Origin of the sequence: Paraferrimonas haliotis, from assembly GCF_002282895.1 — a bacterium.
Classification (GTDB): Bacteria; Pseudomonadota; Gammaproteobacteria; order Enterobacterales; family Shewanellaceae; genus Paraferrimonas; species Paraferrimonas haliotis.
On the sequence record NZ_NRRB01000005.1, the window covers coordinates 173,015 to 230,685 of the forward strand.

A 57,671-nucleotide genomic window follows, 5' to 3' on the forward strand; every position below is an offset into this window, starting at 1 on the left:
GGGGTTTCAATGGACATCTATCGGTCACTCACATGTTGTTATTGTGAGGGATATCCTAACAGAAGGAGGGGGGCTGTCATCTTTTATTCAAAAGCGTGATGGACAACCCACTTTGTTTGGTTAAATACTGTACAGATTTGTATCAACTTGTTGTTTAACCGTATCAATAGCGTGACTGTTTTCACCCACAATCACTAACAAGTTGCGCTGCTGCTCGATAGTGAGCCCTTTAAATTCTGCTTCATTAAATTGCGCTTGCTGCAGCAGTCGATCATTTTTAGGCACGATAAAGACAGTAACGGGTCCGGATTCCGTTTGCACAATCCAGTGCAAGCTCTTCACGCCTTGAAAGTCACATTCTTTGGCGTATACGACGCCATCGAGCGGAGCGTGTGTCGCCTCTCCATATCTCGCGAGCTGCACCTGCAGTTGATTTGGCTCTATGGGACTGGTTTTACTCAGTGCCGAACGTTCGTGCATTACATGTGCGATGGCTTGTTGGCTTAAGTCGATGGGTGCCGTGCGCATAACATTGAGCGTTAAGCCTGCAACAAAGGCAATGGAGGCGGCCATGGATACCCAAGTCGCTATCTTTCTTCGTTGAGCTTTGTGACTATGAAGCTTTTGGTTCAGCAATAATTTATCAGCTAAATTGTCATCAACCGGTATAGCAAAAGCCTCTGAAATTTGATGATCCAGCTGTTGCAAATCTTCCACAAAGGCTTTTCGGTCAGGATTGGCCGCAACAGTCTCTTGGAAGTCGGCTTGCTTGCTATTGGGATCTGAATAGGCCTCTCGGCGGAACTTGAGCTCATCCATTTCGACTACCTCTAATATTGCTGCTGGTTTCTAATGCTTCTTTTAATTGACTTCGTGCTCTAAACAATCGGGTCATTACCGTATTACGATTCAAACCAAGTAATTCTGCTATTTCGTCGCCGCTGTAACCTCCGACGACTTGTAACAACAACGGCTCACGGTATTCCTCGGGAAGCTTAGCAATTTGAGAGCGAATTTCGGTTCGCTCAATCTGCGCCTCCAGTCCTAACGTGACATTATCTTCAATGGTTTCTTGCTCAACGTCACTGTATTGAAATTGCTTACGCTCAAAGCGACGGGCATTTTCCCTTCTCAGGATGGTAATGAGCCAAGATTTAGCAGCCTTTTCATCCTTGAGCGAATCGAGTGATTTCCATGCTCGTAAAAAAGTTTCCTGAACCAGATCTTCAGCGACTTGTTTGTCTTTTACCAGCCAGTATCCGTACCGAAAAATTTCGACATGATAAGCTCGTACAAGACTGTCGTAACGCAATTGTTTAGTAGCCATGTCAGTTAAGACCGAGGACTTTGCGTTTTTATTTCGAAAAAATGTCACCATTTATAAAATCAAATCCTTTGATGAGGAAAAAACCTAATTCGAGAGCGATTTTTAAGGATAGTCGCTTGCATGCAAAGCAGGCAACTTAGCTCCCGGTACAGCCTTTGGTTTCTGAAGCGCTTGAGCTACGTTTGTATAAAGCGCTCCTAAAATCTCACTGAGTTGCTGGCTATCTTGTTCATGACCACTGTAAGCAAGGCGCTGTGCCAGCTGTAAACATTGTCCGACTTCTGGGTATAAGTCGTTAATTTGGCTAAGGGTTAATGGCGATTCGTCGTTGCTCAACAGCTGCGATGATAATTTTATGCTCATCGGTAAGTCGATCGATGTTGTAGCCCGCTTGAGTTGCCCTAAATTAACTTGAACTTGAGTAGTCACCAGTCTGGCTTGGCCCTTTGACGCTTGTTTACGGCTGCTCATCCAAACTAACACGGTAATAAACCAACCAAACGCTAACATAGCGCAAGCAACTTGCCATGGCCATACTTCGGTAGCAGGTGGATTAGGTGCAGGTGTATCAATTGCAGAGATAACCGGCCGGCTGGCTTCTGATTCCACAACCGTTAACTGTTGGGCAGCGAGCGTGGCGTACTCTGTTTGTTGGGTGCGGGGGTTATACCAAGGTAATCGTATTGCTGGAATGGTGAGTTCACCGGCTTGGGTCGGAATAATGGCTTGAGTAAGAGTTACTTGAGCGATGACCTGTTGATTACGAACGGCACTTTTACGCTGTGGCTTCTCTGGATAAACTTTAACCGATTCATTTAATTGCAATTTAGGAACGGGTATTTTGTTTACGTCCGAATTCACGGCGGTAATTTGCCATTGCAGGTTAATGGGTTGTCCGACTTCCACTTGTTGTGGCCATTGTTCATCGTTTTGGTGAATAGTCACTAAGTCGGCCACCAACCATTGACCATTAAAGTCTGCGGGTTGTTGTTGCACGGTTAATGTTAAGGGCTGAGCCTGCGCTCGCACGGGTTGACTTTCATTAAACGAAAACAGCGTGTTGGGATTGCGTTTGTTAACGACAATATCGCCATTGAATACAGCGCCGGAGAGTTCATAAGTACCGGGTTTATCTAAGGTGACAGCGTAATTGCGGTTAATAACTCGATAACGCTTTCCTTGTCGAATTTCTGTTTTATCTTGATCGTCACCAATTTGTTGAAACGATAGGCCATCGGCCTTTGGTGGTTGGATTGCTCCACGCTGCAATTCATCGCCAACCAAAAGCTCTATTTGGTAGGTGAGTACCTGGCCGACGTAACCACGGGAGTGTGTCAGAGCATTGTTAATTTTTACAGGCTGATTGGTTAGCTGCTCGGCATTCGGTTCGACAATTGTGAGGGTGAAAGGCTTACTGGTTTGGTTGCCTATTGTGACGGGTGCTATGTTAAACTCACCGGGTTTTGGGGCAACAATAATGGTTTGCCAAGTGGTGGTTCTTTTAGATTCAAAATTAATAATTTGAGTACTTCGGCGAACGCTGGTTCGGCCAACAATAAACTGACTTGATAAAAAATCACTGTTAAAGGCATCGGCTGGCATGTCTTGATCCACTTCAACCGTGAGCACAATGGGTTGATTCGCTTGTGCTGGGTTGCTGTCGACGGATACCAAGATTGCGGCATAAGCTTTGGGTAGCGATAACCATACAAGGATGGCCAGTAATACCCAGAATCCGCGTTTTCTAGCCATACCTGTTAATAATGCGTTGACTGACATTACCATTGTTGTCCTTGCTGTTGTCGTTGGCCTTGCGCTTGCCGTTTTTGATACTCGAGTTGCATTTTGTTCCTTAATAGCGTTGCCGGGTCATCGTCCACCTGATCTAATAATTGCTGCATCTCCGGCGGTAAATTATCCTGATTATTTCCTTCGTCAGTTGATGCAACCGCTTGAGAGGATGCTTGATTTGTTTGGTCCAGTTCCTTTTCGGTTAACTGGCCGGCTTGAGCCGATTCTTTATTCTCTGTTTCATTGTTAGAGCGTTTATCCGCTTCTTTAGTGTCTTTGTTATTGCGTGTTTCATTCGGCGCTTGAGGCGTTGCTTGTTGCTGCTCGCTATTTTGTGAAGCGTTAGAGTTGTGCGTAGACGATTGAGATTCATTTTGCTGCGGCTGTTGGGTTTCATCAGAGCTGAAATCCGTCGATGCTGACTCAGAGCCTTGACCGGCTTGGTTATTGTCTTTAGGCTGCTCCTGCTGCTCCTGCTGCTCCTGCTGCTCCTGCTGCTCCTGCTGCTCCTGCTGCTCCTGCTGCTCCTGCTGCTCCTGCTGCTCCTGCTGCTCCTGCTGCTCCTGCTGCTCCTGCTCCTGTTGCTGTTTTAAGCCTTGTGCCAGCTCTAAGTTGTGCTGGGCGTCTTCGAATTGAGGCGCTAACTCAAGCGCTTGTTGATATTGCTCGATGGCATCATCGATTTGTCCGGATTTAAGCAAGGCATTACCTTGGTTATAGCGAGCATTAGCTCCAGGTAACGACGAGTATAGCTGCGCAGAATGTTGAAATTGTTCGAGTCTGTATGCATTAGCAGCCAACCAAGCCTTATCTGTAAGCAAAGTGTTGGCTTTGGCATAAGCACCGTTTAGGTAGGCGGATTGACCTTGCTGTTGAGCGTTATCAAACCAACCACTGAATGGCATGGCTTGAACCTTTGGAGATGGCGCCAGTACACACATTAACACCAGGCTAAACGCCAAGCCATTTCGAAAAGCAAATAACATAGGAACCACTACTAGTAAGCACAAATAGATGCCGGCATCTTGCCATTGTTGATGCTGTTGTTGGGTTTGAGTCAATTCATGTGGCGATAGTAGCGTGGTGACAAGCTTATCGATATCGGTGTCATTGGCGAGCGCGATGTAAGAGTCAACCTGAGGCAGAGTCAACAATTGTTGTACCGGCTCTAAGTAGAGCTGTGGCAGGACTATATTGCCGCGATTGTCTTTTAACAACTGGCCATCAGAAAGCTTTACTGGCGCGCCGTTTTTAGTTCCGAAAAGGTACAGATGCAAGCGATAATCAGTTGGTTGCAATAGTTGCGCTATTTTGTACGCTTGGACTTCGGTTATCGCATCACTAATAAGTACAATATCACCATTTAAATGGCCGGCTTGGTGCAGCAACTCGATGCTTTGCTCAATGGCGAGTTGAGGAGCCGAGCCTCGAACCGGCATGATGTCTGGAGATAAAGATGGCAAAAGGTTGAGCAGTGTTTGCCTGTCATCTGTTAATGGGCTAATAACAAAAGCGTCACCCGCGAATGCCAATAATCCGGTTTCACCATCTACAAGGCGGTCTATTAGATCCCGAGTTTTAAACTGAGCCTGAGTTAATCGGTTTGGTTTGAGATCGGTGGCATACATGGATAGCGACATGTCCATTGCAATTACTCTAGCGTGAGCGTTGCTGAGCAAGGGACTGTCGACCTTATACCAGCTGGGCCCTGCAAGCGCTAATATGGATAACGTGCTCACGAGTAATATGGGAAGTGCCGTGAGGCGTTTAGTTTGGCCTTTAGTGCTCTTACTCAATAGAGTGTCTTGCAAATGACTCGCTAATAGCTTTTGCCAACCCGAGGCATTGTTATGCTGGCGCTTGAGGTAAAACCATAACAAAGCTAACACAATCAGTGCCCATAACCACTCTGGACGTAAAAAATGAAAATTAGCGACCATTGCGAACCCTGCCAATAACATTATTTAATCGCTGATACGATGCCGCTGATAAAGTGCTAATCACTTGCCAAAATATAGGCAGATAAACGCACAGCAGCGCCGCTAGTAAAGGCCAATAAAACAGCTCTGTACGTGGGCGATAGCTGGTTGCTTCCCCTTCGACCGGTTCCAATTTATCGATGGTTTGATAAATGGCTTGTAAATCTTCGCTGGAACGCGCTCGAAAATAACGCCCGTTAGTTTGCTGGGCCATTTGTTTTAAAAGTGACTCATCGAGATCTGAAGAGGTTGGGACGTTGAAACTTCCAAAAAAGCCTCGTTGTTGCAAGCTATCTGCACCCACTCCGATTGCGTAAATAACAACATCTAATTGTTGAGCTAGCTCTATAGCCTGCTTGGGTTGAATCGTACCGGCAGTGTTGCTTCCATCCGTGAGCAATACCAACACCTTATTACTGTCTGCTTTTTCACTAAAGCGCTTACTGGCTAGAGCAATTGCGTCGCCGATGGCGGTTTGATTACCCACCAACCCGATTTGCGCTTCGTTTAAAAATCTTACAATTGTGCGTTTATCCATGGTAAGAGGTGCTTGTAAGTAGGCTCTATCGCCAAATAAGATCATGCCAAGCCGGTCACCATCTCTGCGTTCAATGAAGTCCGCGAGAATGTGTTGGATCATGGTAAACCTATCGACATTATCGCCGTTTATCACCATGTCTGGGATTTCCATGGAGCGAGACAAATCTATGGCAAGCATCAAATCTCGGCCTTGTGAAGGCATAGGAATGGGTTCGCCAACCCATTGCGGGCGAGCACAGGCTAAGAGAAGTGCAATCCATGCGGCCCATAACCATTTACGTCGATGGTTGGTGGTTGAGGTTTTGCTGGCAGTAAAGGCTTGATCAAACTGCGGCAGTTGAAGTGCTCTTTGCTGAGAGTTGATTGTTTCTTTGCCTCGTATCAGAAAGGGTAAAGGCAAGAGTATTAATATCCACCACCAAATTAGTTCAAACATCAGTGACCCTCAAACTCGGTAGTTTGTTGACGATTGCAATGCTCCAAAGCTTAAGTTGCTCTATTTGACTTGCGTCGAGTGACTCGCCGCGATAGTGGCTGGTTAACCATTGCTCGATGGGCAACTCTGTGGGTTGTATCTTGTTCAGCTCTGTTAACCACAGTTGCTGATTGCTCAGTAATGCCTTAGCTTGAGGGTGGTAAACTTTAAAGCAACGTTTTAATAAATCGTTGATCCGTTGGGCGATATGAATGTCGCTAAACTCTATCGTTTGCAATTGTAATAGGGCGGACTGTTGCGCCGCTAAACGGCGATTTCTGTGGCGTAGGAAGCGATAAATGACCAACAGCAATAGTGCGACTAACAACATAATGGGCACTGCTAATAGTCCAAAAGAGTTACTTACGGATTCAGGTTCAATAATATCTCGCATTTGTGACAACGGGTCCATGCTAGCTTAATGCTCCTAGTTGGCTGGAAAGGGGCTTTGCTGCAGTTACCTGTCGATAACGAATATTGTGCTGTTGGCACCAGGTCGCTATGGCGGTTGTGTTTTGTTGTTGCAAGTGTAAATAGTCTTGATAATTTTTTTGATTCAGCTCGACGATCGAACCGTTGAGATTGACCGGCAGTTTGAAGTGCGAGGGCATAGTCAAATCACCGGTGCGAAGCGGATCGGTTACGTGAACAAGCCCTATTTCGCAATGGCGTTTAACATCATTTAATAGCCGAAGTAGTGACGGGTTTAATTGACTTCCGTCACTGACAATCCAAACCAAACTGCCTGGCTTGGCTAATCGTCGTAGACGAGCAACTGCGTGCTCTAGGTACCGTTTATTGTGGTCTTCTTCGGCACTTCGGTGAATTTGCAACATCGCTTTTATCAGCGCAAGTATACCGCTTCGCCGAGCCTTTGGCTTGAGCTCGCTGTGACCATTGTTGGCGGCTATAATCCCACCAAGCTTATCGCCTTGTTGAACAGCGAACCAGCCGAGAGTAGCGGCAACATGCGCTATTTGAACCGATTGCAGCAGCAAACTGGTACCGAAATCGCTGCAAAGGCCTAGGTCGACCAGCAAAATTACCGGCCGCTCTCTTTCTTCAACAAATAACTTGGTATGCGCTTTTCCAGTCCGAGCCGTCACTCGCCAATCAATGCTGCGTACGTCATCGCCCGCTTGATATAGACGCACCTCAGCAAACTCCATTCCTCGGCCTTTAATTGCGCTTGAGCGAGTGCCAGCGTGCAGGTGTTTGGATTTAATTCGATTGACAGGAAGCCCTTTGGCTAACGACTGGCAAGCCACTAATTCCTTGTCACAAAGATCGATGCCATTGCTGTGAATGGGTAACGCTTGATTGACCATATTAAGGTACAGCTACCATTGAAAGAATTCGATTTACAATGTTATCGACGCTAACGCCTTCGGCTTCAGCGTGATAGCTTCTAATTAATCGATGGCGTAGAGCATTCGGTACCACGGCTTGAATGTCTTCCGGAGAGACGAAGTCGCGTTGATGCAACCATGCTCGCGCTCTAGCACAGCGCTCTATTGCAATACTTGCGCGCGGGCTTACCCCAAACTCAATCCATTGGGACAACTCATCGTCATAGAGCTTAGGTTGTCGGGTAGCGATGACCAGCTCAACGATGTAACGTTCTAGGCTTGGAGCCAAATACAGGTCGAGAGCTTGCTCTCTGGCGAGCTTAATTTCTTGTTCCGATAAGGGGACGATGTTTGAAGTGCGCTGCCCTGAGGCTTCTTGACGGGATAGCCTTAGAATGTCCAGTTCAGTGTTCGCATCCGGATAATCTAATACCAAATGCAGTAAAAATCGGTCTAACTGTGCTTCAGGTAGGGGATAAGTCCCTTCATTCTCCAAAGGGTTTTGCGTTGCCATGACCATGAACAATTCAGGTAATGGATAGCTTTTCTGACCAACGGTAATCTGGCCTTCAGCCATTGCTTCCAACAGTGCCGATTGCACTTTAGCGGGTGAACGGTTGATTTCATCCGCCAACACCAGATTGTGAAAAATAGGGCCTGCTTCAAAGTGAAATTTCCCAGTTTGAGCGCGATAGATATCGGTGCCGGTGACGTCTGCTGGTAACAGATCTGGAGTAAATTGGATTCGATGAAAATCGCCTTCTATACCGTCACTTAATGCGTTGATGGCTCGCGTTTTTGCCAATCCAGGTGGACCTTCAACTAACAAATGGCCATTGGCGATAAGTGCTATCAATAAGTTTTCGGTTAACTCATGTTGTCCAATAATCTGATGATCTAGGTGGTTTTTTAGTAATTGGAAGCGACTTAAAGGCATTTACTGGTCTCGTCTATTGCGAAGAATATAGCGTTGAATTGGTATGGTAATAATTCGTTGTTCGCTTGGCTAGCCTTAAAATTCAATCAAGTGTTTGAAATTTACTTGATTGAGTTTATGATAAACATCACAAAATGGTCAGACCTGTTAAGTTGACCAAGTTTTTATTCATCAAGGACGCGAACATAAGGGGGGCCAATGAGCGCCAGCCAAGCTATCCAATCCCAACGCAGTGAACGAGTTGCGATCGTAAAAGGTTTAAGAACGCCTTTTGCTAAACAGGCTACTGATTTTCATGGTGTACCCGCGCTCGACATGGGCAAAATGGTTGTCAGTGAACTATTAAACCGAGTTGAAATAGACCCTAAGATAGTTCAACAAGTGGTGTATGGACAAGTTGTTCAAATGCCTGAAGCACCTAATATTGCACGAGAGATCGTGCTAGGTACGGGTATGGATGTAACCACGGATGCATACAGTGTAAGCAGAGCTTGTGCCACAAGCTTTCAATCTACCGTCAATGTTGCTGAATCCATAATGGCAGGCACAATCGATGTAGGTGTAGCTGGTGGAGCAGACAGTTCATCTGTGTTGCCTATTGGTGTTTCTAAGAAGCTCGCAAGAAGCTTAGTTGATCTAACCAAAGCCAAGACGTTAGGCCAACGGTGGCAAATTATTAAAAGACTGGGTTTGAAAGATCTGATGCCAGTTCCACCGGCGGTTGCTGAATACTCTACTGGCTTGTCCATGGGGCAAACCGCTGAGCAAATGGCAAAGAGTCACGGCATTTCTAGAGCGGACCAAGATGCTCTCGCTCACCGCTCACATACTTTGGCTAGTCAAACTTGGGCATCAGGCGTGTTAGCAGAAGAAGTGATGACGGCTCACGTTCCGCCTTATAAGCATTATATCGAGCAAGACAATAATATTCGTCATGACTCAAAGTTAGAAAGCTATGCCAAGCTTCGTCCAGTGTTTGACCGCAAGTATGGTTCGGTTACTGCTGCGAACGCCACACCGCTAACCGATGGCGCATCAGCGGTTCTTATGATGAGTGAATCAAGAGCGAAAGAGCTGGGCTATGAGCCTATTGGCTATATCAAAAGTTACGCCTTCACCGCAATTGATGTGTGGGAAGATATGCTCATGGGGCCTTCGTATGCGACACCGCTCGCTTTGCAAAGAGCGGGGATGACCTTAGCAGATTTGGATTTGATTGAGATGCACGAAGCCTTTGCTGCACAAGCCCTGGCTAATGTGAAGATGTTTGCCTCAGATAAATTTGCCCAAGAAAAACTAAATTTAGGGCAAGCGATAGGCGAAATAGATATGGACAAATTTAACGTTTTAGGTGGCTCGCTTGCATACGGACATCCATTTGCTGCAACCGGCACTCGCTTGATTACGCAAATGTGTAATGAATTAAAACGTCGCGGTGGGGGGGTAGGGTTAACCACTGCTTGTGCGGCCGGAGGCTTAGGTGCGGCAATGATATTGGAGGTTGAATAATGACACAAGAAACTAACGTATCGAGTTTTTCAATGACCATTAGTGACGACGGCATTGCCATGTTAAAAATGGATGTTGTCGGTGAAACAATGAACACTCTCCGAGCAGAATTTGCCGATGATTTTGATAGTATCTGGTCAGAAATAACTGGCAATAGTGCGATACGAGGAGTCGTCATTTACTCCGGAAAGAAAAATTCTTTCGTTGCTGGGGCAGATGTTCATATGCTGGAGTCTTGCTCGAGCGCGGCAGAAGCGCAAAGCATTGCTGAAAAAGGACAACAAATTTTCGATGCTATTGAACAGTCAAAAATACCCGTGGTTGCGGCTGTTCACGGAGTGGCGCTTGGGGGAGGCTTGGAACTGGCTCTAGCGTGTCATCGTCGCGTTTGCAGCGATAGCGCTAAGACTTTAATGGGGCTGCCAGAGGTTCAACTTGGTTTGTTGCCGGGCAGCGGTGGCACTCAGCGACTTCCGGCGCTTGTTGGGGTTTCTAAAGCACTCGATATGATGCTGACTGGCAAGCAAATTAGACCGAAACAAGCGCTCAAAATGGGGCTTGTGGACCAAGTTGTTCCAGAGTCAATACTAATGGACGCAGCCACGAAACTTGTGAAAGATCGAGCCTGGCAACGCAAAAAGAAAAAGGCAGGTGGTGTTGTAGGCGCGCTAGAAAGCGTTTCTATCGGTCGAAACATTATTTTCGAACAAGCCTCTAAACAGGTCTTTAAAAAGACTCAAGGTAATTACCCAGCACCAGCGAAGATTATTGAAGCCATTAAGATAGGATTGAATAAAGGCCGCAAAGCAGGTTTGGCAGTTGAGGCACAGAACTTTGGTGAGTTGGTCATGACTGATGAATCCAAAGCGCTACGCAGCATTTTCTTCGCTACCACTGAAATGAAAAGAGAATCGGGAGCTGGAGATGTGCAACCGCAACCTGTCAATAAAGCTGTTGTGCTTGGTGGCGGGTTGATGGGAGGTGGAATCGCCGCTGTCACAGCGACCAAAGCAAAGGTTCCTGTGCGGATTAAAGATATATCTGAGCAGGGGTTGAGTAACGCCCTTAAGTATGGCTATGACATTCTCAATAAACGAGTTAAACGTCGTCATATGACACCAAGTGCGCGCGATAAGCAAATGTCGTTAATGTCAACAACCCTCCAATATAACGGTGTGAAGGATGCCAATATTGTTGTTGAAGCGGTTTTTGAAGATATTGCTTTGAAACATCAAATGGTAAAGGACATAGAAGCTAATTGCAGTAGCAGCACTATTTTTGCGTCGAATACCTCTTCGCTTCCTATTGGTGAAATCGCGCAAGTCGCTGAACGGCCCGAGAACGTCATTGGACTTCATTATTTTTCGCCAGTGGATAAAATGCCGTTGGCAGAGGTTATTGCTCACGAAAAAACCTCTGCAAGCACGATTGCTACAACCGTTGCCTTTGCAAAAAAACAAGGCAAAACACCCATTGTAGTTAAAGATGGCGCAGGTTTTTATGTAAACCGAATTCTAGCCCTTTATATGAATGAAGCGGCTCAGGTACTGCTCGAGGGAGCTTCCATCAGCGAGATGGACAAACGCCTCGTTAAATTTGGCTTTCCGGTAGGACCACTAACCTTGCTAGATGAAGTTGGTATTGATGTGGGCGCTAAAATCGGACCTATTTTGCATACAAATTTAGGCGATAGGTTTGAAACGCCGGATGCATTTGACAAGTTGTTAGATGATGATCGCAAGGGTAAAAAGAACGGAAAAGGTTTTTATATCCAAAATGGTAAAACATCCTCGAAGAAAATTGTCGATGAATCGGTTTATGGTGTTTTAGGACTCTCGCCAAGTAATCAAACGATGAAAAAGCATCAATTAGACCGATGTATTATGCAAATGCTAAATGAAGCAGCCCGCTGCTATGAGGAAGGTATTATAGCAAGTCCTAGAGACGGTGATGTAGGTGCTATTTTTGGAATTGGTTTTCCACCATTTCTCGGCGGGCCGTTTAGGTATATGGATACACTAGGGCTTGAGAATGTAGTCACTAAGCTTCAATTATTTGAGCTTGAGTATGGAAGCCGTTTTAGCCCGGCAAAGCTGTTGGTCGATATGGCTGAAAAAGGCGACTCATTTTACAAGTAGCCAACGGTGTTTTTACTAAAAATTAACTATCAATAAGAAAAAAGGCATTAAATTGCCTTTTTTTTCGCCTTTAGTGCTTTAATTTTGTACAGTTTCGCTATCTAGAGTACGAGGTAATAAGCAATGCTGATGTTTGTAGTAGTCATTCAGGTATTTAGTGCACTCTTGTTTGGAAATTTTGCATTTAACCACGCTATGCCCGTATCACGCTGGGCCTTCATAGGCATGATTATGGGTCCATTTGCTTGGCCAATGTTTCAAGCCCACGTTCGGTTGAACCGAATGAAGCAATCAAGCAGTTCTTTGACGGTTTAGTAGAGCTTTATAAGTAAGCGCTAAATAAGCGTCACTTTATTGACTAATAAGTTAATTAAAAAGGGGAGCTAAAATGCTCCCCTTCTTTGTTGGTGTCATTGCTAAACTTTAATTCCACCAAGCTTTTGCTGGGATAACTTCTAAAGTTTGTAACCCTTGTGGTAATACAGCTTTTTTGCGTTGTTCTGATTCTAGGCCAAGCGCTTTTTTAATTACTTTTAACATATCCACTCTCCTATTCAGTTTTAAGCCAATTTGGTAATGTTGCGAACCCACGGTAAGCCAGCTGTTTGAGTGTTTGCGTTACGAACCCAAGGTAAGCCAGCTGTTTGAGTGTTTGCGTTACGAACCCAAGGTAAGCCAGCTGTTTGAGTGTTTGCGTTACGAACCCAAGGTAAGCCAGCTGTTTGAGTGTTTGCGTTACGAACCCAAGGTAAGCCTGCTGTTTGACTGTTTGCGTTACGAACCCAAGGTAAGCCTGCTGTTTGACTGTTTGCGTTACGAACCCAGGGTAAGCCAGCTGTTTGAGTGTTTGCGTTACGAACCCAGGGTAAGCCAGCTGTTTGAGTGTTTGCGTTACGAACCCAGGGTAAGCCAGCTGTTTGAGTGTTTGCGTTACGAACCCAAGGTAGGCCAGCTATTTGACTGTTTGCGTTACGACCCCATGGAAGGCCAGCTGTTTGAGTGTTTGCGTTACGAACCCAGGGTAAGCCAGCTGTTTGAGTGTTTGCGTTACGAACCCAAGGTAGGCCAGCTATTTGACTGTTTGCGTTACGACCCCATGGAAGGCCAGCTGTTTGAGTGTTTGCGTTACGAACCCATGGAAGGCCTGCTTGAGCATTACTAGTTACTTCTGAACTCATTTGATTTGCACTGGCTCTAGTTGTGGTTTGCACAGACGCATTAGCAGACATTGAAAAAAGAGCAGCAATCAGTAATGGAAGCATTCCCTTACGCATAATAATTCTCCGACGAATATAATTGTTTATTTTTTGACGTTAAAATTATTAAAGCAAAGGGTGTGCCAAGTTAATAGCTTGTTATGCGATTTCCATTTTTGGGGTAGGGCTATGGTTACCTTGTTCAATTAAAATTTGTTCAAATGCAGCTTCAGTCAGTGGTTTACTGAACAAGAAACCTTGCATTTCCTCACATTGTAAACCTCTGAGAATATCTCGTTGAACAGTCTGTTCGACGCCCTCTCCAACAACGATCAAGCCCATGTTATGTGCGATGGTTATAATCGAATCGACCATTTTCATATCGCGCTCTGATTCTCCAATATCAGTAATAAACGCACGATCAATTTTTAAGGTATTTATAGGAAAGTGTTTCAAGTAGGAAAGTGAAGAATAGCCTGTTCCGAAATCATCTAAGGCCAATTTGATGCCGATACCAACTAGGCTATTCATTATCTCAATAGCTCTCTCAGGATCTTCGATGACCGTACCTTCTGTAATTTCGATCTCGAGGTGCTTAGGTGGCAGCTTTGTTAATGCCAGCACAGACTCTATTCTTTGCTGAAGATCGGGAAGAGCAAATTGCTTGGACGACAAGTTTACAGCGACCCGTCCTCTGAATAACCCTTTATCCAGCCACTCTTTTGCCGCAAAACACGCTTTTCTAAGAACGAGTTCGCCAACTTCGATAATAAGCCCATTTTCTTCAGCCAAAGGAATAAAGTCGTTAGGGTTAATAAAACCGTATTGCGGATGGCGAATTCTTACCAACGCCTCCATACCTGTTAGCTTACTCGTCTTTAAACATACCTTTGGTTGATAATGAATTTCGAAATAGTCTTCTTTCAACGATTGACGAACAATATTTTCGATCTCAACTTTTTGTATGGCATCTTGATTCAGTGATTCAGAGTAGAATTGATAGCGAGAGCCGCCTGCACTTTTAGCAAAATACATAGCTATGTCTGCTTTCCTTAATAAGGATTGCTCAGAATTCGCATCTTCAGGATACAGCACAATGCCGAGTGAAGAGCTAATAACAAACTCTCCTTTATCGATAATAAAAGGCTCGTTGAATGCTTCCACCACTTGACTTGCAGTATGAGTACGCTGACTGGCATCCATGTCATTATCCATTAGAATGGCAAACTCATCTCCACCGATACGATAAACGCTTGTGGTCTTAGTCACGGTCCGGCTGATCCTATTAGCGGCCTCAACCAGTAATTGATCGCCGGCATCGTGCCCAAGAGAGTCGTTAATCTTTTTAAAGTTATCTAAATCTAGGATAATCAGTGAGTGGCTTGTGTTCTTTCTAACGAGGTTTTCGAGCGTCACTAACAAATTCGAACGGTTAGGTAAACCAGTAAGAATGTCATTGTTGGTGAGGCGCCTAAGCTCATCTTCTTGTTGTTTTCGCCGTGATATGTCATTGAAAACACCAACGTAGTGGGTTAACTCATTGAGCTCGTTGTACATAGCATCAATGGTTATTTCCATTAGATAGTTGCTATCATCACCACGAAGAGCATCAATCTCTCCAGTCCAAGAGCCTTGTTGGCGAATGAGTTGCAGTACCTGCTGAGTGTATGACTTTGGGTATCGATTAAAGTACAAAGGCTTGCCAATGAAGCTATCTCTGTCTTCAAGGGATATGCGACAACAAGCTTCATTTACTTCAACAAACTGAAACTCTTTATTCAGTATGAACATGCCTTCCGAAATATTCGCAATAGCTCGAGCAAATAAAGACAATTGCTCCTCAACGACTTTAAAGTTGTTAATGTCTTTAATTGTACCGGTCATACGGGCAGGTTTATCATTACTGTCGCGCTCAACGATTTTAGCTCTGTCTAAAATCCACATCCAATGGCCGTCTTTATTTCGTACACGATAAGTGCTTTCAAAGTGGTCAGTTCTTCCTTTGAAATGATCCTCTAACGCTTTATTGACTCTTTGTTGATCTAACGGGTGTATATTACTATCGGTTCCATCTCCGTTTCGTTGCCCATCCTGAGGGAACTCTAAAAAACCCCATATATTAGAGCGGTATATACTCCCTTTATTTATATCCCAATCCCACATCTCGTCACCGGACCCCCACAGTGAGAGTTTTAGACGTTCTTCACTTTGCGATATTAATGCTCTCGTTTTTTGCTTCTTCAAGATCGATCGGCTGAATAAATAAAGCAGTATCACAAGCAAAGATGCGTACAGCAGTTTAGCGCTGGCCGATTGCCAATATGGAGGAGTGATAGTGATGTCTACCGTCGATACATCACTGTCCTGGGAAGTCATTTTGTTTCGTGCAAAAAACTGAAGCTCGTATGAACCGGAAGGTAAGTTGGTATAGGTAGCAGAATTAAGTTGGGAAGCTTCGATCCAGGAGTTATCAATTCCTATCATTTTATAGTAGTAACTTAGGGCACTTGGTGAAGAGGACTTTGGTGATTCAAAATATATAGAAAATGGATAGTCCGAATGTTTAAGAGTAATCTGTTTATTTATATTAGGGTTCGATGTGGTGTAGCTTGTTGATAGTTCATCCAAGCGTCTATTAAAAATCCTTAAGTCTCCAACTCTGCCGAGAGCTGGCGAACTTTGACTAAAATAGCTATTAAAATCATTGATATTAATTAATGATACGCCGTTCGTTCCCCCAAAGATGATTTGGTCTTCGGATGTTGTTATCGATGAAGGTGCATGATAGTCACTTTGACTTCCATAATCTCTACCAGCGATAAAATAGTTATTAGTATCTCTGTTGTAATTAAATATTCCATTTTGTGTTGCGCCCCATATTTCATCAATGCGGAGTTCTAAGGAATACACAATTGAATCTGTTTTAACAAGTTCTTTTTCACCATTATCTGTTATTTCAAAAACCCCATTTGATGTTCCAATGAATATGCTATCAGAGTATATATCCTTTTTTATAGAGGTGACGATCATACCCTCAAGTTTAGTTTCTAGCTTTCCGCTTTTAGAAGATAGTATCTTTAACCCATTCATTGTTGAAATATACAAATAGCTATCTATTGACTTTATAGACATTGGAACTAAGTTGATGCTTTTTGCATTGATTATCGATTGTAAATTAAGAGTGAATAGTCCGTTTTCGTTAAGTTTGTATTCATTTATTATTCCATCAATTGTGCCCGTGTGAAGAGTACCATTTTCGTAACTTAACGCGGTTACTGCATTGTTAGAAAATTTGATTCTTTCCCATTTTTCGTTTTTCTTGGTTATATTGTAGAGTCCGTTGATGGAACCTAAAATTATTTTATTCTTACCGTAAAATATTGCAGATTTAGTTCCTTTAATCTGAGTGTCTATTTCATCCTTAACTTCTAAATTTAGATCTGTTATTAAGAGGTTTATGTCATCAGTGGTTAATAGCAATTCTTTGTCGTATTCATCGATAGCCCATGTGTTTTGTAGTTTCTTATCACTGTTAGTAAAGTTTTTAATTAAATTTAAACCGTAGGGGATCATATAAATCCCATCACCATTACTTGATTTCCAAATGTTTTTTTTGCTATCACGATAGGTTGCAGCTAACGAATAATCGTCATTAAAAGGTATTGAATCAATTTTCTTTAGTTTGCTGTTGAAGGTGTCTATAGACTTCGTTGAAAATGCTGTAAGCAATCCGGAGTTGTAAGTTATAGAGTAATAGCTTTTTTCAGATATTGTTTTACCGTTGGTTAAGTTTACAAGGCCTTGTTTTGTTGCAGCGATAACATCTTCATTTATAGACTCTATATGATTAACACCTTTTGCTAGAGATACTCTGTATCCAGTTGGAATGTCTAGCTTTAAGAGCTCTTTAGAAAAGCTTAATACATACAGGCTATCTTCTTTGTAAATTATTTCTTTAGATTCCTTTCCTGGTGAAAAGGTATCGATTTTTACTATTTTTCCATCTCTGTAGAGCAAGAGATTGCGACTTGTACCTATGGCAAGGCTGCCGTCCTTAGCTTCAGAAATTCGCCAAACTTCACCCCCAAATAATTGCCTACTTGAAAGAAAAGGTTCAAATTTACTTAGCGAGTTTTTTAACCTAAATATTCCGTCTGCCGAACCAACTAATAACCCTAAGCTTTTCGAAAAATGCAATGCTCGAACTTTTCTAGTTGATAAATGATTATCAGTACTCGAGTAAGACTTGAAGGTCGATCCGTTGTATCTGCTTAAACCATCTACAGTTCCAAGCCATATGTATCCATCGTTATCTTCTTCTATTGAGATAATATTTGACTGAGCCAAACCGCTTGAAGCATTGTACTTCACGATTCGAACGTCTTGCTTTGCAGCCTCGGCAAGAGGTGAGGCTAGCAGAAGAAAAACACAGAAGGCTGTATAGATTTGTCTTATTATTTTCATTGAGGTGTTGATGTGCTTTTAGCAGCAGTATCCATACTATAGTTCCACCTTTCCAGAATCAGACCCTAAAGTCAAAAAAACACCTCACCTCTGTGAGCGTTACCATAACGCTAAATTATGAGCTTATTAGCTTCTACCTTAAAGCTCTTCAAGTTGGTAATGCGAATGCCACCACTGATTTCTGTCTCGTGTTTATGCAGCTCTCCGGTACTGTACAGAATTAATCTATCGGCTTCGTTGGGCCTCATATATTGGTTCATATACTCGATCAGATCTGCACGAGTGAGTTTCTCAATGGTTTTGGCAACCAAGCTGCGATGATGAAACTCTACATCTTTGTTTCCGATACAAATCCAGTAGCGTTGACTTCTATTTCGTAAATTCGTATCAGGCTCTGTTAGTTGATTGATAATCCCACTTTTGGTGGCGAGCCATTGTTCGGAGTTCAATTGCATGATCGCATAACTAAAGTTGGTGATGAATTCATCGATTGTTGCGAGCAGCTTAGCTGGACCAAACTTTGGTGATTGAATATAGAAAATCATTCCAGGTTGGCGATTCAATGGTAAATAACCCGTGCCAAGCATATAACCAAGTTGACGTTCAGTGCGCAACTCATTGAAAAAAGATGACGACATTGCGTGGTTAAGTAAGCTTAATGTAGCTACTTGTAACGGGTCACTGGTTTGAGCTTGGTAGTATATTAAAATCGCGCTGTCTTGGTGTCGCGATAGGATTTCTCGACGCAAGGTTCCATAGCCTTGCAGCATGATCATTTCCCGTTGTGTTTCCTGGGCGGGTTTAGATACTTCGCCCAGTATGGTTTGTAATTGAAGTGCTAGGTTTTGCGCTTCTTCTTTTAACCAGTCGCCGTGTACTAATCCTTCGAAATATATATTTTCGTAGAACTTTGATACGTGTTCGTGGAGCTCATCAAGTACAATTTCTTCTAGCTCTTCGGCTAATCGATAAGGCTCGTAACTGCGTTTTTGCAGGGTAGCGGTGAGGCTGGTAAACAAGCGAGAGATAGGCGTCGCTTCCTGAGCATTGCGCCAAGTTCTTATCAGTTGTCGTTGGATAACTCTAAATCGGTTAGGCGCAAAGTTTCGCTCTCGAGCTTTCTCTATCAGCAGTTTAAGCAAGATTTCCTGTTTTCCGGTAATTCCGGTTAGGTGCAGAGTCAAGCCGCCTTGGTGGGGGTAGATATTAAAACCTAGCCCTGCAACCTCGGCGGGGTAGGTGTACTCCTGCACGTAATCTAACAACATCTCTACGTACAAGCGGGTTAGGGCTGCGTGTTTAGGCGTTTTGGTTGCGTGCTCTGAATCGAGGGCAAGGAATAAATGCCCTTTAGGCACGTTAAACGTATTATCTTTCTTATGCCAAAGCCTAAAGCCTGGACCTTCACCAACCAATACTGGATTGATTTCGTTACTTTGTTGATGTCTAACTTGACAAGATTCTACGATGAAAGGGTTTTTCGGCGGTAAGCTCATGTCGTTAGAGCAGCCAGCGTTGCGCCATTTTTGTAGACGCTCGTTGTCTATGAGCATCGTTTTATAGGGCGTATCGTACCATTGCGCATTGCGATCTGTGTCGATTTCGGGAGCTATTAACGTTAACCGCATATTGTCGGGATTTAGCTTTCTTAGCAAATCGGTACATGTTTCTGGTTGCAGGCCATCCATACGATAGTCACCAAAGAGCACGTCTTCCTTAGGGTAATATTGCATGTTGATAGTGAGATGACTGGCGTAATCTGCAGGTTTTATTTTTTCTTGGAACTCAAACGCCGTTTGCAGAAGCGCTGAACGTTCCTGATACCGCCACTCTTCGATTCCTTGTTGCGCGACTAAGTTGATGTATTGAAAGGTTGCGGTAACAATTTCGTCGATATTTTCTAAGCCGTGATCAGTCAACTGCAGGGATATATTGTACTCTTTGTAGTTATAACCGTTGATGCCTCCACCGGCTGATATTTGATTTGCTAAGCCGCGTTTTCTAAGAAAAGACAGTAAGCTGCCTTTTGCCTCGTTTCCCAATAGATGACTAATAAACGTGAGCGGTTTATTGGTATACATATCGTTAATCGAGGGTAAGCTGAAACTTATAGAAAGTCGCTTTTGCTCTTTAATCGGCTCGATGTGCGTTTCTATGCGTTTGTTTTCCTCTGCAATTAATGGCACCGAGGGGTAGTCTTTTCTATGTTTTCTATTGGGTATTTTAGAAAAATAGCGGGTAACAATTGTTTGTTGTTCATCTAACGATAATGGCGATACTAGGGCGAGCGTCATAATGTTAGAGGAGTAAAATCTTTGATAGAAAGAAACTAAAATAGCTCTCAGCTGGCCTTTCTCATCGCTTAACGTTTGTTGATTTCCGACGGAAAACTTGGAAAAGGGATGGCGAGGATCGACTAACTCTTTTAGAACCTGATATACACGCCGAGTATCGTCTTTGTATTTTAGGTGAAACTCTGAATCTACCGCCTGAACCTCTCGTTGTATGTATTCTTGAGCGAACAATGGCGCGATAAAAAATTGACTGAATCTGTCTAATGCTTCTTCCAATGCGGGACTATCGACGTTGAAAAAATAATTAGTATATTCGGAGCCGGTCCAAGCATTGTTAGAACCACCATTTTGACTTATAAATTCTTGATATTCCCCAGCGGTAGGAAAGCGCTCGGTTCCCAAAAACAGCATATGTTCTAAGAAGTGGGCTAAGCCAAAGTATGGTTCGGGATCGTCAAAGTGCCCAGTTGCTACAGCAAGAGAGGCCGCCGATTGTGCTGATAATGTATCTTGAACGAGCAAAACACGCAGCTCGTTATCAAGAGAAAGGTACCGATAACGGCGGTGATCATTCGGGCTAACTATTATTGCTGTGGAATTAGGCAAAACTTAAAACTCCGTTAAGTCGTTGGCTACATTATTGATTCTAAATACTGCTTTTGGCAAATGAGTTATAGTGATTCGGTTGTAAACGAGCCAAATAAAGGGTTTTTATTCCGTTGCAGACACTTTAGAATCCAAATCATGTCAATGAATTCGATGTTAGGCTTATGTCCTTATTTTTAATGCGTCATGGCGATGCCAGCTTTAATGCATCAACAGACGAGGAACGAACGTTAAGTGAAACAGGCATACGGCAGGTAAACGCAATGGGGTGCTGGCTTAGCACCCAAGCTGAACGTTTTGACTTAGTGTGTGTAAGTCCATACTTAAGAGCGCAACAAACTTGGCAGAAGCTGAATCAGTCCATAAATCATCAAGGGACAGTGCATATCCTTGATGAACTGCGACCCAATGCCTCTGCTGACGATACCGCGGACCTTATTTCAGCGATGATTGAGTTGCATCAAAGTCGCCATACCTTGGTGGTTTCACACATGCCGTTATTAGGTTATCTATGCAGCGAACTCTTGCCTGGTACAGAGCCTAAGCTATTTGCTACAGCCGCAATTGCTAAAATTGACAAGAAACACGACGGCATGATGCTAAAGATGCAGCTTCCGAAACCTAGCCCAGATTAGGTTTAACTGTCTTGGTGAATATCCAACAACACTAACAGTGAGCCGTGTCCACCCCATTCTAAAGGGGCTTGGTGAAAGGCGATAACATCCGGGTGTTGTACCAACCAACTGGGTACCTTTTGTTTGAGTACGCCGCCACTGACACCGTGGGTAATGCAACAACATTCAATTTGATGTTTTTTAGCTTCTGCAATCAGCGCAACGATTTCAATTTTGGCGTCTAATTGACGCAACCCATGCAAGTCGAGCAACAAATCCGGATAGTAATCACCGCGACGAAGTTTTTTGAGTTCAAATTTATCGCTTTGTGGTCGGCAATACCTCACCGGGCCCTCATCATCAAAGTGGGCCTCAAAGGTATCGGAAAATAAGTCGGTTTGAATTTCTTGCTTACTTTGCTCCAAACTCTTTCGGATTTTGGGTTGCGGCTTAAAAACACGCTTATCTTGTGTGAACGGTTTCACTCCCTTCATCATTTGAGCAAAACTGTCTGTTTGTTGCTTTTTTTTCATAGTTCCAATGAATTTTGTTTCGGCTTAATGGGCAACCACAATTGGTTAGGTTACAATAGCACGATTAAGCCGTAGAGGACTTAGCATTGGATAAGATTTTTGTAGAAGAAGCTGTATCAGAACTGCATACAGTTGAAGATATGCTGCGTTGGGCCGTTAGCCGTTTCAACGACGCAGAAATTTACTTTGGGCATGGTACCGACAATTCGTGGGATGAAGCGGTCGCTCTGGTGTTACATGCACTGCATTTGCCTTTAGAAATTGGTAAGCACGTCAAAACCTGTCGCTTGACCTACAGTGAGCGCCAAAAGGTGGCTCAGCTTATTATTCGTCGAGTACAAGAGCGCGTACCGGTTGCTTATTTGATTAATAACGCGTGGTTTGCGGGACTTGAGTTTTACGTAGATGAGCGAGTACTTGTGCCTCGTTCCCCCATAGCTGAGTTGATTGAAAATAACTTTAGTCCTTGGCTGTATAACAAACCCGTCAATAGAATTTTGGATCTATGTACTGGCAGTGGATGCATTGCCATCGGGTGTGCTTATGCGTTTCCTGATGCCGAAGTAGATGCGGTCGATATTAGTCAAGATGCTTTGGATGTCGCCCAGATTAATGTCGAACGGTTAAACGTATTGGATCAAGTATTTCCCATGCAGTCGGATCTATTTGATTCCATTGTAGAGGGCACTCAATACGACTTAATCGTTTCCAACCCCCCATACGTTGATCAGCAAGACATCAGTGATATGCCGGAAGAGTATCATCATGAACCTGAAATTGGTCTCGCCTCCGGTGTTGATGGTTTGGACATCACTAGGAAAATTTTAGCGCAAGCACCAAACTATTTATCTGAAGAAGGGGTACTGATAGTTGAGGTTGGAAATTCGATGGTGCATCTGATGGAGCAGTTCCCTCAGGTACCATTTACTTGGATCGAATTTGAGAATGGCGGCGATGGCGTATTTGTCATTACCCGTGAACAACTGGTAGAACACCAAGCCCTGTTTGTGTAAAGAAGGAACAAAGTTTATCTATGTCAGGTAATAGCATCGGAAAGTTATTTAACGTGTCAACATTTGGGGAGAGTCATGGACTGGCGCTTGGATGCGTAGTTGATGGATGCCCCCCTGGGCTTGAATTAACTGAAGCAGATTTGCAGCATGATTTAGATAGACGACGTCCAGGTTCATCAAGATATACAACAGCTCGCCGCGAGCCGGATCAGGTGAAAATTTTGTCTGGGGTGTTCGAAGGTAAAACCACAGGCACCAGTATTGGCCTGCTGATCGAAAACACCGACCAACGCAGTAAAGACTACTCCAAGATTAAAGATGTATTTCGTCCTGGGCATGCCGATTATACCTACTGGCAGAAATACGGAGTGCGCGATTATCGAGGCGGTGGGCGCTCTTCGGCGCGCGAAACTGCGATGCGAGTGGCCGCCGGAGCGATTGCAAAAAAATACTTAAAACAGGCTTATGGGGTGCAGATTAGAGCCTACCTGTCTCAACTTGGCCCTATAAAAGCCGAGTCAGTCGATTGGAATGTGGTTGAGCAAAACCCTTTCTTTTTTCCCGATGACAGTAAGCTCGAGCAGCTTGATGAGTTTATGCGCAACCTAAAGAAAGAGGGCGACTCTATCGGTGCAGAAGTCACCGTGGTTGCCGATAATGTGCCGGTTGGGCTTGGTGAACCCGTGTTCGACAGATTAGATGCGGACATCGCGCATGCACTTATGGGTATTAATGCGGTAAAAGGGGTATCCGTCGGTGATGGCTTTGATGTGATTAATCAACGAGGCTCTGAGCACAGGGATGAGATGACGCCGCAAGGGTTTAAGAGCAATCACGCCGGTGGCGTGCTTGGCGGTATTTCAAGTGGGCAGCCTATAGTCGCTGCGGTGGCATTAAAGCCAACGTCAAGTATTACGGTTCCAGGGGAGAGCATCGATAGCCAAGGTGAATCACAACAAGTTGTCACCAAAGGTCGTCACGATCCGTGTGTCGGTATTCGTGCTGTACCCATCGTTGAAGCTATGCTGGCCATCGTGTTAATGGACCATTTAATGCGACACCGAGCGCAAAATCCACAAGTGACAACAAAAACGCCGATTCTCGGTCAACTTTGATGTCAGCGTCACAGACTTCGGGCAGCGATAGAATTTGGCTGTCCGCATGTTACTTTTTCTTTTTCGCCATACTTGGGGTCTTAGTTCCCTATATCGGCTTATTTCTTGACAGTCGCGGATTCGATTCAGCAGAGATTGGCACGTTAATGGCTATCTTGATGGGAACGCGAATTTTAGCGCCTAACCTTTGGGCGTGGTTGGCTGACAGAACCGGCTGGAGAGTAGAGCTCATAAAGCTTGGTGCAGTAGCCGCGTGTATTTCATTTGTCAGTTTTTATTTCCCCGGTGGCTTTGTCTACACAGCGCTCAGTCTAGCGACCTATACGTTTTTCTGGAACGCCATTTTGGCGCAACTTGAAGTCGTTACTCTTGAGTCTCTTGGGAAAAACACGCATCAGTACGGAAAAATAAGAAGTTGGGGCAGTGTCGGTTATATTTGTTTGAGCCTTGGCGCTGGAGCAGCTATCCAGCAATTTGGTGCCGGCGCCATGCTGCACCTAGTTATGTTTTTATTTGCCGGCTTAATGTGCGTCGCTTTACCGTTATCGAAAAGTAACGCGGTAACGACCAATCATTCGAAAACAACCCCTTTGAAGCTATCAAAGGGCACCTTTTGGTTTTTATTGTCAGCCATATTGTTGCAGATGAGCATGGGGCCATTTTATGTCTTCTTCGTGCTTTATTTGGAACAGTTGGGGTACTCGCCCTTTGCTGCCGGGGCTTATGTGGCATTGGGTGTAGTCGCAGAAATCGGTATTTTCCTAATAGCCCCCTCTTTGCTTGGCCGCTTCGGGGTTAAGCATTTACTGTTTGTCAGTTTGCTACTCACCTCAGTCAGGTGGCTTGTGATTGCGTTTGCGGCATCGTCGCCAGTGTTGCTGGGTTTTGCGCAACTTCTGCATGCATTTAGTTTCGGTTTGGCCCACGCTGCCTCCATTCACTATATCCACCATGCTTTTCCTAAGGAACATCGCTCTAAAGGCCAAGCGCTTTATGCGAGCCTCAGTTTTGGCGTAGGTGGAGCGATTGGGGCCTATTGGATAGGGCAGATCTGGTATGATGGAGTCGGGGCCATCGATGCTTGGTGTTTAGCAGCACTTTGGGCTGGGTTGGCGGCGTTCGCTTGTTTGTTTATATACATTGATAAGAATTCTCAGTAGTTACCTATGCAGTCACACCAAATAGAGCATATCATCACCTTGTTTAACCAATGCTTTAAAGAACCATATAAAACTGAGCTAGTTCGAGGGGAGGGCGAGCCGATTTACTTGCCGAGCACCGCAGACGGCACGCTTGCGAAAATCGAGTTTGCTCATGGCTACTTTCAAAGCGCTCTTCATGAAATTGCTCATTGGTGTATTGCAGGAGAGCAGCGCAGAGAGCTCGTCGATTATGGCTATTGGTATCACGGTGACGGCAGAGATAAAACCCAACAAACGCAATTTGAGGCGGTAGAAGTAAAACCTCAAGCGCTTGAATGGGCACTTTCAGTATGTTGTGGGAAAGGGTTTTCAGTGAGCACTGATAATCTTAGCGGTTACGCGTCGAATCGTTTGGCTTTTCAACACCGTGTGTTTGATCAAGTACAAACGTATTTAAACGAGGGCTTCCCCAGCAGATCATTAACGTTGATGGAAGCGTTAAGCGTGTTCTACTTCAATTCGCCATCTAGTGAGCGACTGCAGTTAACCAATTTTTCGTATCGAGGGATGTATGAGCGTTAAGTTCAAACTGGCCATTTTAATAAACCCACTTGCGGGACTCGGCGGAAGCGTAGCACTAAAAGGTTCTGATAACGTCGCAGCCAAGGCTTTAAGTCTTGGTGCCGTTGCAAAATCCGCTGAACGAATGGAACAGGCATTAAGCCAAGTGTTGTGCTATCGCGACCGGATTGAATGGGGTTGCGCCGGTGGCGCGATGGGAGCTGATTTACTGTCTGAACTTGGTGTTGAATTCCAACAGTTTTACGCGCCCAATCTCGACGACAATCACTTCACCAATGCTGAAGATACCAAGCATGCTTTGTTGGCGTTTAAGCAATGGCAACCGGACCTAATTTTATTCGCTGGCGGCGATGGAACCGCTCGGGATGTATATGACACCGTAGATGAACAACAGGTGGTACTTGGCGTTCCTGCTGGAGTTAAGATTCACTCCGGTGTATACGGGGTGTCGCCACGTGCCGCAGGGAAGGTGGTAGAGCAACTTATCAGTGGGGAGCTGGTTAGCTTGATGGAGGCTGATGTGATGGACATCGATGAGGTTGCGTTTCGCCAGGGCACAGTTAAAGCAAAGCGTTTTGGCGAGCTCTTAGTACCTGCTGAGCTTAGATACATTCAAGCCGTAAAATCAGGGGGCAAAGAATCGGATCATTTAGTGCTCGCGGACATAGCTGCCAGTGTTATCGAAGATATGCAGGATGACACCCTATATGTCATGGGATCAGGCTCCACCGTTGCCGCCGTTATGGATGAATTGCAGTTGCCAAATACTCTGCTTGGGGTGGACGTAATTAAAAATGGCGCCTTGGTGGCTCAAGACGTAAGTGCTCAAGAGCTCATAAGGTTATGCCGCGGACAAGCGTGCAAACTCATTGTTACGGCAATCGGTGGTCAGGGACATATCTTAGGCAGAGGGAACCAACAATTATCCGCAGATTTCATTAAAATGTTGGGTAAAGAAAACATTGAAATTATAGCGACTAAAACTAAGCTCACAGCACTTAAGGACAACCGCTTGTTGGTGGACAGTGGTGATCCTGAACTTGACCACTACCTGAGCGGTTTTTACCGTGTAACCAGTGGATATAGAGATTATGTAATGGCTCAAGTAGCCAATCCAGAATAGGTTGTATGATGATAGAAAAATATGAATCAAAAATTCAACACTGGCTAGAGAGCCAAGTAGAAAGTGCAAGCGATGATCAACTGTTTGCTGCGGGTTATTTACAAGGTCACGTGGCGGTGGTTTTATCAGAATTGGAGAGCCAAACGGATCAGAGTCTGACTCAGTTGGATAGCTTAATGAATCAGGCATTAAGAAATGCCGCTCAGGAACTGCAACAGCATGACCAAACCTTGGTCAATCGAGCTTGGCAGTCTCTGTTGCAAACGCTACACGATTAACGAACTGGTTTGCGGGAGAGGTCGCCCTTTGTTATAGCGTCTACTCCAATAACGATTTGGGTGCAACAAAGCTAACTCCTCTATGCTCGCGGGTAATGGCTCGCCGGCCAATTCACTTGCTAAAAGTTCAGCGGCTAAAGGGGCACTGCACAAACCTCTTGAGCCAAATGCTGCCAACAAGTATAGATTCGTATAGCTTGGGGCGAAGAACGCTTCCCGACTGACGTCTTGGGCTCGTTGGGCAAACGTTTTGAAATCTGGGCAAGCACCCACAAAAGGTAAGTGATCACGATTACTAAGTCTAACCCCAATGCGAGCCTGCTTGTCTTTTATATCAATATCATCTAACCAAGGTTTGTTGGGATAACTGTTGTGCATTCTGGCCAGGTTACCGAGTTGCTCTTGGTGGCTGTAGTCTAAAGAATCAAACTGTCGTTGATGACTCGCCCCCATGCAATGATGGTGTCGATGGGCCGGGGTTAGGTAACCATCGGCACACAGTACACAGCGCAAGTCAGATAACAACCCTTTGCTTGGTATGTGACTGACCTGCCCGCGTACCGGAGTGGTTGCTAAGCCGGCGGTTTGTTTAAATTGCAATAGCTCAGCGCCATTAGCCAAAACAACCGTCGAAAATTCCTGACGACGTTCGCCTAGCACTATCTGCCACCCGTCCGATGTTTCGATTAACTCTTGGGCAAACTGATGGTATTGAATGGTAAAATTGGCGTTAGCGCTCAGTTGCTCAAAACAACTTTGAGTGGCGAGTCGAGGCGACAACCAAGCGCCGCGCGGGTAGAACCAGCCTTGTTCTCCAATATCAACCCCTGCTAATTCACTGGCAGTCTCGCTGTCCACTGGATAGGCAATGCCCCTATCGATAGTTAACTCACTTAAGCGTTCTAGTTTCAGGCGACTTTTGTCATTAAACCCTGTAACCAGTACGCCGCATTCAGACATGGGAAATTTGGTGCGAACAGATACAGTGCGGTATCGCTGCAATGCAAACTGAAAAGCTTGCACGTACCATTGACTAACAGGCGCATCTGCGCTGTTTAACAGCGGATATAAAGCGCCTTGATTATTGCCGGAAGCACCGCAAGCGGCCTCTTGATCTTTACAAAAAACCGTTACTTTATGGCCTTTTTCCAGCAAGCTTATTGCAAGCATTGCAGATGCGATGCCACCACCGATAATGGCAATGTGGTTGTCACCAGTTTGTGCAGCTATTCGTGGGTATAGTGGGTCTGGCGTTAGCGGCGATTTATTAGCTTTTTGAGCAAAGAGTTTTTCTCTTTTAAGTCCATACCCTGAACTTTTGCTCAACTCAAACCCAATGCCTTGTAGGCCTCTACGTACCACTCCTGCACACGTGAAGGTTGCCAAATTTGCGTTGGAACGACTCAGCCGAGCGATGTTTTTAAACAGTACGTCGCTCCACATCTCTGGGTTTTTGCTCGGTGTAAAACCATCGAGATACCAACTGTCGACGAGTCCTTCTGACGAACAATATAATGTCGATAAGGTGTCGTTAAGATCGCCAATCCATAAGTCTAAAACTACGCGGCCACCGTTGAAAATGAGCCTGTGCACACCGGGCGTTAGAACAGGGTATTGTTGCAAAAATTGTTGACTATAGGGGGCTAATTCAGCAAAGGCGCTGTGGGCTTTGGCGATAAGCTGCTTTGGCAAGGGGTACTTTTCAAAGCTAACAAAATACAACCGCTGACATGCATTATCGCCACTTTCCTCAAAGGCTTGCCAAGTGGCTAAGAAGTTCAGACCGGTTCCAAATCCGGTTTCGGCAATCACATAAAACGGACGACTGTGCTCTGCAAGGCGGCTTTCCAGATTTATTGGGTCGAGAAACACATAGCGAGATTCCGCAAGCCCATTGTCGCTAGAATAATAGACATCATCAAACTGAGTGGAAACGGGGGTATGGCCGTCCCTAAAAAGAATGCTAGTTGCCTTAATCGTCATGTTCAAAGTCACGCTCTAGTCTATTGTGTTGATGTGTGTTTGTATTCAAAATGAGTTGCTGTACAGAAGCGATGGTTCTTGTATATTGAAAGCTGACCACTTTGTCTCTGGAAAACAGATACTATTGGCGCAGCATTTTTTTAGTATAAATCGGAATGAATTCGAAATGAAACGAGTTGTGATAACCGGTCTGGGTATCGTATCCAGTATTGGTAACAATAAACAAGAAGTAACGGAATCTCTAAAAGCTGGTAAAAGCGGTATCTCATTCTCGCAGCAATTTGCCGATATGAACTTGCGTAGCCATGTATGGGGTAACGTAGAAATCGATCAAAAAGCGCTTATTGATCGCAAAGCGCTTAGGTTTATGGGCGATGCTGGCGCATTTGCGTACGTTGCTATGGCGCAAGCTATAGAAGATGCAGGCTTAACTGAAGAACAGTATTCTCACCATCGTGTTGGTTTGGTCGCGGGCTCTGGTGGCGCATCATCGCTTAACCAAGTTCAGGCAGCAGATACGTTGCGCGAAAAAGGGGTTAAGCGAGTTGGGCCATACGTGGTGCCTAAGATCATGTCATCGACCTCAAGTGCGTGTTTAGCGACACCATTCAAAATTAAAGGCGTTAACTATTCTATTAGCTCAGCTTGTGCTACCAGTGCTCATTGCATCGGCCATGCTGCTGAGCTCATTCAATTGGGTAAACAGGACATTGTGTTTGCCGGTGGCTCAGAAGAAATCCATTGGACCTTGACCATGGGCTTCGATGCAATGGGCGCACTGTCAACGAAATACAACGATAACCCAACCCAAGCTTCCCGTACCTACGATGCGGATCGCGATGGTTTTGTCATCTCCGGCGGTGGCGGAATCTTGGTTCTTGAAGACTATGATCATGCTGTTGCTCGAGGCGCTAAAATCTACGCCGAAGTAGTCGGATACGGTGCAACCTCCGATGGCTACGATATGGTAGCACCATCAGGAGAAGGTGCAGTACGCTGCATGCGTATGGCCATGGATAGCGTCGATGGTAAGATTGATTATATCAATACGCATGGCACATCAACTCCGGTTGGAGATATGCGTGAGCTGCAAGCTCTTAAAGAAGTGTTTGCTGATAACATGCCCGACATTAGCGCCACTAAGGCCATGACCGGGCATGCCTTAGGCGCGGCCGGCGTACATGAAGCAATATACAGCCTAATTATGCTGGAAAATAACTTTGTGGCACCGAGTATTAACGTGGATAACCTAGATGCTGATGCTGATGCTGAAGGAATGCCGATTATCACTGAGCGAAAAGACGTTGAGCTGAAAACCGTCATGAGCAATAGCTTCGGCTTCGGTGGCACTAATGCAACTTTAGTGATGCAAAAACTCGACTAGTCGCTAATTTGTGAAACAATAGAAGGAAGAGCAGAGGCTCTTCCTTTTTTTTACGGCAGAGAATAGTTAATGATGCAAATTGTAGCTGATGAGAATATGCCCTACGTCGATGAACTGTTTGGGCAACATGCCAACATTCGCCGACTACCTGGGCGAACTATCCAAAGTAACGATCTGGTCGATGTTGATATTTTACTCGTACGCAGTGTAACCAAAGTAAATGCTGAATTATTGCACCACGCCAATCGCTTGAAGTTCGTCGGTAGTGCGACCATAGGTCTTGACCATATCGATGAAGCCCTACTACGTACTCGCGGCATAAACTACAGCAATGCGCCAGGATGCAATGCAACAGGGGTAGGGCAATATGTTGCTACGGCGTTATTAAAAATTGCTTCGCAGGAAAACGTTTACCTAAAAAACAAGCGAGTAGGAATAATTGGGGCCGGTAATACCGGTAGTGCCACATTCCAATGCTTGTCTGCGTTAGGGATGCACTGCTATTTTTACGATCCGCTGCTGGAGGCGAAAGGGGATAAACGAATTAATGCCAGTTTCGAATGGATGCTTGAAAATTGCGATGTGCTTTCCTTCCATGTGCCTTTAACCCATGCCGGACCTTTTCCAACTCATCACATGGTCAATGAACGTGTGTTGTCCGCAATGAAACCCGATGTGTGGTTGGTTAACGCTTGCCGCGGTGGCGTTATAGATAATAAGGCTTTGCTGGAATGGCGCAAAAGTCACCCTAACAGCCGTTTGGTTTTGGATGTTTGGGAGGGCGAACCTCAGGTACATAAAAACCTAGTTGAATGGGTGGATGTTGCTACGCCGCACATTGCTGGTTATAGCATGGAAGGCAAAGCTCGTGGGACTTGGATGCTCTATCAATGGCTCGCGCCGCTGATGAATTGGCCAGAAGCGATTGATTACAAGGCTTTGATACAACTGCCAAATCCGCCATCTCAAACCATCGAGTCTCGGCTCACTGAAGAGCAACTAAATGCGCTCGCATCCCTAGTCTATGACCTAAATTTGGATGATGAGTTGTTTAGGAAAGAGGGCCTAACCGCTGAAGGATTTGATGGATTGAGAAAAAATCATCAACTTCGTCGTGAATTCTCGGCACTAACTCTAGTGTTAGACCGTCAGTTTGATGTAAATTGGCTGAAACAATTTGGCTTTACTATAGGATAATCCTTCGATATGTCTCAATCCTTTAATGTTGCAGTGCTTGGCGCCTCCGGAGCCGTTGGGCAAACAATGATAGAAATTCTCGCAGAAAGAGATTTTCCCGTTGCAAAATTGTTCCCATTGGCAAGCTCAAGAAGTGCTGGTGATACGTTAGAATTTGGCGATGACACAGTAGAAATATTAGATGTAGAGCACTTTGATTGGAGTCAGGTGCAAATTGCTTTTTTCAGTGCGGGGGGAGATGTTTCTGCGAAATGGGCACCGATTGCGGCGGATCATGGATGCGTCGTTATCGACAACACCTCTCATTTTCGCTACGACCCAGACATACCTCTAGTGGTGCCAGAAGTTAACCCTCATGCGATTGCCGACTTTAGAAATCGAAACATCATCGCCAATCCAAATTGTTCGACCATTCAGATGTTGGTGGCACTAAAGCCCATTTACGACAACTTTGGCATCAGCCGAATTAACGTGTGCACATATCAATCGGTTTCGGGCTCAGGCAAAAGTGCTATTGAAGAGCTCGCGCATCAAACTGCACAGATGTTGCAAGGAAAACCCGCAGAAGCCAAGGTCTACCCCAAACAAATAGCGTTTAACGTATTGCCACACATTGATACCTTTCAAGACAATGGCTATACCAAAGAAGAAATGAAAATGGTTTGGGAAACGCAGAAAATTTTTGCGGACCAATCCCTTGAAGTAAATCCAACAGCCGTTCGAGTGCCCGTTTTCTATGGTCATGCTGAAGCAGTTCATTTAGAAACCATACAACCGTGTGAAGCGCACGACGTTAAGGAAGCGCTTCGCCAAGGAGAGGGTATCGTGTTATTCGAGCAGGATGATCACTACCCAACTCAGGTGGGTGATGCTTCGGGTACAGACCCGGTCTATGTTGGCCGTGTTCGCAAAGACATTTCTCATGAACACGGTATAAACCTCTGGGTGGTATCGGATAATATTCGCAAAGGCGCAGCACTTAACAGCGTACAAATCGCAGAGTTGTTGATTCGAGATTATTATTAAACCGAAATAACAAAAAGGCCTGCTTAAAAGCGGGCTTTTTTAACTGGAATTTCGCTCGGGGGCTAGGACAAGCCATAGTTCTGGTTTATAGTGGAATGAGTCAAATAATAAAAGAAAATGGATATGAAACTTAAAGGATTTCGCCAAATTGGCTTGCTGGTCTTGCTTGCTTGTTCAAGCGTCGCATCGACCTCATTCGCTCAAGCACCAGTAGAAACATCTACTTCTTCACTTCAAACCGCAGAACAATACGGGCCAACCACGCCCAGAGACACCTTATGGGGCATAGCCAATAAGGTTCAGCCTGAGTCTGGTGTTAGCATATACCAAGTGATGGTTGCCTTGTTCGATGCCAATCCTCATGCATTTACTAGCCGTAATTTAAATAGCCTTGAGAAGGGTGTAATTATGCTGGTACCTAGGGTTGCTGACATTGCAGCGTATCCTGCAGAAGAAGCTAAGGCCCGAGCTGAGCGTGATGATAAAAATTGGAATAAACCACAACCTATCCAGGACATAGAGCCAACGGCGGCCGATATGGATGCGGTTGTTCCTGAAGCGCCAGTGGCAGATGACAACGAAGCGGTAAACGCTCAGCAACAACAATTAGATGAACAGTTATCTGAAATATCAACGAGTACGCTAAATCCAATCGATGAGTCCATCGACACTGACATTTCTGAGACGTTGGCGGAGCAAGAAGTGATGCCGTCAGCAGAGGTTGAAGAGGCCCTCGATCAAATCGTCCAAGAAAGCGAAGATATGGTTCGTAACTCCGAGGAACTGGAGAACACTCAACAAATAAACCGCAGTTTGACCCAAGAAGTTTCGTCCTTAAGAGGTCAACTGGGCGCAATGGAAGCGGAACTTGAAGTAAGCCGAGAAACAGCCGCAGGCTTGCGCTCAGAGTTACAGCAAAGTCAAACTGTGAACGCCCAACTTAAGGCGGATTTAAACCGTATTGGCTCGTCTTCTGACGTTGGTTTTTTGGATGCGCTGCTGACACTTTGGTGGCTTATTTTGCTTGTGGCCATTTTGCCAGTAGCAATTGTTGCCTTACTCGGGTATCGCTGGTACCAATCGAATCAACAGGAAGCACTCGCTCCACAAATGCTGCACGAAGCGGAACATCAGCAATCAGAGCAAGCGCAAACAGAGCAACCGCAGCAACCCCATTTTGAGCCAGAGTCCTCGGTAGTTGCTAGTGCCGCGGTAAGCAACGACGCCAGTGAGGCAGAGCTGGCGCAAGCGTCTTCTGCAGAGGCCCCTATTGCCGTGTTGGCGGATGAGCTTAATGACGAAACCACATCAGAAGCGGTTGCTGACATCGACAGTGCAGAGAAAGAGGCCATGGATTCATTGTGGGCAGAAGCGATTGATAATCATGATGAGCAAAACGCTGACAACGATCTTAAAACTGAGGCGAGCGTCATTGAGACTGAGGACGCTTCGGAGTTATCCGACGACATAGATAAAGCCCTTGCCGACTTTGAAAGTATCGATTTAGACAGCGAATTGGATAATGAACTAGATTCCGATGAAGACCTTGATAAGGTTGATGAGTCCGCTAACGACACCGGGTTAGAATGGTCACTGGACGAATCCCTGTTGGCTGGCGTTGACTCGACAGATGCAGAGCGGCCTCAGTCTACACAGGCCCCACAAACCGATAGCAATGCTTTGGAGTTCGATCTGTCAGATTTGTCTCTAGAAGACACGGACGTTAAAAGCGAACAGGAAACTGAAACGGCGCAACCTTTCATAGAAATCGATGAATTGATGTTGGAAGCCGCCGACTCAACCGTAGACGCGGATCCGTATCAAGATCCAAATGTGGACTTAACGGAAGTTGAAGAAGTTGTTAATGCCTCTAAAGATGTGGATGTGGATGACGCTGAGAACTCGGTCAACGCTAAGTTGGATTTGGCCAGAGCGTATATTGAGATTCAAGATACCGATAGTGCTAAGGCGCTTCTTAAAGACGTAACGCTTGACGGCAACGACGAGCAAAAAATGGAAGCGACTCGACTTTTACGTAGCCTAGCGTAGAAATACAGAGCTTTTTAAAAACGATGGCATCGAGCCATCGTTTTTTTTATGTAAAACAAGCTATAATGCCGGCCTAAATGAGTGAGAGGTTAGACAATGCGCATCGCATTAGGCATAGAATATAATGGCGCCAATTACTTTGGTTGGCAGCGTCAGCGAGAAGTCGATTCAGTACAGCAACGACTCGAATTGGCGCTTTCTACCATCGCTAATCACGACATTGAAGTGATTTGTGCTGGACGCACCGATTCAGGCGTGCACGCGACCGGTCAGGTGGTGCATTTTGATACTCACGCCAATAGACCGTTGAAAGCTTGGAGTATGGGCGTAAATGCGCATCTACCAGACGATATTGCGGTGCGCTGGTGTATTGAGGTAGACCAAGACTTTCATGCAAGGTTTAGCGCCACGGCCCGGCGTTATCGTTACGTTATTTTAAATCATAAACTGCGCCCAGCCATCTTAAAAAATGGGGTTACTCATCATCACCAACCATTGGATGAGAAAGCCATGCATCAGGCTGCGCAAGCGTTACTCGGAGAGCAAGATTTCAGTAGTTTTCGCGCTGTGCAATGCCAATCAAAAACGCCGTTTAGAAATGTTCATCGAGTGCAGGTTAAACGGTTCGGAGATTACCTCGTCGTGGAAATTGAAGCCAATGCGTTTTTGCATCATATGGTTCGCAATATTGTTGGCTCCTTGCTACTCATAGGTCAGGGTGATAAACCACAAAATTGGATAGCGCAATTACTGGAACTTAAAGACAGAACCCAAGCAGCGGCCACAGCCAAAGCTAATGGGCTGTATTTGGTTGATGTTACCTATCCGCAATCGTATCAACTGGGTAGCAATCCAGCAGGGCCATTATTTTTGAGTGATCCGCTCTAATTTCAGTTGTTTTTGCGTTTATTCAAAACATAAGACCAGTTTTTTGTGTCTATGTGATTGGCTAATGTGGTTTAATGTGGCAACTTTTCAGATAATTAGATAATCGCCGACTAACGAAAATTAATAGTGGCGATGAACAGATAGTTTTAGGAATATAGAGCATGAGTTGGTTAGAGAAAATCCTTCCCAAAAGCAAAAGCGTGTCAGAGCGACGCCACAGTGTTCCAGAAGGCGTATGGAGCAAATGTAGCTCTTGTGATCAAGTCATCTATAGAGCTGAGTTAGAAAAGAATTTAGAAGTTTGCCCTAAATGTGATCACCACATGCGCATTGGCGCAAGAGCGCGATTGTTGGCGTTTTTAGACACTGACAGTACTCGCGAACTCGGTGGCGATTTAGAACCGCAAGATAAGTTAAAATTTAAAGACTCTAAGCGCTATAAAGACCGCATCTCCGGTGCCCAGAAAAACAGTGGTGAAAAGGATGCTTTGGTGGCCTTTGAAGGTAAGCTTAAAGGCATGCCTGTGGTCGCTGTCTCTTTTGAGTTTGCGTTTATGGGTGGCTCTATGGCATCTGTTGTTGGTGCTCGTTTCATCAAAGCCTGCGAGACATCCCTCGAGAAAAACATTCCGTTAGTGTGTTTTTCTGCAAGTGGTGGCGCGCGCATGCAAGAAGCGTTGTTTTCACTCATGCAAATGGCAAAAACCTCAGCAGCTTTGGCTAAAATGAGTGAGCGAGGAATTCCCTATATTTCGGTTCTGACCGATCCAACTATGGGTGGTGTTTCAGCATCATTGGCTATGTTAGGTGACATTAATGTCGCTGAGCCAAAGGCACTGATTGGTTTCGCAGGACCTCGAGTCATCGAACAAACGGTTCGTGAAAAGTTACCGGAAGGGTTTCAACGGAGTGAGTTTTTGTTGGAGAAGGGAGCCATTGATATGATCGTTGATCGCCGTCATATGCGCGATAAGTTAGCTAGAATTTTAGCTAAGTATCAAAATCTTCCCACTACTGAAAGCCCAAAAGCTGACCTTTCGTAGCCTGAGAGTTTAATGAATTCAGTGACCCGATATACAAGCCAGTCGATAAACGACTGGCTTGATTATTTAATGGCAGTGCACCCGAAGGATATCGACTTAGGATTAACGCGGGTCAAAGACGTTGCTCAACGGATGCAGCTGGACAAATTTCCAAGCTCAAAAGTGATTACGGTAGCAGGCACCAATGGCAAGGGCAGTTGTTGTGCGATTTTAGAAAGTGTATTGCTCCAAAGCGGTTATACCGTTGGCGTATTTAGCTCACCTCATTTCGAGCACTATCGAGAGCGAGTCCGATTCAATAAAAGCCAACTTGAAGATGGACGCCATTGCGAGGCGTTTAATGCTATCGAGCAGGCACGAGGTAAAACATCACTCACGTTCTTCGAGTTTTCAGCGCTTGGTGCACTTTATCTTTTCGCTCAAGAACAACCCAACTACATCATTTTAGAAGTAGGCCTTGGTGGACGTCTAGACGCCACTAATATTGTTGATGCCGATGTTGCCATCGTCACTTCTATTGCACTGGATCACGTCGAATACTTAGGAAATACTCGCAGCAGCATTGGTCGTGAAAAGGCGGGTATCACGCGTAAAGGGCGCCCCGCTTTCGTAGGAGAGCCTGACGTACCGACCGGCCTGACTGATGCAATAAAAGAAACTGGCGCTGACGCATATTTTGTGGGCAAGGACTTTGAATATGACGAACAAGACGCTAGTTGGCAGTTTTCATTAAAGTCGATAAAGCTTGAGGGGCTAGTAAAGCCTAATCTCGTACTCGCTAATGCAGCCACTGCATTAGCCGCATTGAAGTGGTTGATGCCAAACCTTGATATACAAACCTTAAATAAAGGGTTGGCGTTAGCATCGCTTCCAGGGCGAATGGAACAATTGATGAGCGCTCCCACGGTCATAGCGGATGTGGCGCATAACCCCCATGCAGCAGAATATTTAGCAAAACAACTCAAGCGTTATAGCGGCCGCGGTAAACGATATGCGATTGTTGGTATGCTCAAGGACAAAGATGTGGCCGCAACCCTTGCCCAATTGGATGGCTGTTTCGACCATTGGTTGTTGTGCGACTTATCTGGGCCCAGAGCCGCAAGCGCTGTTGAGTTGGCTGAGCAGTTAGATGATAAGGCCATTTCATCGTGTTACGCTAATACCAAAGAAGCTTGGCGAGCGCTTTATCCTCAATTAAGCAAACAAGATATGGTAATTGTGTTTGGCTCATTTTACACTGTAGCTGATTTTAAAAAGAACGTTATATAGGAGACGTCTGTTGGCCAGTGCTTTTCATAACCGCTTAGTTGGAACCATTGTAGTGGTTTCGCTTGGGATCATATTCCTACCCGATATGCTGGATGGTAAGAAGCAGGTTCAAGAGGACAATTTTGCCTCGATTCCATTGCGGCCTGATTACCAACACGTCGACGTTCCAAATGAAGCGTTTGAACCCATTGAGTTACCAAGTGAGCCTGCAACTCTAGAGTCAAATGAACAACCACAAGATTCGTCACAGCAAGCGGCTGATTTGAAAACGTCAAAACAAGAAATTAAACAAGAGAATGCTCAACAAACGACGACACAAGCGGGTACCTCGTATGTTGTTCAGGTGGGTAGTTTTTCCAAAGCTGATAACGTAAATGCACTGGTTGCTAACCTTCGTGCAGCAGGTGTAAAAGCTTTTACTGTTCCGGAGAAGGTCGTTGATGGACGTCTAACAAGAGTCGTTGTTGGGCCCGATATATCGCGTAAATCTTTAGAAAAACAACAAAAAATAATCAAACAAGTGGCTAAAACAGACGGTCTTATTGTTCGTTATGACCCGCTAGCAAATCAGTAACCGCAAGCTTTTTTGTGATCGACTTAAAAAGCTTAATGAGTTTCGTGAGAAATCTTGCTAGAATCGCCGCCGTAAACTTAAGTTTCGAGGTCTTCCTCCATGTTATGGATTGATTATGCCATCATCACGATTGTGGCATTATCCACTGTTATAAGTTTAGTGCGCGGTTTTGCCAAAGAAGCCATGTCACTTATCGTCTGGTTCTGTGCATTTATCGTTGCAAGCCGCTTTTATCAAGACCTGTCTGTTCATATCGATCAAGTATCTGATCCTATGCTTCGAAATGGCGTCGCCATCGCAATCCTATTTATTGCCACGTTAATCGTTGGCGCCATAGTGAATTACATCATAGGACAGCTGGTAAAAAGCACCGGTTTGTCTGGCACCGATCGAGTATTAGGGGTCTGTTTTGGCGCGTTACGCGGGGCATTAGTCGTTGCCGCAATCCTATTCTTTCTAGATACATTCACTGGCGCTAATCAAACCGATTGGTGGCAGGATTCATTGCTCATCAAAGAGTTCAAAGTCATCATCACTTGGTTCTTTGATTTTATGGAAGCAAACTCCAGTTTTATTGAAAATGCTAATCCGCTGTAAACGGATTAGCTCGTTTTACTCAGAGGAAATTTACCCATGTGTGGTATTGTTGGAATCGTTGGAAATCACTCGGTCAATCAAACTATTTATGATGCGTTGACCGTATTGCAGCATCGCGGTCAGGATGCAGCAGGTATCGTGACCATAGATAATGGTGCATTTCGTCTGCGCAAAGCTAACGGTTTAGTTAAAGACGTATTCGAACCTAAGCATATGCAGCGCTTACAAGGCAGCTCGGGTATTGGACATGTTCGTTATCCTACGGCCGGTAGTTCAAGCGCCTCCGAGGCGCAACCATTTTACGTGAACTCTCCGTTTGGAATGACCATTGCTCACAATGGTAACCTCACTAATACTGAAGAGTTACGAGAACTGGCATTGCAACAGCGTCGTCATATCAACACCACCAGCGATTCAGAAGTCTTGTTAAACATTCTGGCTCATGAACTTCAACAAAAAGACAGTTTCAAATTAGCGCCCGAAGATGTATTTGAGTCGGTTTCAGCGGTACATAAGCTCGCTCGAGGCGCCTACGCGGTAGCGGTGATGATTATTAACCAAGGGTTAGTTGCATTTCGCGACCCTTATGGAATAAGACCGCTAGTACTTGGACAGAGAGAATCTGAAGATGGCTCGTTAGAGTACATGGTCGCTTCAGAGAGCGTTGCACTTAATGCGGTTGGATTTAAATTTGTGCGAGATGTCGCTCCGGGTGAAGCGGTGTTTATATCCAACGATAGACAACTGTTTACTCAACAATGCGCTGAAAATCCAAGCTATTCACCTTGTATTTTTGAATACGTTTACTTTGCTCGTCCTGATTCGTTTATGAATAAAGTATCTGTCTATGCAAGCCGCGTTAATATGGGTGTTAAACTCGGTGAAAAAATTAATCGAGAATGGGAAGACCACGACATTGATGTGGTAATCCCAATACCTGAGACTTCTTGTGACATCGCGTTGGAAATTGCCAACCGATTAGGATTGCCGTACCGCCAAGGTTTTGTAAAGAATCGCTACATTGGTCGTACCTTTATTATGCCAGGGCAGCAGCAGCGCAAGAAATCGGTAAGACGCAAACTCAATGCCATTGATGCGGAATTTAAAGGCAAGAACGTGTTGCTGGTTGATGATTCAATTGTTCGTGGTACCACCTCTGAGCAAATTATTGAAATGGCGAGAGAAGCGGGTGCGAAAAAAGTTTATTTTGCATCGGCCGCTCCAGAAATTCGTTTTCCAAATGTGTACGGCATAGACATGCCCACCTCTAATGAGCTGATTGCTCACGGGCGTGATGTTAGTGAAATTAGTGAAATTATTGGTGCCGATGGCATGATTTTCCAAGATTTGCCTGATTTAGTCGCGGCAGTTTCTGAATTGAATACTGAAATAAAAACCTTTGAAACCTCGGTATTTGATGGAAACTATGTGACCAACGATGTAAATCAAAGCTATCTCGACCATTTAACTTCACTTCGAAACGATGACGCCAAAGCGAAAAGAGACCTAGAGGCAGGAACTAACCTTGAGTTGCATAATGTCGGGCATCCATAAACAAAACTGCTCGTAAGCGCAATAAAAAAGGACCACAGTCGTGGTCCTTTTTTAATTCAAAGACTTATTAATGAGTGAATACTGGACCGAGACCCAGGCTCCAAAGAATGACACTACCAGCCATTAACGACACCAATAACACCAAACCGCAGGTGACTACGGAACTTGCGTATATAAAACCACGCTCTTCTGGGATCTTCATAATGATGGGGACACCGGAGTAGAGTAGGTAAACCGAATAGGCCACTCCCGCCAGCCCTACCAGCATCATAAACCACAACTGAGGGAACAACGCGGATAACCCAACCATAAACAATGGGGTTGAGGTGTACGCGGCAAGCTCGATGGCTTGGGTTTTAGTGGGTTGAGCGCCAAAGGTTTTAGCCATCCAATGTACAAGATAGGCAAGGGCGAACACGCCTGCCACCATTCCAATATACATGGCCACTGAGATCATGCTGGCACTTTGAGAAGTCAGTTTTATTGGATCGCCAGCACCAATGTTCCATCCGATTTGAGTGCTTGCGATAAAGCCACAAACGGAAGGGATTAGCGCGATTAATAGAATATGAGACAAGCTACTACGCAATGCTTCATGGTTTTGACCGATAGTCTCCCACTCTTCTCGAGGATGAGTGTACAAACCCAACAGATGATTCAATACCATTTTTTATTATCCTTTGTTTCGTTGATTTTACACAGTCTCGCCGAAACAACTGACGAGGCTTTTTACAGCACTAATACTAGTTATTGAACAAATTTTAATCCGAGTCAAGCATAACCATTCACAAGTGGTTAATTAGTTGTTTACATTTTGTGCTGGTGCTATCGAGATCCATGCCATAATTTGCAAGAATAGTGAGGAAATTCATAAACAAGAAAAGCATGAAGATAATTCGCCCAATCGAGCTGTCGGATCTGAACTCACTAACTGAAATCGCAAGAACTTCTGGCGCGGGCTTTAGCTCGCTTCCCAACGACAAAGAATTTTTACAGCAACGAATTCTATTGTCTCACCAGTCCTTAACTCAGGCCGCTAATGCCCCTAGCTGGCAACGATACTTGTTTGTGTTAGAGGACACGCTCACCAATACCATTATTGGGACCAGTGCCATCGAAGCGTCGGTTGGCTTTAGTCATCGCTTATACAGCCACAAAATTGCTGAGCATCAGCGCAATGGAGAGTCTTGGCAAACCATTCAGGTGTGTAATGATTTGGAGGGCAGCAGTGAAATTTGTTCGTTATTTCTGGATCCTAAATACAGAGGGAGCGGATTATCTCGACTATTGTCGCGGTTTCGATTTCTATTTATGTTGGCCCACCCTGAGCGGTTTTCAAAGCAAGTCATCGCTGAAATGCGGGGCGATAGTGATGATAACGACCACTCCGATTTTTGGGCGTGGTATCAACAGAACTATTGTCCAATGACGTTTAAGGAAGTGGATCATAACATTGGTCTGGGGGACATGAGTTTTGCTGCACAATTGCCAAGCGAACCGATTGAACTTAGTCGTTTGCCCGATAGCGCTAGGCGACTCATCAATCGTGTTCACCCTAATACGGAGGCCGCGATACCGTTATTGCGAAACGAAGGCTTTCGAGAAAGTGGCTGCATCGGAATTAATGACGCAGGCCCAGCAATGGTGTGCGAGCTTGCCAATTTAGCGACGGTCAAACAAGCACAGCGATTGCGAGTCAGTATTGAGCCCTTTTCGGCGAGCGAATACAAAGAAGCCCATCTCTGCTGTAACGAACGCCTAGCGCAATTTAGGGCTGCCATTGTTCCCTCAATCATTAATGGCGATTACATTCTGCTGAGTGACGAGCATGCACAGATGCTGAATGTAGAGTGCGGTGATTGGCTGTATATCAGCCCACGTTAATCAGATTAAGGAAAGCTCATGTACGACCCGCTACTTGATAGTCACCCGGGAGAAGGGGAGCGTTACCCCAACAGCTATTGGGCGAGCACCATTGCTGATAGCAATCAAGCACAACAAGTACCGACTCTAGATAGGGATCTTGATACTGACGTGGTCATTATTGGAGGCGGTTACACCGGCTTATCGTGCGCCATACACCTCGCTCGAAACTATGGCATCAAAGCGACTCTTTTAGAAGCAAACCAAATCGGTTGGGGCTGCAGTGGTCGCAATGCTGGCTTTGTGTTGCACTCATCAGGGCGGCGCTCTATTGCTTCTATGGCAAATCAATGGGGCGAGGAGGTCGCAGCTACCATCTACCAGGAAATGCGTCAGGGCGTAGCGTTGGTAGAAGAGTTCATTGCCCAAGGAATTGATTGCGATGTGCAAAGCAAAGGTTACATCAAGATAGCGCACTCGACTCGCCAATTTAAGCAGCTACAGCAACTGGCCAATGTGCAGCAAAGCCACTCAGGTACACCTATAGACGTTCTTACACGCGAGCAGTTACATCGAGATTATATGGCGGATCACAATGCCTATGGCGCAATTCGCTATCAGGATGGGTTTGGCTTAAACCCCTTGAAGTTAGCGTTAGGTTATAAAGAGTTAGCCATGAATCTAGGAGTGAAATTATATCAATCGACTCCCGTCTTAAGTTGGTTGGATAAGCATGGGGGTAAGCAACGATTGTTAACCCCAAAAGGCATTGTTACGGCTAAAAAAGTGGTGATTGCAACTAACGGGTACACCCCTAAAAACTTTAGTCCGGTAATAACATCCAGAACCTTACCTGTGTTGTCGCAGATCATAGTCACTAATCCACTTAACCCCGAACAACTGCAACAAGCGAATTGGTTAACAGATAATGTGGTTATGGATACCCGAGCACTAAAGTATTATTACCGTAAGCTACCTGACAACCGCGTTCTGTTTGGCGGCAGAGGAGCCATTAGTGGCAAACAAGCGAGCAATCCGTACTATGCGTTGCGGTTGCTGAAAGTGCTTAAGAGTAGCTTTCCAAATATCGGTGAACTTACCATTGATTATGCTTGGTCGGGTTGGATTTGTATGACCTTAGATGATATTCCACACATAGGCCATGACAGCAACCAATCAATACATTACGGCATGGGCTACTGTGGCAGTGGCTTGGCGTTTTCCGCTCAAGTGGGCAAACGACTTGCCGACCAGGTATCTGGAGGGACAATTCCAAACATACCCCTATACCAAAGTGAACTGCCTCGATTCCCATTGGCACCGCTGCGTCGGGTCGGGCAGTGGTGTTATTTTCAGTATGGCAAATACGTTGATAGGTTTAATTAGCCAGCGTTCAACTTCCATTCTAACAACGCCCTCTAAAAAGGTGTCTTTTTATAATGAGTTTGTGTGATTATAAAATTTGGTAGTGTGTAAATTATTATGCAATGGAATTCAGCTGATATTTAATGATTTTAACTTGTTGATATTAATGGGTTTTATGCTCTCCTCTAGATTTGTGTGATTTCATCTCTTGTTATGGGGCTTGTGTTCATTGAAGGCGTTACATAGCATGTCGGCATTAACGAGTTAGACCTTTTATTAAAATCCAAAATAATAACTCTTCCAGTTCTTAGCCAAGGCTAATTAGAGCTCGGACGATTTATTATTTTGGATTTTTTTATGGCTGCTCGTTAATAAAAATCGAGATTTACTTTTAACTCTTTACCGACGCGCAAATTTGGTAAAGCCCATTAAATGGAAAGAAACGAGATGCTTAAAAAGACGGCCATAGCGATCGCCTTAAGTACTTTGTTCGGTGCTACCGTGGTGAATGCAGCAACCTTAGAACAAAGCGATAACGGTGATTTTGCAAGCTTGTATGGTGAAGTTGGTGTTGGTGGTTATATCGCGACTAACCCAGATTACAACTACAACGAGCTATACGATACCAAAGGTTATGTAGACGACAGTTTTGCCACGATGGGTGTCACCGGAGAGCGCGATAAGTTTATCTATCGGTTGGAATTAGATTATCAGCGACGCAATTGGCGTGGCGGCGATGGCGAGTTTGAGTTGGCCATTGATAAGGTCTACATCGGATATCGATTTGATGACCATCAGTGGGTTCAAGCAGGCTTAACCGATACCGCATTCGACCGTTATGATCATTTTGGTGACTACACCTTCAATGAGTCGGTTAAAACTCGAGAAGCGGGTGACCAAGAAAATACCCTTAAATACGAAGCAGCTTTCGATAATCTCGTTTATGGGGTGTCCTACTCCTACGAAGGTAAGCATAAAAACGGCGACGCTCAGGGCGACATTGTTAATGGTTATGTCGGCTGGATGAGCGAATATGTTTCTGCGGTAGTCGGCCTTGAAGGCCGGGGCGGTTCCGACGGCGAATCTAAATACGGTAAGCAACGCCTAGCAGGGTTTGGGATGAGAGTTAAAACCTTGCCTCATCTATTTTTTGGCGTAAACGGTTTTGTCGAAGATGAAGATCTATCAACTCGAAAAAGTGGCGATGTTTATCTCAACTACGAGACCTTCCGCAACATGGGTGTAACCCTCACCAGTAAATACGAACTTAATAAATCCACCGACATCATAGCGTCGATAAACCACGAGCAATATGAAAGCTGGGACGTCGAAAGTCCAAATTATGACTACACCAAGCTTGAGCCTGAATACGGTAAAGCCCGACGCTGGGGTAGTTTAGGCGTTAATTATCGTCCGACTAAAGGCATTGAATTGTCGCTCGAAGGGCGGATTGGCGAAGCGCCTGAGGCCGCTTATGCATACACACGCATTTATTTTTAATCGCGTTTTAAGTTAACTGAATATCGAGCTAACCATGAAAAAAAGTTTACTTTGTCTGGCCATGGCCAGTTTTATGAGCGCGAGTGCATACGCTGGCGTTAATGATTTATTGATAACCGAAATGGTGCAAAAAGACCGTACCCCCGAAGTTGGTTCGGTCGAAATTACCAACACTAGCGCCACTGAGGCGTTTACTTTTAGCGATACTACGGCCGCTTATATTCGTGGTAATGGTAAATATGACAACCTAATGCTAAATGCTGCCGGTCAGCCAATTCTTAGTGGTGTTACCTTAGCCGCTGGTCAATCGCTTGTTGTGCTGCATCGTGGTGCAAGTGAAGCGTATAAAAAGCTTGTTACTGATAACGGCGGGCTTGTTGTTATTGGTGAGGGCGATCCGAATACCTCACATTCTGATTTTTACTTAAGTGGCAATGACGGGTTCTTCATCAAAGATGGTGATACGGTAATTGACCGAGTAGGGGCGGTTAATGACGGCAGTGTATGGGCAACAGACACCACATTGCGTCGTCGGTTTGATGCCGATGGCAACGTGCCAGCACCGTCTCCAAGCTACGATGCTACTCAATGGCAAAGCATTAGCCCAGTAGATAAATCAACCGTGGGTAAACCTAATTATGGAGAAGCGTTTGTACCGTTTGTATGTGCCGATCTAACCACGATAGGTAACATTCAGGGCGTAGGTAAAGAATCGCCACTAAAAGGGCAAAACGTAGCGGTTAAAGGTGTGGTGTCGGCGTTCGTTAATCTACCTAAGAAAGGCTTTTACTTACGTGACGTAGTCTCTGATGGGGATGTGCAGACCTCAGATGGTATTTTTGTTGAAAGTAACAAAGCCAGCAGTCAGCTTGTCGGTCAAACGTTATGTCTAGGTGGCAAAGTTCAAGAATCCTTTGGTCAAACTCAGCTGATGACTAATGATTGGGACGTTGTAGATAGCAACTTCACGCCAACAACGCCTACCGATATTGAAGTTATTGATGCAGATGGTACTTCTTTTGAAAATACTCTAGAGCGCTACGAGGGCATGTTAGTCAACTTGCCGCAAGACATGAATCCGTTAGAAGACGGTGAGCAAAACATGCACGTAGCACGCAGCTTCAGCTTTAATTACGACAGCTTTAGAAACAACTTAACTTTGGCTTATAAGCGTCCAAACATCCAACCAAACCAGCTTAACGTTGCCGGTTCGCCCGAAGCTAAAGCGGCTGCGGCACAGAACTCTGACTATCGTTTGATTATTGAAAGTTCAAACAAAGCCGGTAATGGTGACATCCCATACTACCCCGATTTCATTACGGATACTGCCAACAACTACATTCGTATCGATGACAGTGTTGTGGGTATGGAAGGGGTTATTAATTACGGTCACGGCGACTTTAGCTTAACGGTAACCAATACACTTAATAGCCAAAACTTCATCAAAAATGAGCCTCGCACCGACAGTCCCGCTATCGATGAGACGGTTGAGAAAGATCATTTTCCGGTGCGGGTAGCCAGCCTTAACCTATATAATTTCTTCACCTCTCCGTTTGGCGGCGCTCAAAACCAATTTGGACAAAGCCGTGGTGCTGATACTCAGCTTGAGTTCAACCAACAGAAAACCAAGCTCGTACAAGCCATCCGTAGCCTAGATGCTGATGCGGTTGCCTTAATGGAAATGGAAAACAACGGTTTTGGTATTACCAGTGCCATCGCTGATCTGGTTAACGAAGTTAACGTTTATTACAACGATGAATGGGCCAATAACCGCGACAAGCCGTTCTCCACTGAAAACCGCTATGTATTTGTTGGTTTTGACCACAATGGCAACCAAATTCTCGATGATCTCGATGCTTTGGGGTCTGACGCCATCGCGACCGGTATCATATACCGTCCGAGCAAGCTCAGTATTGAGCGAGCTCGAGTGATTGCTATGCCTCAACAGAAAGCCCCAGCCATTGTTAACGACAACAATGAAGTGATTAAAGATGATCGTGATGAGTTACTTGAAAGTGGTCAAAACTATCACCGTGACGCGCTAGTGACTACCTTCTTAGTTAACCAAACCGGTAAGCGTTTAACCCTTGCGGTTAACCACTTTAAGTCAAAAGGGTCTACCTGCTGGGAAGATTGGCAGGGGGTTGAGTTCGGTGATGCTACCACTTGGACAAAAGACGCTCCGAATGAAGACTTGCAAGGCGCTTGTGCGGCGTTCCGTATCGCCGGTGCCGTGCGTCTGGGTGAAGAGCTAAACAAGATTGACGGCGATAAGGTAATCTTAGGTGACTTGAACTCCTACGCTCAAGAAGATCCTCTCTTGGTGTTAACTGAGAATCCGCGTAACAAAACCTTGATGACGGCTAGCCATACTTTTATTGGCCAAAAACCTCAGTTTAATCGCGATGGTTCACCGGTGCCAATTACTCACAGCTACGGATACATCAACATTATTTCTAAGCTGTACGCTGCTAGAGGTAAGACTCCTTGGAGCTTCTCATACAGTGATGAAGTAGGCTCGTTGGATCATATTCTAGTGTCACCATCACTAGAAGGGCGAGTTATTGATGCGGCGGACTGGCACATTAATGCTGCCGAGTCGAACTTGTACGACTATAACCAAGAGTACAAGCCCGTAGTTCAGGATGGGCCTCATAAGTTCTACCATCCCGATCAGTTCCGTTCGTCGGACCATGATCCAGCGTTAATGACACTGAGCTACCTTCCAGGTGAAGCCGATAAAGACCGTCCAATGTATCTAACCAAGTTAGAGAAATTGGCAGAGGTTCCCTATCAAATTCCTGCCGGTGTTGAAGTTCAACCGGGTGATGTGGCAACGGTTAAGCTCTCTCAAATGGACAAAGACCTGCAGTTGGATCTTGACCAGTTAGTAGAGCCTAGCGTTGTGATTAAATCGGCTGATACACAGTTAGTGAACTTTGAAGTGTTCGGTGCACCATCGGCTTACTACACGGTGTCTATGCAATTAACTCGAGATGGCAAAGTGGTTCCAGGATCACAAAAAACCGTCGACGTTCAAATCGCTAATCGCGATTCACTCGTGGCGGAAATTACCCGGGAAGAGAAAGATAACACCGGAGGCAGCTTTGGACTGTTCGGCTTGTTAGCTCTGTTTGGTTTCTCAAGTATTCGTCGCCGTAAATACGGTTAATGCAATACCGAGTCAGCACGCGGCGGGTGTCGCGTGTTTTCATCAATTTATCAGTAAGATTTGATTATGAATAAGACATTTAGTGCACTAACATCGGCCGCTACTTTATTGTTAGTGACGGTTTCATCGGCGGCAAGAGCCGACTTAGTAATTACGGAATACGTAGAAGGTGGTGGCCAAAACAAAGCTGTTGAGGTATCTAATCTAGGTACAGACGCCGTTAATTTGGATTCTTCCAAATATGTGTTGACGCTATACTCCAATGGCAAGACAGAGCCAGGCAATTCTGCAACATTAACGGGCTCATTAGCGGCGGGCAAAAGTGTCGTTTTTCACAATGGAGATGCTGAAGACGAGTTTAAGGTAGGGACTGCCTCGACTGTAACGTATTTTAGTGGTGATGATGCTATTGTTCTATCGAAAGATGGTACGCCAATCGATCGTTTTGGAAAAGTGGGAGAGCGCCCTGATAAAGCATGGTTAGATCCTAACAATCCTAACTTTTCGACGGTTAATAAAACCTTACGCCGTAAAGCAAGTGTAACAACTGGTGATGCGAATATCAGTGCAGCGTTTCCCGGAGCCGACAATCAATGGCTTGTATTCGATCAAGATACCAGCGATGGTTTGGGTTGCCCAGGTGAGGGCGCATGTACCAAAGAGCCTGGTTCGCTGATCATATCTGAATACGTTGTAGGCTCGTCCTACAACAAAGCGGTGGAGCTATCCAATGTCGGTGGTAGCGCTTTGGATTTGGACGCAGCAGCGTATAAATTAGTGCTCTTTACCAATGGTAAAACCACTCCTGAGCAAACGGAAACACTTTCTGGTACGCTGAATGCCGGTGAGTCCATTGTGTTTTACAACAACCAGGCCTCTGACGACTTTAAAGCGGTTGGTAGCGCATCTCAACTTACCACGTTCAACGGTAATGATGCTTTAGTCTTATATAAAGACGATGTTGTGATCGATCGCTTAGGTAAGCTAGGTGAAGACCCAGGCACGGCGTGGACAGATCCTAACAATGCAGACTTTACCACCAAAGGTAAAACCCTTCGTCGTCAAAATGCGGTTAGAGTCGGCGAAACGGATGCAACAGCAGAGTTTCCTGGAGCCAATAACACCTGGATCGTGTTCGACAAAGATACTGCTGATGGCTTAGGTTGTTCAGGCGAAAGCGCTTGCTCTAGCACTGGTGGCGATACCGGTTCTACCGGAGGTACGCCTGTGGTACCGAATCCAAACCAAGGACCTTGTAATAACTGTGAAAATTTGACCGCGGTTGCCGATCCTGCAAGTTTCGATATCAACGTCTATTACTCAGCTGTTGATAGTGGTAGCTTTGACAACCCTGAAGCCATGAAAGATGCTATCTCGGCGGTAATAGCTAAGGGGCATCACAAGCTTAGCTACAAGCAAGTGTGGAGTGCCATCACATATGCTGATGAAGATCCAAGCAATCCAAACAATGTAATCGAGCTATATACCGGTGCGTCTACCTCTAAATACAGCAATGGTGGTAACCCAACGGATTGGAACCGCGAGCATACTTGGGCTAAGAGCCATGGTTTCCCTCGCGAATCCATGAACGGATACACAGATGCTCATCATTTGCGTCCAGCCAACGTTAAAGTAAACGGCATTCGCAGTAACTACGACTTTGATGAGTGCAGCGATACCGGTACCGAAGTTCAAGGGGCACCTGGCAACTACTTAGATGCCTCAAAACGTTGCTTCGAGCCTCGTGATGAAGTGAAAGGCGACATTGCTCGTATGATCATGTACATGGATACTCGTTACCAAGGTAATGACCAAAACATGCCTGACTTAGTTGCGGTTGATCGGATCACTACCAAAGACGAAGTATCAGCAAACCAACCTTATATTGGTAAGTTGTGTACCTTGTATAAGTGGCATCAACAAGATCCTGTCGATGCAACAGACCAACGTCGTAACGATGCGGTATACAAGTATCAAGGTAACCGTAACCCATACATCGATCATCCTGAGTGGGTTCAACAGGTTTATGGGGCTCAATGCGGTGACGCGCCAACACCGCAGCTGGACGTGAATTTTGTGGTGAACGCTCCTGAAAAAGTTGTTGAAGGTGACACGCTAACCATTGATGCATCAGCAACTGTGGCGGTTGATGGTTCCGATATTACCTTTAACTGGGAGCAAGTCGCAGGCCCAGATGTTACCTTTAGCGCTGATAAACCTGTTCTAGAAGTGACCGCTCCAGAGGTGGCTCAAGACAGCCAGTTGCAGTTTAAACTTACGGTAACCGATGGCACGTTAACCGCGTCTAAATTGGTCAACGTTACCCTTGAAAACGTACCCTTTAGTTTGGATGTAAGCTTCGATGGAATTACCAAACTAATCGAAGGTGATAGCACGACCATTACGGCCAGCATTGCTCAAGCCCCAGAAGACCTCACTTACCTTTGGAAGCAGGTCTCTGGCAATCCAGCGGATTATGATTCTAACGGCCTTGTGCTAAATGTCACTGCACCTGAGGTAGCCCTAAACCAGTCACTGGTGTTTGAGCTAACCATTTCTGATGGTTCAGAGCAGGTTGTTAAACAAGTGAATCTTGAAGTGACGAATGTTAATGCCAAGGAGTCGGGTTGGACTCAACCGGATGGTGCCGGTAGCTTTGGGTTAGGATTGCTATTGTTACTGCCGTTGGCCTTAAATCGCCGTCGCTAGCAAGTTCTAAAAACACGAGCTTTTAATAAGCCAGTTGCTGATATTTTTACTCAGCAACTGGCTTTTTGTTGCGCACTTGTTTTGCGCGCCATATCTCAACATTTTATATATATTCTTTACACTTGAGTAACACCTGACGCGTTAATAGAGTTTCTAAGAATAGTGGATCTACTTCAAATTTATAAAAAGTTTACTTGTGATTGATTTAACGGTTTACGTCGTTATGTTGATGCGAATCACGCATATTTTTATGAAAGTTCGAGCCGACAGCTTTTGATAGCTCCTATTCAACGGCTTGTATGACAATAATTTGAAAGTTGCCTGAGCCCTTGATGGTTTGAGTTTTAACTTATTGTATTTAATGAGTTATTTGCCCTTCGTTTTGGTACTGTGAACAAGCGCGCACTCTTGTTCTTGCCATGATCTAAGCACTTTTCTAGCATTGCCGCGTTAATTTTTTGATGCTCAATAATAAATAGCTTGGGAAGAGTTTGGTGCATATGTGTAATTTCGGTTACCGATCCACTTACTTATCGTTTCTATTTCATTTCTAGATCAAACATCAAAATCTTAATCCAAATCTTTCAATAAATTTTTGCGTCTGCAAAGGCAACTGGCAGGCGGACGCTTACAGACTGGAAATAAGTGCGATGCTAAAAAGAACGGCCATTGCGATCGCTTTGAGCTCTTTGTTTTTCGCGGATGCAGCAGATGCTGTCACGTTGAAACAAAGTGATAATGGTGATTATGTTCGCTTGTACGGTGAAGTGGGTGTAGGGGGGCATTTTTTAACCAACCCTGATTATAACCACGATGAGTTTTACGACACCAAAGGTTATGTTGATGATAGTTTCGCGACCATGGGCATTACCGGTGAGCGCAGTCAATATCTCTACCGCTTAGAATTAGACTATCAACGTCGAAACTGGCGCGGCGGCGATGGTGAGTTTGAACTTGCTATCGACAAAATGTACGTCGGCTATCGTTTCGATGACCATCAATGGGTTCACTTTGGCTTAACAGATACAGCCTTCGATCGTTACGATCACTTTGGTGACTTTACCTTCAATAAATCGGTGGAAACGGGTGAAGCCGGTGACCAAGAGAATACCATCAAGTACGAAGCTCACTTCGAAAACCTCGTATATGGTGTTTCTTATTCCTATGAAGGCAAGCACAAAAACGGTCAACTTCAAGGCGACATAGTCAACGGTTACCTAGGGTGGATGGGCGACTATTTCTCAGCCGTAATTGGTCTAGAAGGCCGCGGTGGCGCTGATGGCATTTCTAAATATGGCGAACAGAAACTGGCCGGTCTAGGCATGCGAGTTAAAGTGCTGCCTAGTCTATTTTTCGGGCTAAATGGCTTTATTGAAGATGAAGATTTAGCAACTCGTAAAAGTGGCGACGTTTATCTTGGCTACGAAACCTTCAGAAACTTTGGTGTAACGCTAACCAGCAAATACGAAGTCAATGCGGCTTGGGACATCATTGCTTCAGTCAATCACGAGCAATACGAAAGTTGGGACGTTGAAGGGCCTAACTACGATTACACCCAACTTCCTAGAGAGTTTGGTAAAGAGCGTCGCTGGGCCAGCCTAGGCTTCGATTACCGACCTGAGCGTGGAATCGTTCTATCACTTGAAGGCCGTGCAGGAGAAGCTCCTGAGGCGGTTTATGCCTACGCTCGAATCTATTTCTAATTCGATTGCCAGCTAAAAAATGAAAGAGTTTACTATGAAAAAAAGTTTACTTTGTCTGGCGGTCGCCAGCTTAATGAGTACCAGTGCTTTTGCGGGTGTTAACGATCTGCTAATCACAGAAATGGTACAAAAAGATTTTGGGGCGGAGCTTGGCTCTGTTGAAATTACCAACACCAGTGCTACTGAAGCCTTTACCTTTACCGATACTACGGCAGCGTATATGCGTGCTAATGGTCGATTTGACAATCTCATGTTAAACGCCAACGGTAATCCAATTCTATCCGGTTATACCTTACAACCGGGTCAGTCAGTTGTTGTATTGCATAAAGATGCGAGCGACGAGTACAAGAACATTATTACCGCTAACGGCGGTATTTATGTGATTGGCGAAGGCGATCCAAATACCAGCTTTTCCGATTTCTATCTAAGCGGTAATGATGGCTTCTTTATTAAGGATGGCGATACGGTTATTGACCGCGTAGGCGATCCGGATAACGGCAACGTTTGGGCGCCTGACACCACCTTGCGTCGTCGACAAGATGTGGATGGTAACGCACCTCAGCCAAGCAATAATTACGATGCTTCGCAATGGCAAGTTATAAGCCCGCTTGATAAATCTGATGTTGGTGCCCCGAATCTAGCAGACCCTTACGTACCGTTTGTTTGTGCCGATTTAGTAACCATTGGCGAGATTCAAGGACCGGGCTCCGAATCTCCTCTTAAAGGTCAAACGGTCGCTGTTCAAGGTGTGGTCAGTGCGTTTGTGAACCTGCCTAAAAAAGGGTTCTACCTAAGAGATCTAGTTTCTGACAATAATCCGCTTACTTCTGACGGTATCTTTGTAGAGAGTAGCAAAGCCAACAGCACCTTGGTTGGGCAAACCTTATGCCTTGGCAGTGAAGTACAAGAGTCCTTTGGTCAAACGCAGCTCAGCGCAGAAAGCTGGGATGTCATCGACAGTGGTTTCACGCCAACGGTTGCCACTGAAATCGAAGTGTTAGAGTCCGATAATGGCTCTTTTGCGACAACGCTTGAACGCTACGAAGGCATGCTAGTACGCTTGCCTGAGGACATGAATCCGTTGTTGGATGGCGAGCAAAACATGCGCGTTTCGCGTACCTTTAGCTTTAACTACGACAGCTTCCGCAACAACATGACTTTGGCTTATAAGCGTCCGAATGTGCAACCAAACCAATTGCATGTTGCAGGCTCGCCGGAATCAAAAGCTGCGGCTGCGCAAAACAACGATTATCGTCTGATTGTTGAAAGCTCCAGTCGTGCCGGTAACGGTGACATTCCATACTTCCCTGATTTTGGTGTGGATCCGCATCAAAACCACATTCGCATTAACGACAGTGTTGTGGGTATGGAAGGTGTTGTTAGCTACGGTTTTGGTGACTACCACTTAACCGTAACCAACACGCTAAAAAGCCATAACTTTATTAAGAATGATCCTCGCAGCACTACACCTACGATTGACGAAACCGTTGCACCAGATCATTTCTCTGTTCGCATCGCAAGTTTCAACTTGTTTAACTACTTCAACTCGCCGTTTGGCGGTGCCCAAAACCAATTTGGACAAAGCCGTGGTGCCGATACTTACCTTGAGTTCACTCAACAAAAAGCCAAATTAGTTGAAGCGATTCGCGCGTTAGATTCCGATGCGGTTGCGTTGATGGAAATGGAAAACAACGGTTTTGGATTAACCAGTGCCATTGCCGATCTCGTGAACGAAGTAAACGTGTTCTACAACGACGAATGGGCAAACAACCACGATAAACCAAACTCAACGGAAAACCGTTACGTGTTTGTTGGGTTTGACCACAACGGTAACCAAATTCTAGACGAGCTTGACGCACTAGGCTCAGACGCGATTGCAACCGGAATTATCTATCGTCCTGCAAAGTTAAGCATTGAGCGCACTCGGGTTGTGACTATGCCACAACAAAAAGCGCCAACCATTGTTAACGACAACAACGAAGTCATTAAAGACGGTCGTGATGAAATTTTAGAAAGCGGACAAAATTACCATCGTGATGCCTTGGTTACTACCTTCTTAGTTAACCAAACCGGTAAGCGTTTGACCCTTGCGGTAAACCACTTCAAGTCCAAAGGTTCCACCTGTTGGGAAGATTGGCAAGGTGTTGAGTTTGGAGACGCTACAGTGTGGACCAAAGATGCACCTGACCTCGATTTCCAAGGTTCATGTGCGGAGTTTCGTGTCGCAGGTGCAGTGCAACTTGCTGAAGAACTCGAAACTGTGGTTGGTGATAAGATCATCCTTGGTGACTTGAACTCTTACGCTCAAGAAGACGCCATGTTGGTGTTAACCGATAATCCGCGTAACAAAACCCTAGAGACCGCAAGCCACACCTTCATTGGTCATAAACCTCAGTTCAATATGGATGGTTCTCCGGTTCAGATTGCTCACAGTTATGGTTACATTGACATTATTTCTAAATTGTATGCCCAACAAGGAAGAGTCTCTTGGAGCTACTCATATAACGATGAAGTGGGTTCATTGGACCATATCTTGATTTCTCCATCGTTAGAAGGGCGAGTAATTGATGCGGCGGATTGGCATATTAACGCGGCCGAATCCAACTTGTACGATTACAACCAAGAATATAAAGACGCTCAAGATGGCGTCGAGCATAAGTTCTTCCGTCCTGACTTGTTCCGCTCTTCAGATCATGATCCGGCTCTGTTGACCTTAAGCTACTTACCCGGTGAAGCGGATGCTGATCGTCCAATGTATCTGACCAAGCTTAACAAGCTGCTTAAGGTGCCTTATCAAATCCCTGCTGGTGTTGAAACCTTAACCGGGGATGTAGCGACGGTTAAATTGACTCAAAAACACGACGATGAACAACTCGATCTTGGCCAGCTGGTTGAGCCCGACGTGGTATTGCGTCGTGATGGCGTTGAGCTGGTTAACTTCGAAGTATTCGGCGCTCCATCCGCTCATTACTATGCGACATTTCAATTGCTGCGTAATGACGAAGTGGTTCCAGGCTCTGAAGTTACTGTTGAGGTACAGATAGCGAACCGAGATTCCTTGGTCGCTCAAATCAAACGCGAAGACAAAGACTACACAGGTGGAACAACCGGCTTACTGAGCTTGTTGTCACTACTTGGTTTGGCCTTGTTGCGTCGTCGCAGCGTCCACTAACTCATTTACCGGCTAAGCGCACTGTACCCGCAGTGCGCTTGACACTAACGAAGTAAAAAGAATTGATTATGAAAAAGAAAATCAGTGCATTAGCAACCAGTGTGGCGGTGCTGTTAGCAAGCGTTTCCAGTGCTGCCCATGCTAACCTTGTTATTACTGAATACATCGAAGGCAGTAGTAACAATAAAGCCGTAGAAATATCTAACTTGGGCAATAGCACTATTGATTTAGATGCCTCTGAGTACGTGCTAACGCTCTACAGTAACGGAGCAGGCTTAGATAAACCGGGCAACAAAGCTACACTTACCGGTAATTTAGCACCGGGAGAGAGTGTGGTTTTCCATAACTCGGGTGCTGCGGATGAGTTCAAAATTGGTACCGCATCTAACGTAACTTGGTTTAATGGAGATGATGCTTTAGTACTATCAAAAGACGGCGTTGCGATTGACCGGTTTGGGCGCGTTGGGGAGCGACCAAGCGGAGAATGGTTAGACCCGAATGACCCAGATTTCTCATCAAAAGACAAAACCTTACGTCGTAAAAGCAGCGTAACCAGTGGCGATACCGACGTAACAGGGGAGTTTCCTGGGGCGAACAACGAGTGGGTTACCTTTGATATCAACACCAGTGACGGTCTTGGCTGTCCAGGCGAAGGGGCGTGTGGCGCTTCTGCAGGTCCTGGCTCGTTGATCATCACCGAGTACATTGAAGGAACGTCAAATAATAAAGCCATTGAGCTTTCAAACGTTGGTGGTGAAGCGCTTGATTTGGATGCCTCTGAGTACAAGCTAGTACTGTATTTTAACGGTCAAACCACTCCGGGCAACTCAGAAACTCTATCCGGAATGTTGGAGCCAGGTGCCTCAATCGTTTTCCATCATGCCAGTGCGGCGGACGAGTTTAAAATCGGTAAAGCATCTAACGTTGTTTGGTTTAACGGTGACGATGCGGTAGTACTCTATCAAGACGATGTTGTGATTGACCGTATTGGGCGCTTGGGTGAACGACCTAAAGACGAATGGCTCGATCCAAATGACCCGAACTTCTCCACCAAAGATAAAACGCTGCGTCGTAAAGACAGCATTAAAGTGGGTGAAACCGATGCAACAGCACCGTTCCCAGGTGATGACAATCAGTGGGTTACTTTCCCGGTTAATACCGCTGATGGTTTAGGTTGCATGGGCGAATCGGCCTGTGATGAGCCTCCTGTAGTGCCAGACCCAGATCCAGAAGGTCCGTGTAATAACTGTGAAGAGCTAGATCCGGTTGCTGACCCGAATACCTTCGATCCAAACGTCTACTACTCAGAAATTCTTAATGGCAACTTCGATTCTCCTGAAGCCATGAGAGCTAAGATTTCAGAAGTCATTGCCAAAGATCAACATCGCTTAACCTATAAGCAAGTTTGGACGGTTATGTTGTACTCGGACAAAGATCCAAATAATGAAAAGAGCATTATCGAGATCTACACAGGCAACAGCCGCAGTAACTACCATAATGGCAGCGGTCAAGATGTCTGGAATCGCGAACACGTTTGGGCGAAGAGCCATGGTTTCCCGAGCGAGTCTCAGCTAGGTTATGTGGATGCGCACCATTTACGTCCAGCGAATGCTCGAGT

At 45.2% G+C, this 57,671-nt stretch carries 42 protein-coding genes and 1 pseudogene (2 of these 43 running past the window's edge); 29 read left to right on the forward strand and 14 right to left on the reverse strand.

Annotated features, from left to right (window positions below):
- The 9 genes from putP to CLC91_RS11725 form a co-directional block, all read right to left on the reverse strand.
- Positions 1-17 carry the 5' portion of a sodium/proline symporter PutP gene (gene putP / locus CLC91_RS11685; protein ID WP_095498945.1) on the reverse strand. Its footprint begins 1,444 nt before the window's first position, so only the first 17 of its 1,461 coding nucleotides appear in the window; the start codon lies at positions 15-17; its stop codon lies off the left edge, out of view.
- A gap of 103 nt (positions 18-120) precedes the next feature.
- Positions 121-819 carry a DUF3379 family protein gene (locus CLC91_RS11690; protein ID WP_095498946.1) on the reverse strand — a complete coding sequence of 233 codons (699 nt, stop codon included), beginning with the start codon at positions 817-819 and terminating at the stop codon, positions 121-123.
- Positions 812-1,378, reverse strand: coding sequence for a sigma-70 family RNA polymerase sigma factor (locus CLC91_RS11695; protein WP_095498947.1), 567 nt, complete (start codon positions 1,376-1,378; stop codon positions 812-814). Before CLC91_RS11695 ends, CLC91_RS11690 begins: the two co-directional genes overlap by 8 nt.
- A 51-nt stretch (positions 1,379-1,429) precedes the next feature.
- Positions 1,430-3,106: a BatD family protein gene (locus tag CLC91_RS11700; RefSeq protein WP_158220736.1), complete on the reverse strand. Its 1,677-nt coding sequence runs from the start codon at positions 3,104-3,106 to the stop codon at positions 1,430-1,432.
- Positions 3,106-5,058, reverse strand: a complete 1,953-nt coding sequence (locus CLC91_RS11705) for a VWA domain-containing protein (RefSeq protein ID WP_158220737.1) — start codon at positions 5,056-5,058, stop codon at positions 3,106-3,108. The genes CLC91_RS11700 and CLC91_RS11705 overlap by 1 nt, the downstream gene beginning before the upstream one ends.
- Positions 5,048-6,073 (reverse strand): vWA domain-containing protein, encoded by a 1,026-nt coding sequence (locus CLC91_RS11710; protein WP_095498950.1) that lies wholly within the window; start codon positions 6,071-6,073, stop codon positions 5,048-5,050. Before CLC91_RS11710 ends, CLC91_RS11705 begins: the two co-directional genes overlap by 11 nt.
- On the reverse strand, positions 6,066-6,524 hold the full coding sequence (locus CLC91_RS11715; protein ID WP_095498951.1) for a DUF4381 family protein: 459 nt from the start codon (positions 6,522-6,524) through the stop codon (positions 6,066-6,068). Before CLC91_RS11715 ends, CLC91_RS11710 begins: the two co-directional genes overlap by 8 nt.
- A gap of 1 nt (position 6,525) precedes the next feature.
- Positions 6,526-7,440 (reverse strand): DUF58 domain-containing protein, encoded by a 915-nt coding sequence (locus tag CLC91_RS11720; RefSeq protein WP_095498952.1) that lies wholly within the window; start codon positions 7,438-7,440, stop codon positions 6,526-6,528.
- 1 nt (position 7,441) lies between these two features.
- Positions 7,442-8,398, reverse strand: coding sequence for an AAA family ATPase (locus CLC91_RS11725; RefSeq protein WP_095498953.1), 957 nt, complete (start codon positions 8,396-8,398; stop codon positions 7,442-7,444).
- 198 nt (positions 8,399-8,596) lie between these two features.
- On the opposite strand from CLC91_RS11725, the gene fadI reads away from it, so the two are divergent.
- From fadI to CLC91_RS14910, 3 genes are all read left to right on the forward strand, one after another.
- Complete coding sequence (gene fadI, locus CLC91_RS11730) at positions 8,597-9,907, forward strand: acetyl-CoA C-acyltransferase FadI (RefSeq protein ID WP_095498954.1); 1,311 nt, start codon at positions 8,597-8,599, stop codon at positions 9,905-9,907.
- The gene (gene fadJ / locus CLC91_RS11735) at positions 9,907-12,045 is read left to right on the forward strand and encodes a fatty acid oxidation complex subunit alpha FadJ (RefSeq protein ID WP_095498955.1); all 2,139 of its coding nucleotides are present in this window, start codon (positions 9,907-9,909) and stop codon (positions 12,043-12,045) included. Before fadI ends, fadJ begins: the two co-directional genes overlap by 1 nt.
- A gap of 613 nt (positions 12,046-12,658) precedes the next feature.
- Positions 12,659-13,207 carry a hypothetical protein gene (locus tag CLC91_RS14910; RefSeq protein ID WP_143812012.1) on the forward strand — a complete coding sequence of 183 codons (549 nt, stop codon included), beginning with the start codon at positions 12,659-12,661 and terminating at the stop codon, positions 13,205-13,207.
- Positions 13,208-13,400: 193 nt separating this feature from the next.
- Here the strand turns inward: CLC91_RS14910 and CLC91_RS11755 are convergent, their stop codons facing one another.
- Positions 13,401-17,705: an EAL domain-containing protein gene (locus tag CLC91_RS11755; RefSeq protein WP_095498959.1), complete on the reverse strand. Its 4,305-nt coding sequence runs from the start codon at positions 17,703-17,705 to the stop codon at positions 13,401-13,403.
- A 110-nt stretch (positions 17,706-17,815) separates the two neighbouring features.
- Positions 17,816-20,605, reverse strand: coding sequence for an insulinase family protein (locus CLC91_RS11760; RefSeq protein ID WP_095498960.1), 2,790 nt, complete (start codon positions 20,603-20,605; stop codon positions 17,816-17,818).
- 164 nt (positions 20,606-20,769) lie between these two features.
- Between CLC91_RS11760 and sixA the strand changes: the two genes are divergently transcribed.
- On the forward strand, positions 20,770-21,240 hold the full coding sequence (sixA, locus tag CLC91_RS11765) for a phosphohistidine phosphatase SixA (RefSeq protein WP_095498961.1): 471 nt from the start codon (positions 20,770-20,772) through the stop codon (positions 21,238-21,240).
- Positions 21,241-21,242: 2 nt separating this feature from the next.
- Here the strand turns inward: sixA and smrB are convergent, their stop codons facing one another.
- Complete coding sequence (gene smrB, locus CLC91_RS11770; RefSeq protein ID WP_095498962.1) at positions 21,243-21,752, reverse strand: endonuclease SmrB; 510 nt, start codon at positions 21,750-21,752, stop codon at positions 21,243-21,245.
- A gap of 86 nt (positions 21,753-21,838) precedes the next feature.
- On the opposite strand from smrB, the gene prmB reads away from it, so the two are divergent.
- From prmB to CLC91_RS11800, 6 genes are read left to right on the forward strand one after another with little or no spacing between them, the layout of a single operon-like run.
- Positions 21,839-22,765: a 50S ribosomal protein L3 N(5)-glutamine methyltransferase gene (gene prmB, locus CLC91_RS11775; RefSeq protein WP_095498963.1), complete on the forward strand. Its 927-nt coding sequence runs from the start codon at positions 21,839-21,841 to the stop codon at positions 22,763-22,765.
- 20 nt (positions 22,766-22,785) lie between these two features.
- Complete coding sequence (aroC, locus tag CLC91_RS11780) at positions 22,786-23,880, forward strand: chorismate synthase (RefSeq protein ID WP_095498964.1); 1,095 nt, start codon at positions 22,786-22,788, stop codon at positions 23,878-23,880.
- On the forward strand, positions 23,880-25,040 hold the full coding sequence (locus tag CLC91_RS11785; protein ID WP_095498965.1) for an MFS transporter: 1,161 nt from the start codon (positions 23,880-23,882) through the stop codon (positions 25,038-25,040). The genes aroC and CLC91_RS11785 overlap by 1 nt, the downstream gene beginning before the upstream one ends.
- A gap of 6 nt (positions 25,041-25,046) precedes the next feature.
- Entirely contained in the window at positions 25,047-25,604 is a 558-nt protein-coding gene (locus CLC91_RS11790) for an elongation factor P hydroxylase (protein WP_095498966.1), read from the forward strand.
- Positions 25,594-26,727 (forward strand): ATP-NAD kinase family protein, encoded by a 1,134-nt coding sequence (locus CLC91_RS11795; RefSeq protein WP_095498967.1) that lies wholly within the window; start codon positions 25,594-25,596, stop codon positions 26,725-26,727. Before CLC91_RS11790 ends, CLC91_RS11795 begins: the two co-directional genes overlap by 11 nt.
- A gap of 5 nt (positions 26,728-26,732) precedes the next feature.
- Entirely contained in the window at positions 26,733-27,005 is a 273-nt protein-coding gene (locus tag CLC91_RS11800; protein WP_233132623.1) for a YfcL family protein, read from the forward strand.
- Here CLC91_RS11800 and mnmC read toward each other — a convergent pair.
- The gene (gene mnmC, locus CLC91_RS11805; protein ID WP_095498969.1) at positions 26,994-28,988 is read right to left on the reverse strand and encodes a bifunctional tRNA (5-methylaminomethyl-2-thiouridine)(34)-methyltransferase MnmD/FAD-dependent 5-carboxymethylaminomethyl-2-thiouridine(34) oxidoreductase MnmC; all 1,995 of its coding nucleotides are present in this window, start codon (positions 28,986-28,988) and stop codon (positions 26,994-26,996) included. The two genes, CLC91_RS11800 and mnmC, sit on opposite strands and share 12 nt — an antisense overlap.
- 166 nt (positions 28,989-29,154) lie before the next feature.
- On the opposite strand from mnmC, the gene fabB reads away from it, so the two are divergent.
- The 11 genes and pseudogenes from fabB to purF all read left to right on the forward strand — a co-directional run bounded on the left by fabB (position 29,155) and on the right by purF (position 40,569).
- A complete protein-coding gene (fabB, locus tag CLC91_RS11810) occupies positions 29,155-30,372 on the forward strand; it encodes a beta-ketoacyl-ACP synthase I (RefSeq protein ID WP_095498970.1) in 1,218 nt (405 codons plus the stop codon).
- 72 nt (positions 30,373-30,444) lie between these two features.
- A complete protein-coding gene (locus tag CLC91_RS11815) occupies positions 30,445-31,569 on the forward strand; it encodes a 4-phosphoerythronate dehydrogenase (RefSeq protein ID WP_095499008.1) in 1,125 nt (374 codons plus the stop codon).
- 9 nt (positions 31,570-31,578) lie between these two features.
- On the forward strand, positions 31,579-32,595 hold the full coding sequence (locus CLC91_RS11820) for an aspartate-semialdehyde dehydrogenase (RefSeq protein WP_095498971.1): 1,017 nt from the start codon (positions 31,579-31,581) through the stop codon (positions 32,593-32,595).
- A gap of 123 nt (positions 32,596-32,718) precedes the next feature.
- Complete coding sequence (locus CLC91_RS11825) at positions 32,719-34,644, forward strand: FimV/HubP family polar landmark protein (RefSeq protein WP_158220738.1); 1,926 nt, start codon at positions 32,719-32,721, stop codon at positions 34,642-34,644.
- A gap of 96 nt (positions 34,645-34,740) precedes the next feature.
- Positions 34,741-35,532: a tRNA pseudouridine(38-40) synthase TruA gene (truA, locus tag CLC91_RS11830; protein ID WP_095498973.1), complete on the forward strand. Its 792-nt coding sequence runs from the start codon at positions 34,741-34,743 to the stop codon at positions 35,530-35,532.
- A 161-nt stretch (positions 35,533-35,693) separates the two neighbouring features.
- Positions 35,694-36,575 carry an acetyl-CoA carboxylase, carboxyltransferase subunit beta gene (accD, locus tag CLC91_RS11835; protein WP_095498974.1) on the forward strand — a complete coding sequence of 294 codons (882 nt, stop codon included), beginning with the start codon at positions 35,694-35,696 and terminating at the stop codon, positions 36,573-36,575.
- Positions 36,576-36,587: 12 nt separating this feature from the next.
- Positions 36,588-37,844 carry a bifunctional tetrahydrofolate synthase/dihydrofolate synthase gene (gene folC, locus CLC91_RS11840; RefSeq protein ID WP_179287562.1) on the forward strand — a complete coding sequence of 419 codons (1,257 nt, stop codon included), beginning with the start codon at positions 36,588-36,590 and terminating at the stop codon, positions 37,842-37,844.
- 10 nt (positions 37,845-37,854) lie between these two features.
- Positions 37,855-37,989: pseudogene (locus CLC91_RS15230) on the forward strand (sporulation protein); the annotation flags it as partial.
- A 117-nt stretch (positions 37,990-38,106) separates the two neighbouring features.
- Positions 38,107-38,418 (forward strand): SPOR domain-containing protein, encoded by a 312-nt coding sequence (locus CLC91_RS15235; protein ID WP_408634227.1) that lies wholly within the window; start codon positions 38,107-38,109, stop codon positions 38,416-38,418.
- A 99-nt stretch (positions 38,419-38,517) separates the two neighbouring features.
- Positions 38,518-39,015, forward strand: coding sequence for a CvpA family protein (locus CLC91_RS11850; RefSeq protein WP_095498976.1), 498 nt, complete (start codon positions 38,518-38,520; stop codon positions 39,013-39,015).
- Between the two features lie 36 nt (positions 39,016-39,051).
- Positions 39,052-40,569 carry an amidophosphoribosyltransferase gene (gene purF / locus CLC91_RS11855; protein ID WP_095498977.1) on the forward strand — a complete coding sequence of 506 codons (1,518 nt, stop codon included), beginning with the start codon at positions 39,052-39,054 and terminating at the stop codon, positions 40,567-40,569.
- A 67-nt stretch (positions 40,570-40,636) separates the two neighbouring features.
- On the opposite strand, the gene CLC91_RS11860 is transcribed toward purF, so the two are convergent.
- Positions 40,637-41,236 (reverse strand): Yip1 family protein, encoded by a 600-nt coding sequence (locus CLC91_RS11860; protein WP_095498978.1) that lies wholly within the window; start codon positions 41,234-41,236, stop codon positions 40,637-40,639.
- 218 nt (positions 41,237-41,454) lie between these two features.
- Here CLC91_RS11860 and CLC91_RS11865 point away from each other — a divergent pair, with 218 nt between their 5' ends.
- The 8 genes from CLC91_RS11865 to CLC91_RS11900 all read left to right on the forward strand — a co-directional run.
- Positions 41,455-42,453, forward strand: a complete 999-nt coding sequence (locus CLC91_RS11865; RefSeq protein ID WP_095498979.1) for an arginine N-succinyltransferase — start codon at positions 41,455-41,457, stop codon at positions 42,451-42,453.
- Between the two features lie 18 nt (positions 42,454-42,471).
- A complete protein-coding gene (locus tag CLC91_RS11870) occupies positions 42,472-43,818 on the forward strand; it encodes an NAD(P)/FAD-dependent oxidoreductase (protein WP_095498980.1) in 1,347 nt (448 codons plus the stop codon).
- Between the two features lie 426 nt (positions 43,819-44,244).
- Positions 44,245-45,297 (forward strand): hypothetical protein, encoded by a 1,053-nt coding sequence (locus CLC91_RS11875; RefSeq protein ID WP_095498981.1) that lies wholly within the window; start codon positions 44,245-44,247, stop codon positions 45,295-45,297.
- A 34-nt stretch (positions 45,298-45,331) separates the two neighbouring features.
- Positions 45,332-48,469, forward strand: coding sequence for an ExeM/NucH family extracellular endonuclease (locus CLC91_RS11880; RefSeq protein WP_095498982.1), 3,138 nt, complete (start codon positions 45,332-45,334; stop codon positions 48,467-48,469).
- A 66-nt stretch (positions 48,470-48,535) separates the two neighbouring features.
- Positions 48,536-51,178, forward strand: coding sequence for an endonuclease (locus CLC91_RS11885; RefSeq protein ID WP_095498983.1), 2,643 nt, complete (start codon positions 48,536-48,538; stop codon positions 51,176-51,178).
- A 650-nt stretch (positions 51,179-51,828) separates the two neighbouring features.
- Positions 51,829-52,881: a hypothetical protein gene (locus CLC91_RS11890; protein WP_095498984.1), complete on the forward strand. Its 1,053-nt coding sequence runs from the start codon at positions 51,829-51,831 to the stop codon at positions 52,879-52,881.
- Positions 52,882-52,915: 34 nt separating this feature from the next.
- On the forward strand, positions 52,916-56,053 hold the full coding sequence (locus tag CLC91_RS11895) for an ExeM/NucH family extracellular endonuclease (protein ID WP_095498985.1): 3,138 nt from the start codon (positions 52,916-52,918) through the stop codon (positions 56,051-56,053).
- A gap of 68 nt (positions 56,054-56,121) precedes the next feature.
- Positions 56,122-57,671 carry the 5' portion of an endonuclease gene (locus CLC91_RS11900; RefSeq protein WP_095498986.1) on the forward strand. It continues 1,072 nt past the right edge of the window, so 1,550 of the gene's 2,622 nt are visible here — the first part of the coding sequence; it begins with the start codon at positions 56,122-56,124; the stop codon falls past the right edge of the window.

What these genes read in the sequence shown, in the direction of transcription:
- CLC91_RS11690 (WP_095498946.1), bottom strand. Translation starts at nt 819, where the DNA reads ATGGATGAGCTCAAGTTCCGCCGAGAGGCCTATTCAGATCCCAATAGC.
- CLC91_RS11695 (WP_095498947.1), bottom strand. Translation starts at nt 1,378, where the DNA reads ATGGTGACATTTTTTCGAAATAAAAACGCAAAGTCCTCGGTCTTAACT.
- CLC91_RS11700 (WP_158220736.1), bottom strand. Translation starts at nt 3,106, where the DNA reads ATGTCAGTCAACGCATTATTAACAGGTATGGCTAGAAAACGCGGATTC.
- CLC91_RS11705 (WP_158220737.1), bottom strand. Translation starts at nt 5,058, where the DNA reads ATGGTCGCTAATTTTCATTTTTTACGTCCAGAGTGGTTATGGGCACTG.
- CLC91_RS11710 (WP_095498950.1), bottom strand. Translation starts at nt 6,073, where the DNA reads ATGTTTGAACTAATTTGGTGGTGGATATTAATACTCTTGCCTTTACCC.
- CLC91_RS11715 (WP_095498951.1), bottom strand. Translation starts at nt 6,524, where the DNA reads ATGGACCCGTTGTCACAAATGCGAGATATTATTGAACCTGAATCCGTA.
- CLC91_RS11720 (WP_095498952.1), bottom strand. Translation starts at nt 7,440, where the DNA reads ATGGTCAATCAAGCGTTACCCATTCACAGCAATGGCATCGATCTTTGT.
- CLC91_RS11725 (WP_095498953.1), bottom strand. Translation starts at nt 8,398, where the DNA reads ATGCCTTTAAGTCGCTTCCAATTACTAAAAAACCACCTAGATCATCAG.
- fadI (WP_095498954.1), top strand. Translation starts at nt 8,597, where the DNA reads ATGAGCGCCAGCCAAGCTATCCAATCCCAACGCAGTGAACGAGTTGCG.
- fadJ (WP_095498955.1), top strand. Translation starts at nt 9,907, where the DNA reads ATGACACAAGAAACTAACGTATCGAGTTTTTCAATGACCATTAGTGAC.
- CLC91_RS11755 (WP_095498959.1), bottom strand. Translation starts at nt 17,705, where the DNA reads ATGAAAATAATAAGACAAATCTATACAGCCTTCTGTGTTTTTCTTCTG.
- sixA (WP_095498961.1), top strand. Translation starts at nt 20,770, where the DNA reads ATGTCCTTATTTTTAATGCGTCATGGCGATGCCAGCTTTAATGCATCA.
- smrB (WP_095498962.1), bottom strand. Translation starts at nt 21,752, where the DNA reads ATGAAAAAAAAGCAACAAACAGACAGTTTTGCTCAAATGATGAAGGGA.
- aroC (WP_095498964.1), top strand. Translation starts at nt 22,786, where the DNA reads ATGTCAGGTAATAGCATCGGAAAGTTATTTAACGTGTCAACATTTGGG.
- CLC91_RS11785 (WP_095498965.1), top strand. Translation starts at nt 23,880, where the DNA reads ATGTCAGCGTCACAGACTTCGGGCAGCGATAGAATTTGGCTGTCCGCA.
- CLC91_RS11790 (WP_095498966.1), top strand. Translation starts at nt 25,047, where the DNA reads ATGCAGTCACACCAAATAGAGCATATCATCACCTTGTTTAACCAATGC.
- CLC91_RS11795 (WP_095498967.1), top strand. Translation starts at nt 25,594, where the DNA reads ATGAGCGTTAAGTTCAAACTGGCCATTTTAATAAACCCACTTGCGGGA.
- CLC91_RS11800 (WP_233132623.1), top strand. Translation starts at nt 26,733, where the DNA reads ATGATGATAGAAAAATATGAATCAAAAATTCAACACTGGCTAGAGAGC.
- mnmC (WP_095498969.1), bottom strand. Translation starts at nt 28,988, where the DNA reads ATGACGATTAAGGCAACTAGCATTCTTTTTAGGGACGGCCATACCCCC.
- fabB (WP_095498970.1), top strand. Translation starts at nt 29,155, where the DNA reads ATGAAACGAGTTGTGATAACCGGTCTGGGTATCGTATCCAGTATTGGT.
- CLC91_RS11815 (WP_095499008.1), top strand. Translation starts at nt 30,445, where the DNA reads ATGCAAATTGTAGCTGATGAGAATATGCCCTACGTCGATGAACTGTTT.
- CLC91_RS11820 (WP_095498971.1), top strand. Translation starts at nt 31,579, where the DNA reads ATGTCTCAATCCTTTAATGTTGCAGTGCTTGGCGCCTCCGGAGCCGTT.
- CLC91_RS11825 (WP_158220738.1), top strand. Translation starts at nt 32,719, where the DNA reads ATGAAACTTAAAGGATTTCGCCAAATTGGCTTGCTGGTCTTGCTTGCT.
- truA (WP_095498973.1), top strand. Translation starts at nt 34,741, where the DNA reads ATGCGCATCGCATTAGGCATAGAATATAATGGCGCCAATTACTTTGGT.
- accD (WP_095498974.1), top strand. Translation starts at nt 35,694, where the DNA reads ATGAGTTGGTTAGAGAAAATCCTTCCCAAAAGCAAAAGCGTGTCAGAG.
- folC (WP_179287562.1), top strand. Translation starts at nt 36,588, where the DNA reads ATGAATTCAGTGACCCGATATACAAGCCAGTCGATAAACGACTGGCTT.
- CLC91_RS11850 (WP_095498976.1), top strand. Translation starts at nt 38,518, where the DNA reads ATGTTATGGATTGATTATGCCATCATCACGATTGTGGCATTATCCACT.
- purF (WP_095498977.1), top strand. Translation starts at nt 39,052, where the DNA reads ATGTGTGGTATTGTTGGAATCGTTGGAAATCACTCGGTCAATCAAACT.
- CLC91_RS11860 (WP_095498978.1), bottom strand. Translation starts at nt 41,236, where the DNA reads ATGGTATTGAATCATCTGTTGGGTTTGTACACTCATCCTCGAGAAGAG.
- CLC91_RS11865 (WP_095498979.1), top strand. Translation starts at nt 41,455, where the DNA reads ATGAAGATAATTCGCCCAATCGAGCTGTCGGATCTGAACTCACTAACT.
- CLC91_RS11870 (WP_095498980.1), top strand. Translation starts at nt 42,472, where the DNA reads ATGTACGACCCGCTACTTGATAGTCACCCGGGAGAAGGGGAGCGTTAC.
- CLC91_RS11875 (WP_095498981.1), top strand. Translation starts at nt 44,245, where the DNA reads ATGCTTAAAAAGACGGCCATAGCGATCGCCTTAAGTACTTTGTTCGGT.
- CLC91_RS11880 (WP_095498982.1), top strand. Translation starts at nt 45,332, where the DNA reads ATGAAAAAAAGTTTACTTTGTCTGGCCATGGCCAGTTTTATGAGCGCG.
- CLC91_RS11885 (WP_095498983.1), top strand. Translation starts at nt 48,536, where the DNA reads ATGAATAAGACATTTAGTGCACTAACATCGGCCGCTACTTTATTGTTA.
- CLC91_RS11890 (WP_095498984.1), top strand. Translation starts at nt 51,829, where the DNA reads ATGCTAAAAAGAACGGCCATTGCGATCGCTTTGAGCTCTTTGTTTTTC.
- CLC91_RS11895 (WP_095498985.1), top strand. Translation starts at nt 52,916, where the DNA reads ATGAAAAAAAGTTTACTTTGTCTGGCGGTCGCCAGCTTAATGAGTACC.